This is a genomic window from Caulobacter sp. GW456-12-1-14-TSB4, from assembly GCF_059424195.1.
This window is the reverse complement of the sequence record NZ_JBWKZF010000001.1, coordinates 282,353-335,429: the sequence shown is the minus strand read 5'-3', so window position 1 is coordinate 335,429 and position 53,077 is coordinate 282,353. Positions and strand designations below refer to the sequence as shown.

The window sequence follows — 53,077 nt, the reverse complement described above, 5'->3', positions numbered from 1 at the left end:
CCCGCCGTATCGCCGCCAAACACCGCCAGCACCGGCCGGTCGCTGGCCTCCAGCGTCACCTTGGCCCGCAGGCGGTACATCGTCAGTCGTTGCAGGATCGCGTCGCGGTGCGTGGCGGCGACGTCGAGCAGGGCGCCATCTTCCATCCCCGCCACGAACAGGTCGTAGAGAAGCTTGCCTTGCGGGGTCAGCAGACCGGCGAAGCGTAGCTCGCCCGGCGCGATCGTCTCGACATCCTGGGTCAGCAGGCCTTGCAGAAAACCGCGCCAGTCCGGGCCGGACACGGCGATGACGGCGCGGGAAGTCAGGCGGGCGACGGCCAAGAGAGGAGGGGGCAGCGTGCTCATGCCAGCGATATAGTCCCGACACGGCGTCGCCGCCACGCTTGGCTGCGCCGCGACGTTCGGTCGCGGGAAGCAGAAAGCTCAACCGTTAACGTGGGATGCGCCGACTCGCCGACTGATCTATGGATAGACCGATGACACAGCGGGCCTTCCCGATTCTCTTCATCACGGCCACCCGCATCGGTGATGCGGTGCTTTCGTCCGGCCTGATCAAAATGCTGGCCGACCAGATCCCCAACGCGCGCTTCACCATCGTCGCCGGCCCGCTGGCCGCGCCGCTGTTCGCGCACGTGCCGGGCCTGGATCGCGTGATCGTCATGGAGAAGGGCAAGGGCAAGGGCCACTGGTTCAAGCTCTGGAACCAGGTGCGCCACAAGAAGTGGAGTCTGATCGTCGACCTGCGCGGCAGCGCCACGGCTCTCTTCCTGCGCCGCGACAAGCGGGCGATCTGGAAGAAGCTGCCCGGCGAGGTCGTGCACAAGGTTGTCGACGCCGCCCGCACCCTGAAGCTGGAAGGCGATCCGCCCGCGCCGCACCTCTACATCACCCCGGACGTCCAGGCCCTGGCCGACGAGCTGCTGGGCCTGAATGGCGAGATGGGGGATGGTCCGATCCTGGCCGTGGGGCCGGCCTCGAACTGGGTCGGCAAGGTCTGGCCGATCGAGCGTTTCACCCAGACGGCGGCCCAGCTGCTGGACAAGGACGGCCCGATGGCCGGCGGTCGCCTGCTGATCCTGGGCGGCCCGGAAGACACCCGCATGGTCGAGGAGCTGCGCATGGCCTCGGCCCGCGGCCGCACCATCGACCTGACGGGCAAGGTCGATCTGCTGACCGCCTATGCCTGCCTGAAGCGGGCGCGGCTGTTCATCGGCAACGATTCCGGCCTGATGCACATCGCCGCCGCGGCCGGCACGCCGACGATCGGCCTGTTCGGGCCTTCGGACGAGCGTCGCTATGGTCCCTGGGGCGACAAGGCCGAGGCCGTGCGCGGCCCGCGCAGCTTCGACCAGTTCCTGGCCGTCGATCCCGACCTGTCGCAGGCCATCCGCCACATGAGCGACCTGCCGGTGGCCACCGTAGTCAAGGCGGCCAAGGCGCTGCTGGCGCGCACCGAGCCGGACGCCGGGGTCTCGCCGCAGGACGCGGTGGTCGAGGCGGCGATCGTCGAGGAAGAGGCGGGGGCCGAGATCGCGCCGACGGCGCCGGAGGCCATCGAGCCGACTGAAACCGCGCCGATCGACGACACCGTCGAGGAAAGCGTGGCCAGCGATAGCGATCGTTAAGGTTGCGCGCCTAGTCTCGCGACATGGCGAGGCTGAACTGGAAACGGATCAAGATCTGGGGCGCCGGGACGTTCCTGGCGTTCGCGACGGCCCATAGCCTGTGGGCTGTCATCGAAGCGCGCAGGACCGGCGTCTATGAAGCCCGCGGCGGTACGGTCCGGCTGGCGGAGCAGCCCGAGCTCTATTGGTACCATGTGCATCAGATGACGGGGTGCTTGATCGTCATATTCGGCTTCGCTGCGCTGATGCTGATCGCCGCGATGCTCGGTCAAACCCGGCTGGAACGTCTGCGGGTATATTTCGAAAAACGCGCCCATGAGCGTCATCAAGGGCGCGGCGCCGATATCGCACGGGATCGCTGACGCAATTCGCGACGAAACGGTTGCCTGTCGGGTGAGGCGGTCCTAGACCCGCTGAAATCCATTCGCAGGAGCCGTCCCATGACCCAGACCTTCGACCTGATCGTGCGTGGGGGCGAGGTGGTGAACCACGCGGGTCGCGGCTTCACCGACATCGGCGTGCGGAACGGCAAGATCGTCGCGATCGGCGACCTGTCCCAGGCCAGCGCCGGCGAGATCTTCGACGCCACCGGCCTGACCGTCCTGCCCGGCGTGATCGACAGCCAGGTCCACTTCCGCGAGCCGGGCCTGGAGTGGAAGGAAGACCTTGAGAGCGGCTCGCGCGGCGCGGCCCTGGGCGGCGTGGTCGCCGTCTTCGAGATGCCCAACACCGAGCCGACGACGACCGACCCGGACGCCCTGGCCGACAAGCTCAACCGCGCCAAGAACCGCATGCACACCGACCATGCCTTCTATGTCGGCGGCACTCACGAGAACGCGACGTTCCTGGGCGAGCTGGAACGCCTGCCGGGTTGCTGCGGCATCAAGGTGTTCATGGGCGCCTCGACCGGCTCGCTGCTGGTGCAGGACGACGAGGGCGTCGAGAATGTGCTGCGCCATGTGAACCGCCGCGCCGCTTTCCACTCCGAGGACGAATACCGCCTGGCCGAGCGCCGCTCCCTGGCCCGTCCCGGCGACTGGACCAGCCACCCCGAGGTGCGCGACGCCCAGGCCGCCCTGCAATCGACCCACCGCCTGGTCCGCATCGCCAAGAACCTGGGCAAGCGCATCCACGTGCTGCACGTGACGACCAAGGAAGAGATCGACTTCCTGGCCCAGAACAAGGACGTCGCCTCGGTCGAGGTCACGCCCCAGCACCTGACCCTGGTCGCGCCCGAGGCCTATGAGCGCCTGAAGGGCTTCGCCCAGATGAACCCGCCGATCCGCTCGGCCGACCACGTGGCCGGCGTCTGGCGCGGCATCGAGGCCGGCATCGCCGACGTGCTGGGTTCCGACCACGCCCCGCACACGCGCGAGGAGAAGGCCCGGCCCTATCCGGCCTCGCCCTCGGGCATGCCGGGCGTCCAGACCCTGGTGCCGGTCATGCTGACCCACGTGGTCGATGGCAAGCTCAGCCTGGAGCGCTTCGTCGACCTGACCAGCCATGGCGTCAACCGCGTGTTCGGCCTGGCCGACAAGGGCCGCCTGGCCGAGGGCTTCGACGCCGACTTCACCATCGTCGACATGAAGGCCCGCAAGGTCATCACCCACGAGCAGATGGCCAACCGCGCCGGCTGGACCCCGTTCGACGGCTTCGAGGCCAAGGCTTGGCCGGTGGCGACGATCGTGCGCGGGATCGTGGTCATGCGGGATGATGAGATCGTCGCGGAAGGCAAGGGCGAGCCGGTGCGGTTCCTGGAGACGCTGGCGCGATAGAGCCCCACCAACATCCGTCTCCCCGGCGAAAGCCGGGGCCCAGATCCCATGGCGCTGGGGATGATTGGATTGGCGCTGAGCTAAAGGAACCCACGCTCACGCTATTCCATCTGGGCCCCGGCTTTCCCCGGGGAAGCGGTGTTGGAGAATTTCCATCCGTCTACGGATCAACCATAGCCGCTCCGCCTCACCGGGCGCCATGTCCAGCGCCCGGTCGTAGGCTTCCATCGCCTCTTCGCGCCGTCCTAGCCGCGCGAGCAAGTCCGCCCGCACCGCATGAAACGGCTGGAAATCATCCAGCCGAGCGGCGTCCAGCGCCTCGATCTCGGCGAGCGCCGCCGTCGGCCCGGCGACTTCCGCCAGGACCACGGCGCGGTTGATCCGCACGAACGGGTCTTCGCGCCAGGCCAGCAGCAGGTCGTACAGCGCCAGGGCCGCCGACCACGGCGGCGGCTCGGCCAGCGAGCGGCGCACGCACCAGACGCCGTGCAGCGCCGCCCGCAACTGGCGCGGACCCGAGCGGTTCAGCCGCGCGGCCGACCGCAGCAGCGCTTCCCCCTCGCGGATCAGCGCACGGTTCCACAGCGCGGGGTCCTGCTCCGACAGCGGGATCATCGCGCCCTCGGCGTCCAGTCGCGCCGGCCGCCGCGCCTCGGCGAAGCGGACAAGGGCGGCGAAGGCCAGGCACTCGGGCTCGTCCGGCGCCAGCTCGACCAGCACCGCCGTCAGGTCCAGCATCTCGCGGGCATAGCCGGCATGCTGCCCGGTCCCGGCGGCGTCCTCGTGGGCGCGGGCATAGGCCACTTCCAGGGTCGAGAGCACCGCCGCCAGCCGTTCGGGCCAGGCCTCGGGGCCGGGGACCTCGAACGACACGCCGGCCTGGGCGATCTTCTTCTTGGCGCGGGTCAGGCGCTGGAACATGGCCGGCTCGGCGACCAGGAAGGCGCGGGCGATCTCCTGCACGGTCAGGCCGCAGACCAGCCGCAAGGTCAGGGCCGCGCGGGCCTCGGGCGCGACGGCCGGATGGCAGCAGACGAAGATCAGCCGCAGCCGCTCGTCCGGGATCAGGCGCGTGTCGGAGGCCATGATCTCCTCCGCCGAGGCCTCTGGTTCGGGCGCGTCGAGCGTCGTGTTTCGTCTAATGCTCTGTCTACGGATAATATCCAGCGCGCATCGCCGCGCCGTGGCGTAGAGCCAGGCCGCGCCGTCCAGCGGCGGGGCGTCCGGCCATACGGCGGCGGCCCGCGCGCAGGCCTCGGCATAGGCCTCCTCGGCCAGGTCCAGGTCGCGGAAGGTCGCGGCCAGGGCGGCGACGATCCGCCCCCCGGCCACCCGCGCGGTCTGGTCGAGGGTCTTCAACGGTCCCCTAGCAGTCGGTCGTGGGGCGCACCTCCACCGAGCCGTCGCCGGCCAGCGGGATGCGCTTGGCCACGGCCATGGCCGCGTCCAGGTCCGGAACCTCGATGATGTAGAAGCCGCCCAGCTGCTCGCGGGCCTCGGCCAGCGGGCCATCGTGCAGGCTGTACTGGCCGCCAGTCTTGCGCAGGGTGGTGGCCGTGTCGGTGCTGTTCAGGCCTGAACCGCCGCGCAGGATGCCTTCTTCCTCCATAGCCTTGGCCAGGGCGACGTGGGCGGTGATGATCTCCTCCAGCGCCCGGCCGTTGTCGCGGCGATAGAGCTCTTCGTTCTCGTAGATTAGCAGGGCGTATTGCATCATTCGTCTCCCATGAGCGCGCGGCCATCGCGACGCTTCGACCTGAGAGACGCGCCGGCTCGCGCGGATTCGACAGGTCTTGGAAAAAATGTCGAGGGGGGCGCATAACGTTGGTCATGGACGGATCAGCCCCCAACACCGCCCCCTTCCGCGACGCCCGCTACGCGCCCCGCGCGCTGGAGGTCGAGCGTCATGGGGAGACGCTGATCCTGCGCAATCCGATGCCCTATTCGGACGCGGTGCGGACCACCACGGAGCCCCTGGCCCGCTGGGCCGCCGAGGCGCCTGATCGCGTGTGGCTGGCGGAACGCGATGGCGAAGGCTGGCGGACGGTCACCTATTCGCTAGCCGCCAAGCAGGTCGGCGCCCTGGCTACCGGTCTGTATGAGCAGGGACTCATGCTTGGCCAACCGCTGCTGATCTTGGCGCGCAATGGCATCGACCATGCGCTGATCTCCTATGCAGCCATGAGTATTGGCGCGCCGATTACGCCTGTCTCGCCGCAGTATGGCTTGAAGGGGGCGAACCTCTCGCGGCTTGAGGCTATTGCTCGGCATCTCAGGCCATCGCTAATCTACGTCGACGACGCCGAAGATTTCGCCGAAGCTTTGGCCGCGCCGTTTTTCGAGGGGATTTCCGTCGTCGCGAGCCGCAATCCCCGACCGGGCGATATTTCGTTTGGTCAGCTGCTGTTCTTGAAACCCTCTCCGGCGGTCGCTGAGCCCGATGACGTCGCCAAACAGTTGCTGACGTCCGGCTCGACCGGGCGGCCAAAGCTCGTCATGTGCACCCACGCCAACATCGCGCTGAACGCGGCCCAGATCCAAGCTTGCTACGCCGATCCCGAGCCGCCGGTGCTGGTCAATTCCGCGCCCTGGAGCCACAGCCTGGGGGCCAACGCCATCCTGCACATGGTGCTGCACCGGGGCGGGACGCTCTACATCGACGCCGGCCAGCCCGTGCCGGGGAAGTTCAGCGAGACCGTGCGCAATCTGCGCGAGGTGGCGACGACCTATCACAACATGGTCCCGGCGGGCTGGGGGATGTTCGTCGGCGAGCTGGAGCGCGACGAGGCGTTGGCCGCCAAGTTCTTCGAGACGGTGCGGGTGATCCAGTACGGCGGCGCCTCGATGGCCCAGTCGATCCTCGACCGCGTCCAGGCCGTGGCCGTGCGGACGGTCGGCGAGCGGATCACCTTCGCGGCCGGCTACGGCGCGACCGAGACCGGGCCGACGGCCTGCAACATCCACTGGCTGAACGCGCGCTCGGGCATGGTCGGCCTGCCGACCCCGGGCACGGCGGTGAAGCTGGTCCCGGCCGGCGATGGCGGCAAGTTCGAGATCCGGGTGAAGGGGCCGCAGGTTTCGCCGGGCTATCTGGACCAGCCGGAAGCCACCGCCCAGGCCTTCGACGAGGACGGCTTCTACCGTCTGGGCGACGCCGCGCGGCTGGCCGATCCGGACGATCCGGCGGCGGGGCTCGTGTTCGACGGGCGGCTGGTCGAGAACTTCAAGCTGGCCAGCGGGACCTTCGTCGCGGCCGGCGCTCTGCGGGTGGCGGCGGTGTCGGCGATCGGCGGCGTGGTCTCCGACGCGGTGGTCTGCGGCGAGGGCCAGGACGGCGTCGGCCTGATGCTGTTCCTGGACGCCAAGGCCTGCGAACGGCTGGGGGATGAGGCGGCGGTGCGAACCGCCATCACCGAGGGCCTGTCGCGGATGAACGCGGCGGCCAAGGGCGGCGGCGGCAAGGTGCTGCGCGCCCTGATCCTGGACGGCGCCCCCGACGCGGCCAGCGGCGAGCTGACCGACAAGGGCTATATCAACCAGGCGATGGCGCGCGATCGCCGTCCGAAGGAGCTGGAGCGGCTGTTCGCGGCTACGCCGGACGCGGGGATTCTAGTTCTCTAGCCACGCCGACGCAGATCAGAAGCTGGCCAAAATAGTAGAGACCCCAGACCGCCAGGCCGGTGACCAGGGTGTCCGGCAGAGGGCCGGTGCGGGCGAAGATCAGCAAGTCCGAGACCACGAACATCAGCGCGCCGAGGCCCACCGTCTTGCGCGGAAAGCGGCTCATCAGCGCCGTGGCGGCCATGCCGGCCAGGAACACGCTGTAGGCCACGACGCCGTTGTTGCCGCTCGACAGCAGTCGGGAAGCCCAGGCGACGATGGGGACCAGGACCAGCGGCGCCACCGAGGTCGGCGTGCGATGGCGCAGATAGAGGACCGTGGCGACGACATGGCCCAGCAGGAACGACACCGCGCCAACCGTCAGGCCGTGGGTCTCCAGCAGCACGTCGCCGCCGGCGCCGAAGACCATCACCGCCGTCAGCAGCCAGCCGTCCAGCGACTTGGCCCGCAGCGCCGCGTGGACCGCCAGCAGCGCCACGCCGGCGCCCTTCCAGACGGTCTCGATCCCCGGCGACAGGTCCAGGACCCAGGTCGCCACATAGCTGACGCCTGCGACTGCCGACGCGATCAGCGTCCAGCGCGCGGCCGCGCTCATCCCTTGCATGGAATGTTTTCCCCCTCTTTTGCCGGTCAGACTGCAATGGCCGTCGCCTGATGCGCAACCGGGTTGGCGTCCTTGCCGAAATGTCGGAGACAGGAGGCATAAAAGCGGAGGACAGCATGAACGGCGCGGACGCCCTGATCACCACCCTGGCCGACAACGGGGTCGTCGCCTGCTTCGCCAATCCGGGCACCAGCGAGATGCAGTTCGTCTCGGCCCTGGACCGCGAGCCGCGCATGCGCTCGGTGCTGTGCCTGTTCGAGGGCGTGGCGACCGGGGCCGCCGACGGCTATGGCCGCATGGCCGGCAAGCCCGCCTGCACCCTGCTGCACCTGGGGCCCGGCTACGCCAACGGCGCGGCCAACCTGCACAACGCCCGGAGGGCGTACACCCCCATCGTCAACGTCATCGGCGACCACGCCACCTATCACCGCGGCTTCGACGCCCCGCTGAACAGCGACATCGCCGCCCTGGCCGCGCCCAATTCGCTGTGGGTCAAGTCGGCCGAGAGCGCCGACAGCGTCGGACCTCTGACGGCGGAAGCCATCGTCGCCAGCTACGGGACGCCGGGCGGCAACGCCTGCCTCGTCCTGCCCGCCGACGCCGCCTGGAACGAGGCCACCGTGAAGGGGCCGGTCGTCACCCCGCCGGCCTTCGCCAAGCCCGACAAGACCGCCGTCGAGACGGTCGCCAAGGCGCTGAGCTTCGCCAAGAAGCCGGTGCTGCTGCTGGGCTCAGGTGCGTGCGGTGAGGCGGCGCTGGCCGCCGCCGGCCGGCTGGCGGCCCACGGCGTGCGCGTGCTCACCGACACCTTCACCGCCCGCCAGGCGCGGGGCGAGGGCCGCTTCCGTCCCGACAAGCTGCCCTATTTCGCCGAGCAGGCCCTGAAGGACCTGGACGGCGTCGACCTGATGATCCTGGTCTCGACCGCCCGGCCGGTGGCCTTCTTCGCCTATCCCGACCGGCCCAGCGTGCTGGTCCCCGAAGGCTGCTCGGTCGAGACCCTGAGCGGTCGCGAAGTCGATGCGGCCGCCGCGTTGAACGCCCTGGCCGACGTCGTCGGGGCTTCGGCGGCCGGCGCGGTCGAGACCTATGCCGCGCCGGAGGCTCCGGCCGGCCGTTTCGACGCCTGGGCTATCGGCGCCTCGATCGCCAAGCACATGCCGGCGCAGACCGTGATCTCCGACGACGCGGTGACCGCCGGCCTGCCGATCTTCACCCAGACCAAGGCGGCCCGCGCCCACGAGTGGCTGTCGCTGACCGGCGGCGCGATCGGCCAGGGCATCCCGCTGGCCATCGGCGCGGCCGTGGCCTGCCCGGACCGCAAGGTGCTGGCCCTGACCGGCGACGGGGCGGGCATGTATACGGTGCAGGGCCTCTGGACGATCGTCCGCGAGCAGCTGGACGTCACCGTCGTGGTCTTCGCCAACCACGCCTATCGCATCCTCGGCATCGAGCTGGGGCGCACCGGGGCCGGCAACCCCGGGCCGGCGGCCTCGAAGCTGCTGGACCTGGGCGACCCCCGCATCGACTGGGTGAAGATGGCCCAGGGCATGGGCATGGCCGCCGAACGCGCCGAGACGGCTGAAGCCTTCGACGACGCCTTCGCCCGGGCGATGGCCACGCCGGGTCCGCGCCTGATCGAGGCCGCGCTATAGCGGGGAAGGGTCGCGTCCAGAGCGTCCGCGATGGCGGTCATGGCCGCCAGGTTGGGGTGATAGGGCGCGGCGCCGGGGGCGGGATAACCGTTCATCCACGGCTCGGCCGCGCAGGCGTCGTGGCCTCGGCTGAGCTCGGAGGTAGTGATCACCGTCGCGCCGCCGGCGGTCGCGGCTTCCCGCGTGACGGCCAACAGCCGCGCGGCCTTGATCCGGGCGGCGTCGGCGTCCGCCTCGGTCAGCGGCGCGGCGACGCAGGCACCTTGCGATGGCAGGATCGTCGGATATTCGACCAGCACGATCCGGGCCTTGGGCGCCCGCTCGCGGATCGCCGCGACCATGCCGGTCATCGCCGTCTTCAGCGCCGCGTAGTCGGCTTCGGTCGGCGCGGATTGCGGCGCGCAATTGGCCTCGCCCCGCTGGCGGCACGAACCGCCATAGAGGCCGCCGACCAAGCCGATGTCGTTGCCGCCGATGGTGATGGTCACGAGCGCCGTGTCGGCCGTCACAGCGTCGATCTGGGCCGGCAACTCGCCCCAAGGCTGGAGGATCGCCGAGGTCTTCGCCCCGCTGCAGCCGACATCGACCAGGGTCAGGCCGCGCCTGGCCGCGAGCTGGCTGGCATAGTTCCGCGTCGATCGCGCACAGCGGGCCGGCGCATCTTCCTGATACGGCGAGACGCCCAGGCCGGCGGCATAGGAGCTGCCCATCGAGACATAGCGCGGGCCGGCGTGGGCGTTCATGGCGAAGAGGGGGGCCAGAAGGGCGAAGGCGAGGGTCAGGACGCGAAGCATGGGCCGAGCCTAGCGATCCCTTGGCCCAAAAAGAAAGCCCGCCCGGATCGCTCCGGGCGGGCCTCTTTTAGATCAGGTCAGAACTGGGATCAGCTCTTGACGTTGGTCGGCAGCTTGCAGCCGCCGCCGATGCCCTTGGCTTGGGCGCAGGACAGGAACTCCTTGGCCGCCGGCTTGGCGACGCCCGTCGGATAGCCCAGCACCCAGCCCGGCAGACCGTCCGAGCAGGCGACTTCGACGAAGCCTTCGTTTTCGGTCGAACCGATGATGCGGGCGTCCGAGACCTTGCACGAAGCCTTGTTGAAGCCGACCAGGTCCTGGCTCAGGCGGGCGAACTGCGTGTCCTTCTTGGAGAACGAGCAGCGATAGCCGTTGAACTCGGCCGTGAGGCAGTCGAACACCGTGCCGCCGGTGGCGGTGAACACGGCGATGGCGCCCACTTCACTGCCCTTGCAGCGCAGCTCGACGACTTCCTTCTTCGGGTCGGCGCTCGGCAGCATGCCGTACTTCTCGACGTCGCAGGGGAAGCCGGCCTTGGCCGACAGCTTGCTGTAGAAGCCGGCCTGCTCGGTCTGGGCGGCGACGGCGTCGGTCATGGTGCAACCGCCACCGACGAAGCCGGCCTGGGCGCAGGGGATCGACTTGACGAAGGCGCTGGTGGCCGTCGTCTGCTGGTACATGTAGCCCTTGCCGTCCTGGCAGGAGACTTCGTAGTAGCTGTCGGTCTTGGTGCTGAGGACGTAGCGCTTGTCCTTGACCGCGCAGCCGTTGTTGGCTGCGGTGTTCAGCGCGTCGACCAGTTGCAGCTGGGTCTGACGGTTGGTCAGCTTGCAGCTGACATTGCCGCCTTCTTCGTACAGCAGGCAGCTGTTGGCGACGACTTCGCCGTTCAGGTTCATCGGGTTCGTCGTCTGGACGATGTAGCCCGCGCCGCCCTTACAGGCGACTTCGAAGAACGAGTTCTTGGCGCCCGAGCCGATGGCGCGCGCGTTTTCCTGCTCGCAGGTCACGCCGGCCTTCTGGACATACGGCGCCAGCTTCGAACCGGGGTTGGCGTTGTCGGGCAGCAGGCAGGCCAGGCCGCCGACCTTGCCGTCCGCGGCGGGTTGGCTCGATTCCAGGCAGGTATAGACCTGCGGAGCGCCTTCCTTCTTGGCGATGACCGCGAAGCCCATGCCTTCCGAGCAGGCGACTTCGTAGTACTTGTCGCCAGCCTTCTTGTCCTCGCCCATGAAGCGGGCGTCGGTGACGGTGCAGCTGGCGCCGCTGGCGGCCATGATGGCCGGGGCTTCCTTCTTACCGACCTCACGCGACTTGGCGTCGATGGCGGCGGGCTTGCCCTTCTCTTCCTTCGGCGCCGAAATGACAGCGGCGGGAATGAGAATAGCGACCGCGAGGGCGGCCGTCAGACCGATCGCGAAAGGCCTCATGGGTAACATCTCCTGGGTGGATTCCTCGCGCGGACATAAGCGCGTGCTTGTATCAGGGGTCAAGATACCCTCCGACCTAGGCGTGATGATGACTGGGTTTCGGGGCAAAAAATGGGTTGGATCAACGACAAGCGCCGGCTGAACCGGCCCTGAAGGGAACGAAATGCGCGACGGGTTTGAAGACGAAGAGACGACCGAGGTCCCCGAAGTCCGCAAGGCCGGACGGCTGGTCTATCCGTTCGAGACGGCGCCGGAGGCCGGTTCGGGCGGCGCGGTCGAGGTCGCGCCGGGCGTCCTGTGGCTGCGGATGCCGCTGGGCGGCTCGCTGCAGTTCATCAATGTCTGGGCCATCGCCGACGGCGAGGGCTGGGCGATCGTCGACACCGGCGTCCAGACCCGCGAGACCAGCCAGGCCTGGCGCGACGCCTTCGTCGGCGCTTTGGGCGGCAAGCCGGTCACCCGAGTGATCGTCACCCACCTGCATCCCGACCACATCGGCCTGGCCGGCTGGATGACCCGCAAGTTCGACTGCCGTCTCTGGATGACCCGGCTGGAATACTTCCAGTGCCGGATGCTGGTGGCCGACACCGGCCGCGAGGCGCCCGAGGACGGGGTCAAGTTCTTCCACGCCGCCGGCTGGGACGAGGACGCCATCGAGAACTACAAGGCCCGCTTCGGCGGCTTCGGCAAGGCGATCTACGCCCTGCCCGACAGCTATCGCCGGCTGTCGGATGGCGAGGACTTCGACATCGGCGGCAAGACCTGGCGGGTGGTGACGGGGCAGGGGCACTCGCCCGACCATGCCTGCCTGTGGTGTCCGGAGCTGAACGTGCTGATCTCCGGGGACCAGGTGCTGCCGCGCATCTCGTCCAACGTCTCGGTGTTCCCGACCGAGCCGGACGCCGATCCGCTGAGCGACTGGCTGCGCTCGCTGGCCAAGGTCAAGGCGACCGTGCCGGACGAGGTCGTCGTGCTGCCGGCCCATAACGATCCGTTCGAGGGGCTGCACACTCGCATCGACGGGCTGATCTCGGGCCACGAGCGGGGCCTGGCGCGGCTGGAGAAGAAGCTGGCCGAGCCCAAGCGGGTGGTCGACACCTTCGGGGCGTTGTTCGCGCGGCAGATCGGACCGGACCTGCTGGGCATGGCCACGGGCGAGGCGTTGGCTCACCTCAACTGCCTGGTCGGTCGCGGCAAGATCCAGCGCACGGTCGATGACGAGGGCGTGGCCTGGTACGCGGCTTTTTCTAGTCCAGACTAGAAACACCTGTTTGACATTTCGCGTGCGAAACATAGTCTGGCGGACATGCCCGTGCCCGCCGACCGCCGCCTCATCTTCCTGCTCAACGCCGGCCATCGGCGCGTGCAGCGCTGGATCGAGGGCAAGATGGCGGCCAAGGGCGGGCTGACCGCCGCCCAGTCGGGTGTGCTGTTCTATCTGGGCGAGAAGGACGGGGCGCTGATCGGCGAGGCCGCCGACGCCCTGGACCTGGCCCCCTCGGCCATGACCGGCCTGATCGACCGCATGACCCGCGCCGAGTTGGTCGAGCGCCGCGCCGATCCCAAGGACGGCCGCGCCATGCGCCTGCACCTGACCGAGAATGGGCGAGAGGCCCGCGAGCGCGCCAAGGCGGGCCTCGACGGCATCAACGCCCACCTGACCGAAGGCTTCACGGACGAGGAGATCGGCGTCGTCGCGCGCTGGCTCGCCAGTCTGCAGACCAAGTTCCCCAAGGGAGAATGACCATGACCGAGCATGTCAAAGTCGAGATCGACGCCGGCGTGATGACCATCACCCTGGCGCGTCCGGAAAAGAAGAACGCCCTCTCCAACGCCATGTACGGCGTGCTGGCCGACAGCCTGGAGCTGGCCGAGAAAGACACCGCCGTCCGCGTCGTGGTCATCCAGGCCGACGGCGACGCCTTCACGGCCGGCAACGACCTGCAGGATTTCGCCGCCCAGGCCACCGGCGCGTTCACGGGCGAGCGCCATGTGATCCGCTTCCTGAAGGCGCTCGCCAACGCCACCCGGCCGCTGGTCGCCGCGGTCCAGGGCCAGGCCGTGGGCGTGGGCACGACCATGCTGCTGCACTGCGACCTGGTGTTCGTCACGCCCGACGCGCGCCTGACCACGCCGTTCGTCAACCTGGCCCTGGTGCCGGAAGCCGCCTCCAGCTGGCTGCTGCCGGCCCGCATCGGCCATGCCCGCGCCTACGCCATGTTCGCCCTGGGCGAGGCGATCGACGGCGGCACCGCCGTGGCCTGGGGCATCGCCAACGGCTCGGCCGAACTCGGTGATCTGCGGGCCCGCGCCCGCGCCGCCGCCGACCAACTGGCCAAGCGTCCGCTGGGCGCCTTGACCGTCACCAAGCGCCTGATGCGCGACGCCGAAAAGATCGCCGCCCTGATGGACACCGAAGGCGCCGAGTTCGCCGCCCGCCTGCAGACGGCCGAGGCCCGCGAGGCCTTCATGGCCTTCGCCGAGCGCCGCGCGCCCGACTTCAGCAAGGTCGGCTAGTGGCCCTGCTGCTGGCCGCTGTGCTCCTGGCGCTGGCGGCCTTGCACCTCTATTGGGGCCTTGGCGGTCGCTGGCCCGGACATGACGAGGCCTCGATGGTCGAGCATGTCGTGGGCCGCACGCGCGGCATGAAGGCGCCTGGCCTCAGGGCCAGCGCCACGGTCGCCCTGGCCCTGGCGGCTGGCGGCGGCCTGATCCTGGCGAGCCTCTTCCCATCCCCGTTCGCGCCTTGGCTGAAGGCTGGACGCTGGGTGCTGTTCGCGGTCTTCGTCCTGCGCGGCCTGGCGACCTACGTCCCGCCGATCTTCCGCTATGCCGAGGGCACGCCGTTCTGGCGGCTGAACCGTCGCGCCTATGGCCCGCTGTGCCTGGCGATCGCCCTGGGGATTTTCGCCATCCAGATGTAGCGTCACCTCAAACAACGAAAACACGTGGGAGGATACAGCATGAGTGATCGCATCACCTCGGCCTTCGGGGCGAAATCGACGGCGCGCGAGGTCGTCGCGGGCCATGATCTGTCGGGGCGCGTGGCCATCGTCACCGGCGCGGCCACCGGCATCGGCGTCGAGACGGCGCGGGCCCTGGCCCTGGCCGGCGCGGAAGTCATCATCGCCGCCCGCAAGCCGGACCTCGGCGAAGAGGTCGCCAACGCGATCAACGCAGAGGTGGGCTCCAAGCGCGCCAGCTTCGGCATGGTGGATCTCGCCAGCCTGGAGTCGATCCGCCACTTCGCCCATGTCTGGGGCGATCGGCCCATCGACCTGTTGATCAACAACGCCGGGGTCATGGCCAGTCCGCTGATGCGCACGGCCGACGGCTTCGAGATGCAGTTCGGCACCAACCATCTGGGCCATTTCCTGCTGTCGGTGCTGCTGGCCCCGAACCTGGTCGCTGGGGCCAAGGCTTCGGGCAAGCGCTCGCGGCTGGTGTCGCTGTCGTCGATCGGCCACCGCCGCGCCGGGGTGAACTTCGAGGACCCCAATTACGAGCATCGCGACTACGACAAGTGGGAGGCCTACGGTCAGGCCAAGACCGCCAACAGCCTGTTCGCGGTCGGCTTCGACAAGCGGTTCAAGGACCAGGGCGTCAACGCCAACGCCGTCATGCCGGGCGGCATCATGACCCCGCTGCAGCGGCACATGTCGATCGAGGAGCAGCGGGCCATGGGCTGGCTGGACGAGAACGACAAGCCGCGCGAGGGCTTCAAGACCACAGAGCAGGGCGCGGCGACCAGCGTCTGGGCGGCGGTCGGCGACGAACTGGACGGCGTCGGCGGGCTCTATCTGGAGGACTGCAACCAGGCCGTCCCGTGGAGCCAGGAGCGTCCCTGGAACGGCGTCATGCCTCACGCCCTGGACCCCGAGGCGGCCGATCGCCTGTGGGACCTGTCGGTGAAGACCGTCGGGGCCGGCGCCTGATGCAGGACCGCACCGTCCTGCGGCTGGCCGGGGTCGCCACGATCGTCGGCGCGGCGATCGACGTCGTCGCGCCGTTCCTGATCTATCCGCGCCTGGTCGAGCCGCAGCCGCACCTCGTCTACGTGACCATCGACCTGCTGCTGATGATCGGCATGCTGGGCGTCTGGTCGGCGAGCAAGCGTACGGCCAGCGTCCTGGGCCTGGTCGGCTTCGTGCTGGGCCTGCTGGGCGTGATGCTGGTGCGGACCTCGTCGGCCAAGATCTTCGGCGAGGCGTCGTACATGATCGCCTCCAGTATCTGGTCGATCGGCATGGTGGTCTGGGCCATCGACCTGCTGCGGGCCAAGGTCTTCCGCATTTCCGCTGGCCTGTGGATCGCGGCCCTCGTCATCGGCCTTGTCGGCGTCGCCTTGAAGGATCACGGTCCCGTCGCGCACGTGGCCAAGATGAGCTTCATCGCCGGCTTCGTCTGCGCCGGCTTCGGCCTGATCAAACCGCGTGGAGACCTCGCATGAGCCTCAAGGGCAAGACCCTCTTCGTCACCGGCGCCTCGCGCGGCATCGGCTTGGCCATCGCCCTGCGCGCGGCGCGGGACGGGGCCAATATCGTCATCGCCGCCAAGACGGCCGAGGCGCATCCGAAGCTGCCGGGCACCATCTACACGGCCGCCAAGGAGATCGAGGCGGCGGGCGGCCAGGCCCTGCCGCTGGTCGTCGACGTGCGCGAGGAAGCCAATGTCCAGGAGGCGGTCGAGAAGGCCGTCGCCCAGTTCGGCGGCATCGACATCTGTGTGAACAACGCCTCGGCCATCTCGCTGACCGGGACGCTGTCGACCGACATGAAGCGCTACGACCTGATGCATCAGATCAACACGCGCGGCACGTTCCTGACCTCGAAGACCTGCATCCCGTATCTGAAGAAGTCGGCCAATCCGCACGTGCTGATGCTGTCACCGCCGCTGGACATGTCGCCGCGCTGGTTTGGCCCGCACGTGGCCTACACCATGGCCAAATTCGGCATGTCGATGTGCGTGCTGGGCATGGCCGAGGAGTTCAAGAGCGACGGCATCGCCTTCAACGCCCTGTGGCCGCGCACCGGCATCGCCACCGCTGCCATCCAGTTCGCCCTGGCCGGCGAGGAAGGCCTCAAGCACTGTCGCACGCCCGAGATCATGGCCGACGCGGCCTATGCGATCTTCAACAAGCCCTCGCGCGAGCTGACCGGCCAGTTCCTGATCGACGACACCTTCCTGTACGGCGAGGGTGTCCGTGACTTCGACCAGTACAAGGTCGATCGGGAGGCGACCCTGATGCCGGACTTCTTCGTGCCGGAAGCCAGCGAGCCGCCGCCGGGGGTGAAGATCGGCTAGCGCTTTTTCTTGGAGGTCGCAGCCTTTTTGGCGCTTGATTGGGCGGCGACCTCCAGCGACTTGCGCGACCATTCCAGCAGGACGTCCTGGTCATCCAGCGCCTCGGCCGGGGCGGTCCAGTAGGCCATCGGCTTGTCGTGGCCGAACGGCGCGAAGGCATGGGAGCCGGCGGCCTCGAACTCGAGCTTCAGGGCGTCATCGCCCTTGAGGTAGAGGGTGTCGTCGTCGATCAGGGCGAAGAACAGGCCGTTCGCATAGACGCCGACTCCGCCGAACATGGCGCGCGAGGTGATGTGGCCCAGCGGGGCCAGTTGCTCCAGAACGAAGTCCCGATAGTCCGCAGAGACCGCCATGTCCGTATCCGCCAAAGTCTCGATTAGGCCCGCCACGCCGTCCGACGCCGCCCTGATCCACCAGTTCATCCTCGATCTGGCGGACTATGAAAAGCTGCTCGACACGGTGCAGGCGACGGAGGCCGATACGGCTGCGGCCTTGTTCGGTCCAAGCGCCCGCGCCTTCGCCGACATCGCCGAGAGCGACGGCCAGCCGGTCGGCTTCGCCCTGTGGTTCTACAACTATTCGACCTTCGTCGGTCGGCACGGGATCTATCTGGAGGACCTGTTCGTGCGGCCGTCGGCGCGCGGCTCGGGCGCGGGCAAGGCGCTGCTGGCCAGCCTCGCCAAGCGCTGCGTCGACGAGGGGCTGGGCCGCCTGGAGTGGACGGTGCTCGACTGGAACGCCCCGTCGATCGCCTTCTACGACAGCCTCGGCGCGGCCGCGATGGACGAGTGGATCATCCGCCGCCTGACCGGCGACGGCATCAAGAAGCTAGCGGGGCTACTCTAGCCGGTCGGCCTTGCGCAGGTCGGGAAACAGGAAGGCCCACAGGGCCGTGACCGCCATGGCCCCGACGCCGCCGAACACCGCGGCCCCGATGGGCCCCAGCAGCCAGGCCATGGCTCCGCTCTCGACCTCGCCCAGTTCGTTGGACGCGCTGATGAACACGCCCGAGACGGCGGCGACGCGGCCGCGCATGGCGTCCGGAGTCACGATCTGCACCAGGGTCTGGCGGACATAGACGCTGAGCATGTCGGCGCCGCCCAGCACGGCCAGGGCCGCGACCGACAGCCATTCCAGTTTCGACAGGCCGAACACCACCGTGGCCAGGCCGAAGACCGCGACGCCGGCGAACATGATCCGGCCCGCGTGGCGGCGGATCGGGCTGCTGGCCAGATAGACGCCGACCAGGGTCGCGCCGATGGCCGGGGCCGCGCGCAGCAGGCCAAAACCGCCCGGGCCGATGTGCAGCACGTCCTTGGCGAACACCGGCAGCAGGGCCGTGGCCCCGCCCAGGATCACCGCGAACAGGTCCAGCGAGATCGAGCCGAAGACGATCTTGTTGTTCCAGACGTACGAGAGACCCTCCTTGATCAGCTCGACGCGCGAGCCGGGCTGGGTCTCGGGCTTGGTGTTCTTGCGGATCAGCAGGGCCAGCACGGCGGCCAGCAGGTAGAGGGCCAGCGACGTGCCGAAGGCCAGGGCCGGCGAGTGGATCAGCAGCAGGCCGCCCAGGGCCGGGCCCATGATCGAGCCGCCCTGCCAGGACAGCGAATTCCAGGCGATGGCGCGCGGCAGCAGCGGGCGCGGCACCAGCATCGGCCCCATGGCGCTGCTGGCGGGCGACAGGAAGGCGCGGCTGGCTCCGAACATCACCGAAACGGCGAAGATCGGCCACAGCGCGTGCGAGCCCATCAGGGCCAGGGTCAGCAGCACGCTGGCGCTGATGGCGTCCAGGCACAGCGTGACGGCGACGATCAGCTTGCGGGTTCGTCGGTCGGCGGTCTCGCCAGCCAGCAGGGTCAGCAGGAACAACGGCAGGAATTGGGCCAGGCCGATCATGCTGACCATGAACGCCGACTCCCCGACCGAGTGGGTCAGGCGGGCGATGGCGTAGACCTGCCAGCCCAGGGCCACCGACTGGATCTGCACCCCCAGGGTGGAGACGAACCGCGCCACCCAGAAGAGGAGGAAGTCATGCTCCCGCAACAGGGCGCGGGTAGACGTGTCGGGTGCGGGTTCGGCGAGCTCTGACATCGGGCCGCAACATAGGGCCAAGTCGCCGCACCGCAACGTTATTGACCTGAGAAAGCCTTGGCCCTACAGCGCGCGCATCTACTGGGAGCCACGGAACGTGACTTGGTCACGCTCCGAAGCCCTTCTAAGGAATTTGGGTATGCCCCGCCTGCGACGAATGACGCGCGAACGCGCCACGATCTGACGCCCTCCCGGTCGCGCCTTCGCGTCGGGAGCCTCCGACGCCCTTTCGCATTTCCCGAAGGCCGATGACCCCAATTCCGAGCGTACAAGTTCAAAAGACCATTCCTTCCGTTTCCTATCCGCCGCTGGTCCATGAGACGCCGGCGATGGAAGCGGCCGTCACCCACCTGATCGACCGGGTGTTCGGCCCCGGCCGTTTCGCCAAGTCGTCCGAGCGCCTGCGCGAGGGCAACACGCTGCTGGCCGACTGCTCGTTCGTGGCCCTGCGCGAGGGCAAGCCGGTCGGCTGTTGCCGCATGTGGCCGGTGACGATCGGCGGCGAGCCGGTCGCGTTCCTGGGTCCGCTGGCCGTCGATCCCGACGAGCGCAGCGCGGGCCTGGGCCAGGCCCTGGTCGAGAGCGCCGTCGAGGCCGCCCGCGCCGCCGGCTGGCGCGCCGTGCTGCTGGTCGGCGACGGCCCCTATTTCGGCCGGGTCGGCTTCACCAACGCCCACACGGCTGGCGTCGTCCTGCCGGGACCGGTGGACCAGCGCCGCGTGCTGCTGTTGCCGCTACGTCAAGGCGGCGATGAGGGTCTCGCAGGGTTGGTCGCGATCGATCCGCGCGCTTGAGCAGGCGGCCTGATAGGCCTAACTGATCAGTGATGACCGATGCCCCCAAAGCTGGACTGGACGGCGTCGCCGCGGCTGCGAAGGCCGACGGCGTGCGCGGCCTGCCGCCGGTCCACCTGTGGAACCCACCCCATTGCGGCGAGATCGACATCCGCATCCGCAAGGACGGTGTCTGGTTCCACGAGGGGACGCCGATCGGCCGCGAGGCCCTGGTGCGCCTGTTCTCGACCGTGCTGCGCCTCGATCCGGACGGCTATCACCTGGTCACGCCCGTCGAGAAGATGAAGATCACGGTCGAGGACGCGCCGTTCATCGCCACGCGTGTTGATCGTGAAGGCGAGGCGCTGATCTTCCAGACCAATGTCGGCGACACGGTCGAGGCTGGGCCGGAGAACCCCATCCGCGTCGAGATCGACGCCGAGACCGGCGAGCCGCGTCCTTACGTCCACGTCCGCCGGGGCCTGGAGGCGCTGATCGCCCGGCAGGTGTTCTATGAGCTGGCCGAGATGGCGCGGGACCAGGACGGCGTCTGGGGCGTGACCTCGAACGGCGCCTTCTTCCCGATCGCGCTGGCGGGAGCGATCCTCGCATGACGCCGCAAGAGCGCCGCGCCTGGATCACCAGCCGCCTGCATCCGATCTCCGAGTACGACCCGAGCCTGGCCGATCCGAAGAAGTCCGACTACGACCTCAATCCGGGCCTGAAGGTCGACAATCCGCACGCCTTGCGCCCGGCCGCCGTGCTGGTGGGGCTGATCGAGCACGAGGACGGGCTGACCGTCCTGCTGACCCGACGCTCCGACACCCTGCGCAGCCACACCGGCCAGATCGCCTTTCCCGGCGGCCGCTGCGATCCGGGCGAGACACCCTGGCAGACGGCCCTGCGCGAAGCCCAGGAAGAGGTCGCGCTCGACCCGGCCTTGGTGAGCGTGGTGGGTCTGCTGCACGGCTACCAGACGGTGACCGGCTTCCACGTGACGCCGGTGGTCGGCTTCATCGATCCCAAGGCGACCTTCGTGGCCAGCCCCGAGGAAGTGGCCGATGTCTTCGAGACCCCGTTCGCCTTCCTGATGGATCCGGCCAACCATCAGCGCCAGTCGCGGGAGGCTCCCGACGGCGCGCGGCGTCATTTCTATGCGATGCCCTGGAACGACCGGTTCATCTGGGGCGCGACGGCCGGCATGCTCCGGTCGCTGTACGAGGCGCTTTACGACGAAAGCGGACAGAACCCCTCCGAGTAGGGTGTTTCCTGTCTGGTGGAGCCAGGGTCTCCTGGCCTAACAATGACGCCCCGTTCGACGGGGCCAAGACGCGTACTTGTGGGAGTTCGGCGTTGAGCAGTGAATCGATCGGCATCCAGCCCTGGATGGCGCTACCGGAGACCAAGGCCGTGTTCGCGGCGCTGGAGGCGCGGAGCCATGCCGGCTGCGCCCGCTTCGTCGGCGGCTGCGTGCGCAACGCCGTGATGGGCAAGCCCATCGACGACATCGACATCGCCACCATCCTGACGCCGGACCTGATCATCGACGCCCTGGAGCAGGCGGGCCTGCGCGCCATCCCGACGGGCGTCGATCACGGCACCATCACCGCGCTGTCGGGCGGCAAGCCCTACGAGATCACCACCCTGCGCAAGGACGTCTCGACCGACGGCCGCCGGGCGGTGGTGGCCTTCACCCAGGACTGGGGTCAGGATGCCGAGCGTCGCGACTTCCGCTTCAACGCCCTCTATGCCGACCTCGAAGGCCGCGTCTACGATCCGACCGGCGAGGGGATCAACGACGCTCGCGAGGGCAGGGTGGTGTTCGTCGGCGACCCGATGACCCGCATCCGCGAGGATTACCTGCGCATCCTGCGCTTCTTCCGGTTCCAGGCCTGGTACGGCAAGGGCGACGCCGACCAGAAGGCCCTGGCCGCCTGCAAGGCGCTGAAGGGCATGGTCTCGGGCCGCGCCGCCGAGCGCACCCAGAAGGAGCTGATGAAGATGCTGGCCGCGGAGGATCCGCGTCCGGCCCTGCGCCTGATGGGCGCCACCAGCGTGCTGTCCTCGATCCTGCCGCAGGTGAAATCCCTGGCCCGCTTCGAGGCCCTGGTCGCCATCGAGACCGAGCAATTGTTCGAGAACGATCCCGACCTGCGCCTGGCCGCGCTGATCCCGGACGACGCCAAGCTGGCCGCCGACCTGGCCGAGCGCCTGCGCCTGCCCAACAATGTCCGCGACCGCATCGTCGACGCGGTCGGCAAGACCCCGCGCGTCGTCTCGTGGATGAGCCCGCGCGAGGCCCGCCGCGCCGTCTACGGCCTGGGCGTGCGGACGTTCAGCGACCGGATCAAGCTGGCCTGGGCCGGCTCGGGCCGCGACTCGACCGCGCCGCAGTGGCGGGCCCTGCTCGCCCTGGCCGAGACCTGGAACCCGCCGGCCTTCCCGCTGTCGGGCGACGAGGTCATGCAGGCTGGCGTGCCCAAGGGGCCACTGGTCGGCGAGGTGATGCGCGAGGTCGAGATCTGGTGGATCGACCAGGACTTCATCGAGGACAAGTTCAGCGCGATCGAGCGGCTCAAGGCCGTGGCTCAAGGGATGGTCTACTGACATGAAGATCGGCCTGCTCCAGACCGGCCATCCGCCGGGCGACCTGGCGGATACCTACGGCAGCTATTCGGCGATGTTCGAGGCGCTGCTGGGCGATGGGCACAGCTACCAAGTCTACAATGTGGAAGAAGGCGAGCTGCCCGCCGATCCGGCCGAGAACGACGCCTATGTCATCACCGGCTCGGCGGCGGGGGTCTATGACCCGCTGCCCTGGATCGAGCCGCTGAAGGCGTTCCTGCGGCAGGCCAAGGGCGAGCAGCCGATGGTCGGGGTGTGCTTTGGCCACCAGATCATGGCCGAGGCGTTCGGCGGCAAGGCCGAAAAGTCCGACAAGGGCTGGGGCGTGGGTCTGCAGGCCTATGCGGTCGAGGCACAGGAGCCGTGGATGGATGCTGCTCACCATGTGGCCGTGCCCGGCTCGCACCAGGACCAGGTGACCGTCCTGCCGCCCGGCGCGCGGGTGCTGGCCGGCAGCGCCTTCACGCCCTACGGCATCCTGGCGTACGACGACGCCAAGGCGATCTCTATGCAGTTCCACCCGGAGTTCTCGCCGGCCTACGCCACGGCGCTGATCGAGGCCCGGCGCGGCACGCGGTTCACCGACGAGCAGGCCGACGCCGCGATCGCCAGCCTGGGCGCCGACAACGACGCCGCGCGGATGGCCGCGTGGATCCGCGGATTCCTCAAGCAGGAAACCCAAGGCTAAGCGGAAGCGTTGCTCTCCCGTTGAAATCCGGGAGGTCCGCCATGCGTGTCGCTACCGTCGTGATCCTGGCCGGAACCCTGGCCGCCGCCGGCGCGGTCGTCGCCAGCGTCCAGGCCGCTCCGGAGGCTAAACCGGCTCCAGCTCCCATGGCGCTGAAGACCGCCGCCAGCTTCCAGTCGATCACGGACCCGGCCGCGCGGTCGGTCGCCTTGTTCCAGGAGGCCGGCAAGGTGATCCAGAGCCCCCGCTGCCTGAACTGCCATCCCGTCCAGCGCGCCCCGACCCAGGGCGACAACCTGCATCCGCACAATCCGCCGATGGTCGCCGGCGACAGCGGCCATGGCCCGGCTGGCATGCCGTGCTTCTCGTGCCATACGGCCGCCAACGTCCCGACCTGGGGCGCGGACATCAAGAGCATCCCTGGCGATCCGAAGTGGGGCCTGGCCCCGGCCGAGATGGCCTGGCAGGGCAAGTCGCTGGGTCAGATCTGCGCCCAGATCAAGAACCCCTCGACCAACGGCGGCAAGTCGATGGCCGAGCTGCATCACCACATGGCCGAGGACCACCTGGTCGGTTGGGCCTGGCGCCCCGGCGCGGGCCGTGTCCCGGCCCCGGGCACGCAGGCTCAGTTCGGCGAGCTGATCAAGGCGTGGATCGATACGGGGGCGAAGTGCCCTAAGGCCGCCTAGAGGCTCTTCAGATAGGCCGTAAACATGTCGGCCATGGCGTCGGCGTGGGCGGTGATCTCGGAGTCCGTGCGCGGCGTCTCGGAGAAGACGCTGGCCACTTCCTTGAGCGTCATCTTGATCAGGTCGGCGGCCTGGACGCGCGCGGCCTCCGGCGTATCTGGCAGGGCCTCGCGCATGAAGTTGAGGATGATGCCGACCCCTGACGAACGGGCCTCCGTGGCTTCCGGCGCATCGCGATAGAGCGGGGCGGCGTCGCTGAGGGCGGTGCGCATCTGCGCCTCCTCGCATTCCGAGCGCACGAAGGCGTGGACCAGGGCGCGCAGTCGCTCCAGGGGCGGGCGGCTCGCATCCTCCAGGATCGAGCGCAGCAGGTCGGTGGTCGTCCGCCACTCGTCGGTCTGCAGGCGGAACAGGATCGCGGCCTTGTTGGGGAAGTACTGATAGACCGAGCCGACGCTGACGCCGGCCTTCTCGGCGACCCGGGCGGTGGTGAAACGCGCCGCGCCCTCCTTGGCCAGAACCTGAACAGCCGCCTCCAGGATCGCCGCCACCAGCTCGGCCGAGCGGGCCTGCTGGGGCTGCTTTCGTGAGGAAATCCAGGGGCTTGCGGGCATGGCGGTCAGGGTGTCCGGCAACGCGAATAGGAAACCTGACGAATTAGTCGCATTTCTGGGGTCGGCGCAACACCGCGCTTTTGGAGACCTCCATGAACACCCTGATCAAGCTGGGTCCACTGCTGGACCGCCTGTTTGGCCTGAGCGAAGCGGCGCGTCCCGTCTTCTCCGGCGTGCCCGTCGCCGAGCGCGAGCGGCTGATGCGCAGCAAGACCGAGTATCTCGAACTCTACGGCGCGATGAAGGAATTCCCGCTGGCCGTGTCGCGCGAGACCGGGGTGCTGCTCTACATGCTGGCGCGCTCGATCGGCGCCAAGACCATCGTCGAGTTCGGGACCTCGTTCGGCATCTCGACCCTGCACCTGGCCGCGGCCATCCGCGACAATGGCGGCGGCCGCGTGATCACCACCGAGTTCGAGGTCTCCAAGGCCGAGCGCGCCCAGGAGCACTTCGTGGCCGGCGGCGTCAGCGACCTGATCGAGATCCGCCTGGGCGACGCCTTGCAGACCCTGGCTGTCGACCTGCCCGAGACCATCGACCTCGTGCTGCTGGACGGCGCCAAGGCGCTCTATCCGGAAATCCTGAGCCTGCTGGAAAGCCGCCTGCGGCCGGGCGCGTTGATCGTCGCCGACAACGCCGACTACGCGCCGGAATATCTGGCCCGCGTGCGCTCGACCGAGGCCGGCTACCTGTCGCTGCCGTTCGACGAGGACGTCGAGCTGTCGATGAAGCTTTAGGCCTCTAGGGCCACTTCACGGCCGGCGGCATCGAGCTGAGGATCGACTCGACATTGCCGCCGGTCTTGAGCCCGAACATCGTGCCGCGGTCGTAGAGCAGGTTGAACTCGACATAGCGGCCGCGCTGAACGAGCTGCTGCTCGCGCTCGTCAGCCGTCCAGGCCTCGCCCATCCGGCGGCGGACCAGTTCCGGATAGATCTCCAGGAACGCCCGGCCGACGTCTTGCGTGAAGGCGAAGTCACGATCCCAGCTGCCGCTGTCGTGGTGGTCGTAGAAGATGCCGCCGATGCCGCGCGGCTCGTTGCGGTGGGGCAGGAAAAAGTACTCGTCGCACCAGGCCTTGTACTTGGCGTACCAGTCCGGATCGTGCTTGTCGCAGGCGCGCTGGTAGGCGGCGTGGAAGTCGATGGCGTCCGGGAAATCTTGGCTGCGTTGGTAGCCGAGCAGGGGGGTCAGGTCGCCGCCGCCGCCGAACCAGCTCTTCGTGGTGGCGATGAAGCGGGTGTTCATGTGCACGGCCGGCACGCGCGGATTGGTCATGTGCGCGATCAGGCTGATCCCGGTGGCGAAGAACCGGGGATCATCGGCCGCGCCGGGCATGTTTTTCGCCATCTCGGGCGTGAAGGTCCCGTGCACCGTCGAGACGTGGACCCCGACCTTCTCGAACAGGCGACCGTGCATCATGCCCATGACACCGCCGCCGCCGGCCGGGCGATCCCAGGGCTTCTTCTCGAAGCGACCCGGCGCGCCGGGATAGAGGTCGGCGGGGGCCTCGTCCTCCAGGCGCTCGAATTCCGCGCAGATCTGGTCGCGCAGGCTTTCGAACCAGGCGCGGGCCTTGGCCTTCTTGTCGTCGAGGGAGAGGTCGGTGCTCATGCCGTCCGATTAATCCGCCGCGCGGCCCGGTGCAAATAGGTCGGTCAAAAACCGGGGGCGGTATTCGACAAGAACAAGACGGCGACCCCATATAGGTCAAGGTTTCGTACCTCCCCGGAGTTCGCCATGCCCGCCGCCAAGAAAACCGTCGCTTCGGACATCTGGATCGCCTCGGGCGTCCGCACGCCGTTCGCTAAGGTCGACGGGCCGTTGGCCTCTTACGACGCGATCGAGCTGTCCGTGCCCGTGGTGAAGGCCATGCTGGCCAAGGGCGCGCGGCCGGACTTCGCGGTCTGGGGCACGGTCATTCCGAACCTGACCTGGAGCAATATCGCCCGCGAGGTGCTGCTGGACGCCGGCGGCGATCCGACCATCCCGGCCTTCTCGACGATCATGGCCTGCTCGACCAGCATGATCGGCGCGATCGAGGCGGCCGGCATGATCGACGGACGTGGCCGCGACCTGGCCCTGGTCGGCGGCGTCGAGAGCATGAGCCGCGTGCAGATCGGCCTGTCGGTGGCCCTCTCGGACTGGATCCGCAAGTTCCAGGGCGCCAAGACCGGCCAGCAGCGCCTGGCGGCCCTGGGCGCGCTGAGCCTCAAGGACGTCAAGCTCTTCATCCCCAAGGTCGCCAACCGCACGACCGGCCTGTCGATGGGCGAGCACACCGAGATCACCGCCAAGGAATGGAACCTGTCGCGGGCCGACCAGGACGCCCATGCCCTGGCCAGCCACCAGGGCGCGGTGAAGGGCTGGGAGCAGGGCTTCTTCGACGACCTGGTCATCGAGATCGGCGGCGCCAAGCGCGACACCATACCGCGCAAGGACTCGTCGCTGGAGAAGCTGGCCAAGCTCGGTCCCGCCTTTGACAAGACCAGCGGCAAGGGCACGCTGACGGCCGGCAATTCCTCGCCCCTGACCGATGGCGCGGCGGCGATCTGGGTCGGCTCGGAGGCCGGCATGGCCCGCCTGCCGGGCGAGACGCCGAAGGTGAAGATCGTCGACTACGAGGTCACCTCGATCGATCTGCGTCACGAGGGCCTGCTGATGGCCCCGGCCTATGGCGTGCCGCGCATGCTGGCCCGCAACGGCATGACCTATGCCGATGTCGGCCTGTGGGAGATCCACGAGGCCTTCGCCGCCCAGGTGCTGTCGCACATCGCGGCCTGGGAAAGCGCCAAGTTCCTGTCGGAGAAAGCGGGTGTCACCACGCCGATGGGGGAATTCCCGCGCGAGCGCATGAACCCGTTCGGCGGTTCGCTGGCCTTGGGTCACCCGTTCGGGGCCACCGGGGCGCGGATCCTCAGCCAGGCGGTGAAGGAGCTGGCCGCCCGTCCGAAGGGCGAACGCGCCATCGTCAGCATCTGCGCCGACGGCGGCCAGGGCACGATGATGCTGCTGGAAAGCGCCTAAGCGCTCTCAGGCGGTTCTAGGTCAGGGCCGTGAAGATCAGGGCCACGACGGCGACGTCGAAGATGCGGATGGCGACGGACAGCATGCGAAAACCCGAGGGCGATGAATTCACCAACGATTAAGCAAGACTGGCGCCAACCCTTCGGTTCCTGCTGATGGCCCTCTTCTTCGACGCCGCCTGGTACGACGACCGCCTGGCCGAGCGCGGTCTGACGCGTAGCGTTCTGGCTGCCGCTGCGGGCCTGAGCGAGGCGGAACTGGCCCTGGCCTTCAAGGATCAGCGCGAACTGTCGATGCGGGAAGTCTCTGTCTTCGCGGAGCTTTTGGGCGTCACGCCGGCCGAGGCGGCGTCCCGCGCGGGCGTGCGACCGCCGCCCGCGAGCGATGTTCAGCGCATCGCCGCGCTGGAGGCGCGGGTCGCCGCGCTCGAGGCCGAACTGGCCCGCCTGAAAGGCTAGATCTTGGTCTTCTTCAGCAGGCCCGTCTGGGGACGGCGATCGGCCGGACCGGAATATTCCGTCCCGAGATAGGTCGATCTGGCCGCATCGAGCACTTCCTGCCCACCGCGCAGGCCGCGTTTTTGTCCAGGTTGGCCCATGACGTGAGCGGCGAAGGCGGCGAAGCCTTCGCGGCGCGGCGGGGGTTCCTGACGCGGTGGGGGGGCGTCTTCCTCCACAACAAAGACGACCTCTTCTTCGGTCTCGTGACGCTGGCCGTCACGCGGCGCCGGCAGAGCACGGCGCGCGGGACCAGGGCGTCGAAGAGGATCGATCGGGCCGTTCATACCCGAATTCGTAGAGCCGAGACGGTTAAGATCGCCTGGATGGTCGTGGTTAAGGCGCGGGTCAGGACTTGTTGGCCAGCTTGGCCAACTGTTCCTGCATCGCTTCCATCTGGCGCTTCAGCTCGGTCAGGGAGTCGTCGCTGGCCGGGGCGGCGGGCGCGGGGGCCGGCTGCGGTTCGGCCGGCGCGGCGCCGCCGTCCTCCGGACGCACATAGGCGAACGGCGAGAACATCTTCATGGCCCGGTCGAACAGCGCCATGTTCTGGCGGATCTGCTCTTCATAGACGCCCATGCCGGGGATCTTGCCCGGCGCGAGCCCCGCGAACTGGCCGCGCATGCGCTCCTGCTGCTTGGAGAAGCTCTCCAGCGACATCTCCAGGTACGACGGCAGGAAGGCCTGCATCGAGTTGCCGTAGAAGCCGATCAGCTGGCGCAGGAACTGGATGGGCAGCAGGTTCTGGCCGCCGCCGCGGTTCTCTTCCTCGAAGATGATCTGGGTCAGGACCGAGCGAGTGATGTCGTCATTGGACTTGGCGTCATAGACCACGAAGTCGACGCCTTCCTTCACCATGTCCGACAGGTGTTCGAGGGTCACGTAGGACGACGAGGCCGTGTTGTAGAGGCGACGGTTGGCGTATTTCTTGATGATCACGCGCTGACCGGCCGCCTTCTCGGCGCCGGCGGTCTTTTCGCCTTGTTCAGGGTTCTCGGACATTTCGTTCCCTAGTCCAGAGGTTACATCCTCTTTCGCATCGCACTATCGCTAATGCAAAGGCGAGGCGCCAGTGGTCAGATGACTTGGAGCTGTCGCGAAGGCATGAAAATGTGCCCGTGACGAACGCCGTCGCGATGTGCATGTTGGATGTTGCATCGCAAAAGCACGGGCGCCGCAACCGCGAAGGCGTCACGTCAGAACGTCACGGGAGCTTACCATGAGCGACATCGTCATCGTATCCGCCGCGCGCACGCCGGTCGGCTCGTTCAACGGGGCGCTGTCCAGCCTGCCCGCTTCGGACCTCGGCAAGATCGCCATCCAGGCCGCCGTCGAGCGCGCCGGCATCGCCCCCGCCGACGTCGATGAAGTGATCCTGGGCCAGGTGCTGCAGGCCGCCGCCGGCCAGGGCCCCGCCCGCCAGGCCTCGGTCAACGCCGGCATCCCGGTCGAGAGCCCGGCCTGGAGCCTGAACCAGCTGTGCGGCTCGGGCCTGCGCGCCGTGGCCCTGGCGGCCCAGCAGATCGCGGCCGGCGACGCCAAGATCGTCGTCGCCGGCGGTCAGGAGAGCATGAGCCAGGCCCCGCACGCGCAAAACCTGCGCGGCGGCCAGAAGATGGGCGACCTCAGCTTCGTCGACACCATGATCAAGGACGGCCTGTGGGACGCCTTCCACGGCTATCACATGGGCCAGACGGCCGAGAACATCGCCAACCGCTGGCAGATCACCCGCCAGGACCAGGACGTCTTCGCCGTCGCCAGCCAGAACAAGGCCGAGGCCGCTCAGAAGGCCGGCAAGTTCGATGACGAGATCGTCCCGGTCACCATCAAGGGCCGCAAGGGCGACACGATCGTCGACAAGGACGAATTCATCCGCCACGGCGCGACGATCGAGAGCGTCCAAGGCCTGAAGCCCGTGTTCCAGAAGGAAGGCTCGGTCACCGCCGCCAACGCCTCGGGCCTCAATGACGGCGCCGCCGCGCTGGTCCTGATGACCGCCGACGAAGCCGCCAAGCGCGGTCTCAAGCCCCTCGCCCGCATCGCTTCGTGGGCCAATGCCGGCGTCGAGCCCGAGATCATGGGCACTGGCCCGATCCCAGCCTCGAAGAAGGCGCTGGAAAAGGCCGGCTGGACCGTCGCCGACCTCGACCTGGTGGAAAGCAACGAAGCCTTCGCCGCCCAGTCGCTGTGCGTGGTCCGCGAGCTGGGCCTCGACCCGGCCAAGGTCAATGTCAACGGCGGCGCCATCGCCATCGGCCACCCGATCGGCGCCTCGGGCGCGCGCATCCTGACCACCCTGCTGCACGAGATGAAGCGCTCGGGCGCCAAGAAGGGCCTCGCCACCCTCTGCATCGGCGGCGGCATGGGCGTGGCCATGTGCGTTGAGGCCGTCTAGCCCGGTCGCGGCTAGCATGGCCCTTCGTCGGAAGGCGCTGATCGCCGTCCTCTGCGCCGTGGCGACGGGTTCCGTCGCTTCGGCCGCGGAGATCGCGACCTATCAGATCAAGCCTTCCGACGCCGACCCGGCCGTGACGCAGTTCGACGAGCCCAACCTCGTCCTGCGTCCGGCCCAGGTGGCGGCGGGGACGCCGCTGGTGGTGTTCCTGCCCGGCACCGGTGGTCGCCCGATGGGCGGACGTCTCGTGCTGCAGGCCGCCGCCGAGCAGGGCTATCCGGCGATCGGCCTGCAGTACAACAACACGCCGGCGGTGGTGCAGGTCTGCCCGCGCGACCCCGACCCAGCCTGCTCGTCGGACTTCCGCCGCATGCGGCTGTTCGGCGACGGTCCGTCCAAGGCCGCCAACAATAGCCGCGCGGAGTCCATCCAGGCGCGCCTGGCGGCCCTGCTGGTCAGGCTGGACAAGGACCATCCCGGCGAAGGCTGGGGCGGCTATCTCAAGAACGGCGCCCCGGACTGGAGCCGGATCGTGGTCAGCGGCCTGTCACAGGGCGCGGGCATGGCCGCCTGGATCGCCCGTCAGACGCCGGTGGCGCGGGTCGTCCTGTTCTCCAGCCCCTGGGACTTCACCCAGCCCGGCCAGACGCTGGCGCCGTGGATCGACGGGCCCGGCGCGACGCCGGCCGCGCGCTGGTACGCCGCCTACAATAGCCGCGAAAACACCGCCGATCTCCTGGCCCAGAGCTACCGCCGCCTGGGCGTGCCGGCCGACCATGTGCGGGTCTTCAAGCTGGACCTGCCGCCGGGCGCGCCGGAAAATGCTCCGAACCCGTACCATGGGGCCGGCATCCGCGATGTTCGCTATGTCGAAGACTGGCGTTTTCTCTACGGCAAGCCGGGCTAAGGTGGCTGAGTCGGGACTATTTCAACGCCCGCGCTGACGGGCGGCGGATCGAGAGAGGAAGACATTCCATGACGAGAGTTGCGTTCGTGACGGGCGGCACCCGCGGCATCGGTCGAGCGATCTGCGAACGGTTGATCGCCGACGGCCACAAGGTGGCGGCCGGCTATTCCGGCAACGAGGAAGCGGCCGCCGCCTGCGCCAAGGAACTGGGCGTGATGGTCGTGAAGGGCAATGTCGGCCACTTCGAGGACTGCCAGGCGGCCGTCAAGAAGGTCGAGGCCGAGCTGGGCCCGGTCGATATCCTGGTCAACAACGCCGGCATCACCCGCGACGGCATGCTGCACAAGATGACCTACGAGCAGTGGTCGGAAGTGATCCGGGTCAACATGGACTCGGCCTTCAACATGACCCGCCCGGTGATCGAGGGCATGCGCGATCGCGGCTGGGGCCGCATCGTCAACATCAGCTCGATCAACGGCCAGAAGGGCCAGATGGGCCAGACCAACTATTCGGCCGCCAAGGCCGGCCTGATCGGCTTCACCAAGGCCCTGGCGCTCGAGAACGCCAAGAAGGGCGTCACCGTCAACGTGATCTGCCCGGGCTATATCGACACCGAGATGGTGGCGGCGGTGCCGGAGAACGTGCTGGCCCAGATCATCGCCGGCATCCCCGTCGGCCGTCTGGGCAAGGGCGAGGAGATCGCCGACATGGTCTCGTTCCTGTCGGGCGAGCGCGCGGGTTTCGTGACCGGCGCCACGCTCAGCCTGAACGGCGGCCAATACATGGCCTGATCCCGGGTCTCTACGGACTTCCCCGAAGCCAAGGCTTGACGCCGACTGTTGCGGTTGGGCCTCATGCCGCCGGCTTCGGGGTTTGGACGTTAACACGTCCAAGATTCGCCCCAGTCGGCGGGCAGTACGGGTGGCATGAAATTCTGTAAGGCGGAGTTGGCCGGTTTCGGGGCGCGTGCGTCCTTGACGATCGCGGCTCTGATGCTCATGGCGGCGTCCGCGAACGCCCAGCAGATGCCGCACTCGCTGCGGGACGCCTTGCTCGGCCACAAGGGTCAGGCCGAGGCGCGCCGGGTCATGGCCCCGCCGGTGGCCCGCTACACTTCCGAAGCTGTCGGTGGCTTCATCTTCGATCGGGCCTCGTCCCAGGCGCTGGTGAAGTTCGACAACAGCACCGAGGTCTGGGCGCTGTCGGCCCAGCCCGCCTCGCGCGGCGACGTGATCTATCGCAATGACCTAGGCGAGCCCGTGCTGCGGGTGACCAAGCTGGGCGGGATGATCCTGTTCACCGACGATGCTCCGATGGGCGCGGCGGCCGCCATGTCTGGCCGAGCGACCTCGATCCAGCCGCCGGCGATCATGTCGTTTAGCGTCTTCGTCCAGCGGGTGCGGATCGCCACGGCCCGCGCCAGCCGCGCGGCCCAGCACGACATCGAGTTCTCGACCGTCGAGGACGTGCGGCCCGAGACCTCGGTCCTGGCCGCCGACTCCGCCACCGTCGTGGCCGAGGCCTTCGAGCGCATGGCCCGCAAGGGCGACCGCTCGATCATCTCGCGGGTGTTCCGCGTCCTGCTGGCCGAAGGCGGGAAGCCGGCGGCGGCCCTGAAGGACGGGGCCTTGACCATCACCTATTCTCCGGAACAGGGGCTGGCCGGTCGGCCGTCCTCCAAGCGGATCATCAAGGTGATGAACCGCTGATTGTTCGCCCGAATCGTGAACTATGGCGAACGTCGTTCTCCAATTGTAACCATAAGCGCTCAGGGGCCGTTTACTCGTATGGTCTAGCTTGGCCATACACGGCTTCGATGGCGTCGCTGCGCGGACTCAACCCCGCGTAATGCGACGCCAGCGAGGCTTTTCGTGCATCCGCAAGGTTCTATTGTCTGGTCATGGATAGCCCCGAGCTCGCCGAGGCGCCCGAACGCGGGCGGCTGAAGATGGCCGACATCGCCCGCATGGCGGGGGTGTCGATCTCGACGGTGTCGCGCGCCCTGGCCGGCAACCCGCTGATCCCCAAGACCCTGCGCGACCAGATCGTCGAGATCGCCCAGACCCACGGCTATGTCGTCAACCAGTCGGCGCGGTCCCTGCGCCTGCGCAAGACCGACACCATCGGCGTCATCATCCCCCTGGCCCACGAGGCCGGGCAGCTGATCTCGGACCCGTTCTTCCTGGAAATGCTGGGCCGCCTGGCCGACGAGATCACCCGTCGCAACTACTCTGTGCTGCTGAACAAGGTGATCGTCACCGAGGCCGGCTGGCTGGATCGCATCATCCAGTCGCACCGCGCCGACGGATTGGTGCTGATCGGCCAGAGCACGCAGCACGAGGCGCTGAACGTCGTCTCCGACACCTACAAGCCGATGGTGGTCTGGGGCGCCCAGCTGCCGGGCCAGCGCTATTGCGCGGTGGGCAGCGACAATGTCCAGGGCGGCAAGCTGGCCATCGCCCACCTCGCCGCCCAGGGCCGCAAGCGCATCGCCTTCCTCGGCGCGGTCGACGCGCCCGAGGCCGCCCAGCGCTTCGAAGGCTACAAGCAGGGCCTGGCCGAGGCGGGACTGCCGTTCGACCCGGCCCTGGTCGTGCCCGCGCCCTACACCATGGAAGAAGCGCCCGCCGCGATTACCGACTTCCTGGCGACGGGCGTGGCGTTCGACGCCGCCTTCGCCTTCTCGGACGTCATCGCCCTGGCCGCGGTCGGTGCTTTGGTCGAGGCCGGCAAGAGCGTGCCGGGCGATGTGGCGGTGGTCGGCTTCGACGACATCGTGCTGGCCCGTCACAGCAATCCGCCGCTGACCACCATCCGCCAGGATCTGGAATTCGGCGCACGGGCGATGGTCGACCTGCTGTTCCGCCGCATGGCCGGCGAGGACGCGCGCTCGACGTTGTCGCCGGTCGAACTGATCGTGCGCGGCAGCAGCCTCTAGGTCAGCCGGGCTCGGCTCGGATCCTTCACAAGATTGAACACCAGCGCGACCGCCAGCAGCAGCGCCATGCCTGTCGCCAAGCCAAAGCCGGCATGCGGCCCGCCGAAGGCGTCGCTGGCCGCGCCGATCGCCAGCGGCGAGACCACGGCCGACAGGCAGGTGACGAACAGGATGAACCCCGCCGCCGCCCCATGCCGGGCAGGCGGGAAGCCGCTGATCGCCTTGGAATTCAAGGTCGGATACAGCACCGACATGAAGAGGCCCGACAGCGGCAGCAGCACCGCGGCGCTCTTCAGGCCGCCGGCCAGTGCGCCGACAAAGCACAGCAGGATGGCGATCGCGCAGACGGCCAGGGCCCGGGTCCAGCCCAGCCGTTCCAGCGTCCAGGCCCCGATGAAGCGGCCGGCGGCGCGCAGCACGAAGAAGATCGACAGGGCCCAGGCGCCGGGCAGCAGGGGCTTGGCCCCCTCGGCCGCCAGCAGGCTGGGCATCCAGACATAGACGGCGGTCTCGACCCCGACATAGAGGAAGATGCAGGCCCCGAAGCCCAGGGCGTGGCGATCGCGGGCGACGCCTAAGGCCGCCAGCAGGTCGATCTGGGTCGGATCGCTCGCGGCCTTGGCGGCGGGGAAACGGACGAAGAGGGCGATGATCAGCAGCGCCAGGGTCAGGACCCCGGCCAGGCCATAGAGCGCCGTCCAGGGCAGGCCCTGCGTCAGCAGTCGGGCCACGATCGGCGGGCCGGCGATGGCGCCGACGGCGAAGAAGCCCTCGACGATGTTCATCGACCGGGTGTGCTGCGCCGGCGAGGACGACAGGTCGCCGATCAGGGCGATGGCCCCGGTCTTGAAGATGCCGATCGCCAGGCCGCTGACGAACAGCAGGCCGAGCAGGGGCGCCAGGGCGCGGTTGAAGACGATCAGCAGGGAAGCGGCCGCGAAGAGGGCCAGGCCCAGCAGCACGGTCGGCCGGCGGCCGCGCCGATCCGCGAGGCCGCCCAGGAACAATCCGGCCAGGGCGATCCCGGCCATGGTGGCGTATTGCAGGCCGCCGGCCTCCGTCAGGCTCAGGCCATAGGCCCTGGCGACTTCCGGGATCAGCACGCCGACGACATTGGTCGTCATGGCGGTGACCAGGAACATCAGCCAGGTGAGCCCGCGCAGGGCGCGATCGGCGGCGGGCATGAGCGGGCCTTACGCCGCCTCGATGCCGATCGTCTTCAGTTCCTTGAGGAAGCGGGTCAGGCTCTGGTGCGAGCGGCGCAGGCCGTGGACGACCTCAGGCTTGGCCAGGGCCGAGGCCGGGACGATGAAGCCCTCGCGGCCGATGCGCTGGGCCATGCCCTTTTCCAGCATCTCGACGAAGCGGCGGCGCACGGTCTCGTAGGGCAGGGCCAGCGAGTCGGCGACCTGGCGCACGGTCAGCGGACGGCGCTCGTGGTCCGGCGGGATATCGTCGACCTCGGCATAGAGGCCGCCACGGATGTGCGAGCAGTTACCGGCCCAAAGGGTGGTGAAAACCAGGGCGTACAGAAGGTCCGAACCGTGGACTTCGTTGGCGATCTCGACCCAGCGCAGGATGTAATCCGTCGCGTAGCGAGTGGCCGCGCGAGCGTTGACGTACTCTTCGGACATAGGTGACTCGGTTTCCCCTGGGTCGACGATTTAACGCGACGTGAAAAGGATTGCATGGCTCACTGAACGACGCCATGCGACCAAGTTGCCCACTATGGGTACCCTATCTGAGCATCCGCGACCGGTTGACGCAGGGGTGGGGGCCTCAGGTTTTCGATGGGCTCCAGTCCGGCGCGGCCATCTCGAAACCTTCGAAACGGAAGCCCGGCGCGACGGTGCAGCCGACCAGGGTCCAGGCGCCAAGGCTGACGGCGGTCTGCCACCACGACGTCGGCACCACCACCTGCGGTCGGCAGCCGGCGCGCAGGTCCGGGCCGAGGACGTAGGCCGTGACCCCCGAGCCGTCGGGCGGCGACAGGCTGATCGAGATCGGCGCGCCGGCGTACCAGTGCCAGGTCTCGACCGCATCGACGCGGTGCCAGACCGAGACCTGCTCGGCCTCCAGCAGGAAGTAGATGCAGGTCGATCTGGCGCGGCCGTCGGGGCCGGGCTCGTCCTGGAAGGTCTGCCTGTACCAGCCGCCCTCTGGGTGCGGCTGGAGGTCCAGCATGCGGATGATTTCTTTGGCGCCCAGGTCGCCCGAGATCGCCCGTTCCTGTTTGTTGGAGTCCGTCACGCTACTCATCCCTTGAAGTTGTCCTTGGCCGCCCGGATCTCGGCGAAGGCCGCCGCCGGCGTGGCGGCGTCCGGCCGCAGCAGGGGCGCGCGCAGGAACGGGTTGGTCGCCTTCTCGGCGCCGATGGTGGTGGGCACGGTGGCCTCGCCGCGCTCGTGGGCGGCGAACACCGCCTCGGCCCGGGCCTTCAGCGCCGGGTCGTCATCGACCGACAGGGCGAAGCGGGCGTTCGAGGCGGTGTATTCGTGGGCGCAGTAGACGGTGGTGGCGTCGGGCAGGTCGGCCACGCGGGACAGCGAGTCCCACATCTGCTCGGCCGTGCCTTCGAACAGGCGCCCGCAGCCCAGGGCGAACAGGGTGTCGCCGACGAAGGCGATGGCGTCCGCGGCGTCGTGATAGGCGATGTGGCCCAGGGTGTGGCCGCTGGCGTCAATGACCTCGAACCGGGTCTCGCCCAGCATGACGACGTCGCCGCCGCGCACCACGCGGTCCAGCGGGGCGATGCGCGTGACCTCGGCCGGGCCGGTGATGGTCGCGCCGGTGGCCTTCTTGATCGCCTCGTTGCCGCCGGCATGGTCGGGATGCCAGTGGGTGTTGAGGATCAGGTCCAGGCTCCAGCCGAGCTTGTCCAGCTCGGCGAGGATCGCCTCGGCGTCGGGCGTGTCGATGGTCGCCACCTTGCCGCTGGCCTCGTCTTTGATGAGGAAGCCGTAGTTGTCGGACAGGCAGGGGAATTGATGAACGGTCAGGGCCATGGGCGCTTGCTCTATCGCGCCTCGGCCGGCGCGCCTACAAGGATGGCTCCTACGATCAGGAGACTCAATGCGCCGCGACGTGCTGGACCTGAGAGCCTTCTACGCCGCCCCGCTGGGGCGCGCGGCGCGGACGATGCTGACCCGCAAGGTGGAAGAGGCGTGGGGCGACACCCGCGACCTCGACGTGCTGGGCGTCGGCTACGCCACGCCGTTCCTGGACGCCGCCCGCGCCAAGGCCCGCCGCGTCGTGGCCGCCATGCCCGCCCAGCAGGGCGTCGAGGTCTGGCCGCACGGCGGCCGCAACCAGGCGTGCCTGGTCGAAGAGACCGCCCTGCCGCTGCCCAACGCCATGTTCGACCGCGTCCTGGCCGTCCACGCTCTGGAAGAGGCCGACGATCCGGCCGCCCTGCTGGCCGAGATCGGCCGGGTCATGGCCCCCACGGGCCGGCTGATCGTGGCGGTCTCGTCGCGCGACGGCGTCTGGACGGGGGCCGAGGCCACGCCGTTCGGCCACGGCCGCCCCTTCAGCCGCAGCCAGCTGGAAGCGCTGATTCGCGAGGCGGACCTGGAGCCGGCCGGCTGGACCCGCGCGCTCTATGTGCCGCCGATGGGGGCCATGGCCCCCTGGGCCGAGGGCTTCGAGCAGGTCGGCGCCCGCCTGTGGCCGCGCTTCGCCGGCGTGATCCTGATGGAAGCCATCAAGCAGACCTTCGCGGTCAAGCCACGGGGCCATCGCGCCCGCGCCAGGGTGTTCGCGCCCGGCGTTTTGCTGCCCAGTCCGGCGGGACCGACACCCGCGCGCCACACCGAAGGGCGACCGGCGCCTGTTCATCAGGCGCCGAACGGTCGGGAAGGCCGTTCTTACTTGGAGCGAAGCGTTCGGACGCCTAGCTTGGAATCGTAACAACCGTTCGCTCCCCGGGAACACCGCCATGAAGATGATCGTCGCCGTGATTAAGCCGAGCCGCCTCGACGCCGTGCTCGAGGCCGTCACCGAGGCCGGCGCGTCGGGCCTGACCGTCACCGAGGTGCGCGGCTACGGCCGCCAGAAGGGCAAGACCGAGGTCTATCGCGGCGCCGAGTACGAGGTGAAGCTGCTGCCGAAGGTCAAGCTGGAGATCGCCGTGCCGACCGACGTGCTGGAGCCCGTTATCGAGGCCCTGCAGCGCACCGCCAACACCGGCAAGATCGGCGACGGCAAGGTCTTCGTCATGGACCTGGAACAGGCCCTGCGCATCCGCACCGGCGAACGCGACGCGGCGGCGATCGCGGGCTAGAACAAGCGGAGCCATAAACGCACCCGTGCGTTGTCGTGGTTCACGGCGTTCGGGGTGACATGGATCCGGGATCTTCAGTCTTCCAACCGGGATACAATTGCTGGCGGGTCGAGCCCGCCGATCGCGTGGCCCTGTTCATCGACAACGACGAGGCGTTCGACTCGCTCAAGCCGTTGATCCTGTCGGCCAAGAAGTCGATCTGGATCCTGGCCTGGGTGTTCGACCCCCTGACGCGCCTGGATCCCGACCGGGTCAAGCGCAGCCGCGATCCCAGCCACGCCGATCGCATCGGCCTGATCCTGCGGCGACAGGCGGCCCTGAACCCCGCGCTCGACGTGCGGGTGTTGACCTGGGACATGCCGTTCCCGATCGCCGCCTCGCAGCTGTTCGGGCCGCATCGCGGCGCGGCCTTCTTCGCCGGCTCGCGGGTCAAGTACCGCCTGGACGCCACCCTGCCGGCCAGCGCCTGCCATCACCAGAAGGCGGTGATCATCGACGGCGTGACCGCCTTCGTCAGCGGTGGCGACATCGGCGTCGACCGCTGGGACGACACCCGGCACCTGGACAACAACCCCCTGCGCCGCCTGCCCACGGGGCGCCACTATCCGGCCCGCCACGAGGTCTCGATGCTGGTCGATGGCCGGGCGGGCGAGGCCATGGCCGATCTCTTCGTCGAGCGTTGGAAAGCCTCGGGCGGTGATCCCGTCGAGCGCCCGGACCGCCCCGACGAGACGCCGTGGCCGGATGACCTGCTGCCCGACCTGCGCCGGATGCCGATCGCCGTGGCCCGCACCTCGGCCGCCTGGCAGGGCCGGCCCGAGGTCACCGAGTGCATGCTGCTGCATCTCTCGGCCATCCGGCGGGCGCGGCGGCTGATCTACCTGGAGAACCAGTACCTGACCTCGCCGATCATCGTCGAAGCCTTGGCCGAGCGCCTGGCCGAGCCCGATGGTCCCGAGGTCGTCACGGTCGGGCCGGCCCGCAGCCCCAGCTATTTCGACCAGATGACCATGGACAGCGCCCGCACCTCGGCGATCAACCGCCTGCGGGAAGTCGACGTCCACAAGCGCTTCTCGGCCTTCTCGGCCCATACGCCCGGCGGCGGGCCGATCATCGTCCACTCCAAGGTGGCGATCATGGACGACTGGATGCTGCGGATCGGCAGCGCCAACCTCAACAACCGCTCGATCGGCCTGGACAGCGAGTGCGACCTGGCCTTCGAGGCCAAGAGCGATATTGAGCGCGAGACGGTCCGCGCCTTTCTGGGACGCCTGGTCGGCCATTTCATCGATCGCTCGACCGAGGACGTGTTGGAGGCCATCGAACGCGAAGGCGGCCTGGGCGCGGCCATCAACGCACTGGACGTCAAGGGCGGCCCGCCTCGGCGGCTACAGCCGGTGCCGATGCGTAAGCTGACCGGTGTTCAAAAGTTCATCGCGGACTGGAGCCTGGGCGACGCCATCGCGCCCGACGACGCCTGGCGGCCGTGGGGCCGTCGCGCGCGTCTGCGGCGCGATCTCGTGAAGCTTACGGAGCCGCCGCCGATCCCGCCGGATCACCTGTTGCCGTGATCTCCAGCTCGACCACCAGCGGCAGGTGGTCGGACGCCACCCGGGCGCGGGCGTCGAAGGGCGAGCGCACGCCGACCGTCTCCAGGCCCTTGGTCATGAAGACGTGGTCGATCCGCATGAACGGGAAATTGGACGGGAAGGTCGAGGTCGCCGGACGCGGCCAGGCCGGCGTCGGGGCCTGGGCGTCGCGCAGGGCCGTCCGCAGCATCCGGTAGGTCGCCGAATAGGGCGTGGCGTTGAAGTCGCCCAGGACCACGCCAGGGGCCAGCCACTCGTCGGCGCCCATCCAGTCCGGGCCCAGCAGGGCGGCGGCCTGGCGCTTCTGTTCCTGAGGCACGAGGCCGAGGTGCGTGTTGATGATCTGGACCTTGGTCCCGTCGACATCGACCTCGACCCACAGGGCGCCGCGCGGCTCCAGGCCGGGCACGCGCTTGTAGAGCGGCAGGCCCTTGGCCTTGATCCGGCGCTCGGGCAGGGCGGTCAGGATGGCGTCGCCGTAGAGTTCCTCTTCCACGGTCATGGCCGGATGGAAGTGGAAGCTCATCTTCAGCAGTTCGGCGAGGCGGTGGGCCTGGTCGATCCCCTTGGTGCGGGCCCTAAGAACGTCCAGCTCCTGCAGGGCCACGACGTCCGGGCGCTCAGCCGCGATGACCTCGGCCACACGCTCGACGTCGAGCTTGCGGTCCGTGCCCACGCAACGGTGGACGTTGTAGGTCATGAGACGAAGGGTCTTCATCCGTCGAAGAGATCGCCCGAGACGGGCGGAAGTTCCTTAAGAGTCGTCGCGCCGTTGCGGCTGAGCATGAACAGGCAGGTCTCGGCCCGCCAGTTCTCGACCGCGCTGGCCGGGTTCATCGCGCGCGCCGGGCCCGCGCCGGCGAAGGCCGCGCAGGCGTCCACCCGCAGGTTCAGGTCGGCGGTCAGGGCCAGGAAGTCGGCGAGCGTGCAGAGGTGGATGTTCGGCGTCGACCACCACGGCATCGGCAGGGCCTTGGTCTCCGGCATCCGGCCTCGGCTCAGCAGCGACCAGCGCACCCGCCAGTGGCCGAAGTTCGGAAACGAGACGATGGCCCGGTCGGCGATGCGCAGCAGCTCGTCCAGCACGTGGCGCGGATGGCGCGTCGCCTGCAGGGTCTGGGACAGCACCGCGTAGTCGAAACTGCGGTCGGGGAAGTGGTCGAGGTCCTGGTCGGCGTCGCCCTGCACCACCGACAGGCCGCGCGCCATGCAGGCCGCCACGCCGCTGGCGCTGATCTCCAGGCCCCGCCCGTCGACCTGCTTGTCGTGGGCCAGCAGGTCGAGCAGCGCGCCCTCGCCGCAGCCGACGTCCAGCACGCGCGAGCCGGGGCGCACCAGGCGCAGGATTTCGCGGAAGTCCTCGCGGATGGCGACGTCGGTCAAATCAGTCCCCGATCGCGTTCGGCCGAACTCAAGAAGCCGGCCAGCGCCGCATCCATCACCGGCTCGTCCAGCAGGAAGGCGTCGTGGCCCTTGTCGCTCTCGATCTCGGCGAAGGCGGCGCGGGCCCCGGCGGCGGTCAGGGCGCGGACCAGGTGGCGGCTCTCGGCGGTGGGGTAGAGCCAGTCGCTGGTGAAGCTGAGCACGCAGAACCGCACGTCGCGGGCCCGGGTGAAGGCCTTAGCCAGCACCCCGCCATGGCCGGCGGCGATGTCGAAATAGTCGGTGGCCCGGGTGATGTAGAGATAGCTGTTGGCGTCGAACCGGTCGACGAAGCTGGCCCCCTGGTGGCGCAGGTAGCTCTCGACCTGGAAGTCGGCGTCGAAGCCCCACGACAGGCCGTCGCGCTTCAGCTCGCGGCCGAACTTCCGTTGCAGGGCCGGTTCGGACAGATAGGTGATGTGGGCGGCCATCCGCGCCACGGCCAGGCCCTTGCCGGGCTGGACGCCGTGGTCGGCATAGGCGCCGCCGCGCCAGTCCGGATCGGCCATGATCGCCTGGCGACCCACCTCGTGGAAGGCAATGTTCTGAGCCGAGTGGCGCGAGGCCGAGGCCAGCACCACGGCGCTGAACAGCCGCTCGGGATAGTCCACCGCCCACTGCTGGGCCTGCATCCCGCCCATCGAGCCGCCGATCACCGCGAACAGGGTGTCGATGCCCAGCGCGCTGACCAGCATCGCCTGGGCGCGGACCATGTCGGGGATGGTGATGACCGGGAACGCCAGGCCGTAGGCCCTGCCGGTGCCCGGATTGATCGAGGCCGGGCCCGTCGAGCCCATGCAGCCGCCGATGACGTTCGTGCAGATGATGAAGTGCCGCTCCGGGTCCAGCGGCTTGCCGGGACCGATCATCCGCAGCCACCAGCCGGGCTTGCCCGTGGTCGGGTGCGGCGAGGCCACATACTGGTCGCCGGTCAGGGCGTGGCAGATCAGGACGGCGTTGGACTTGTCGGCGTTCAGCGCGCCATAGGTCTGGTAGCCGATCTCCAGGCCTTCGAGCGTGGCGCCCGAATCGAGCCGCAGGGGATCGCTTGAGGGAAACCGCCAGGTTCCCCCGCCGGACAGGACGGGTGTGAACAGATCGAGCGCAGCCATGCCGCCTTGGACCTCTTGGCGAACAAGGTGTCAACCACCGGCTTCCTGACAAGGCGACGGACGGCTATGGAGATCGCATGGAGCGACTGATCCTGATGCGCCACGGCAAGGCCGAGCGGCACGCCCAGAACGGCGGCGACTTCGAGCGCGCGCTGGCTGACAGCGGCCAGGCCGATGCGGCCGTGATGGGCAAGCTGCTGGCCGATGCCGGCCTGGCGCCCGAGCTGATGCTGGTCTCCTCGGCCCGCCGCACGCGCGAGACGGCCGAGCAGGTCGCGGCGAACTTCCCCGCCGCGCGGGTCGAACACCTGCGCGACCTCTATCACGCCGATCCCGAAGAGGTGCTCCAAGCGGTCGAGGAGCACGCCGACGGCGTGGCCACGGTGATGGTGGTCGGGCACAATCCGGGCCTGCACGAGCTGGCCCTGCGTTTGGCCTTTCAGGGCGGCGCCTCGCCGATCCAGACCAACAAGCTGCGCAGCCGCTTCCCGACCTCCACCGTGGTGGTGTTCGGCTGGACGGCGGGCGGCCCGGTGCTGGAGCATCTCTTCTACGCGAACGAAAACGGCGGAGCCGGCGGCGAATGACCCTGATCTACAAGATCCTCTCCCGCGCCGAGTGGGACGCCGCCAAGGCCGTCGGCCGGTTCGAGGGCTCGGCCGTCGATCATCAGGACGGCTTCATCCACCTGTCGGCCGCCGACCAGGCCCAGACGACCGCCGCGCTCTACTTCAAGGGCCTGCCGGATCTCGTCCTGCTGGGCGTCGAGGCCGAGGGCCTGGGCGAGGCCCTGAAGTGGGAGGTCTCGCGCGGCGGGGCGCTGTTCCCGCACCTCTTCCGGCCGCTGCTGGTGTCGGAAGTGGTGACGGAAGCCGCCATCGAGCTCGACGCCGACGGCGTGCCGCAGCTGGGCGAACATCTCGCATGAGCCTGCATGACGTCGCCGCCCGCGCCCTGCACGCCTTCGACCCCGAGGACGCCCACGGCTGGGCCATTCGCGGCCTGAAGATGGGGTTGGGTCCGCGCGAGAGCGGCCCGGACGACCCGATCCTGGCGGTGAAGATCGCCGGGCTGGAACTGCCCAACTGCGTGGGCCTGGCCGCGGGCTTCGACAAGAACGCCGAGGTCCCGGACGCCATGCTGGCCGCCGGCTTTGGCTTTGTCGAGGCGGGCACCGTCACGCCGCTGGCCCAGGCCGGCAATCCGCGCCCGCGCCTGTTCCGCCTCACTGAGGACCAGGCGGTGATCAACCGCATGGGCTTCAACAACGGCGGCCTCGATCCCTTCGTCGCGCGCCTGAAGGCCCGCCAAGGCAAGGATGGCGTTGTCGGGGCCAATATCGGCGCCAACAAGGACGCCAGCGACCGCATCGAGGACTATGTCACCGGCCTCTCGCGCCTGTGGGGCCTGTCGGACTATTTCACCGCCAACATCTCCTCGCCCAACACGCCGGGCCTGCGCGCCTTGCAGACCAAGGCGGCGCTGGAGGAACTGCTGGGCCGGATCTCCGAGACCCGCGAGGCGATGAAGGTCGCCTCGGGCGCCGACTATCCGATCTTCCTGAAGGTCGCGCCCGACCTGGAGGACGGCGAGGTCGAGGCCATCGTCGAGACCGTGATCGACGCCGGTCTGGACGCCATCATCGTCAGCAACACCACCATCGCCCGTCCCGATAGCCTGAAATCGGCCCAGGCCGGGGAAGGCGGCGGCCTATCCGGCGCTCCGCTGCTGGGCGCCTCGACCGAGGTGCTCAAGCGCTTCCACGCCGCCTCGGCTGGCCGCGTGGCCCTGATCGGCGCGGGCGGGATCGCCGACGGCGCTGGGGCCTATGCCAAGATCCGCGCTGGCGCGCGGGCCGTGCAGCTCTATTCGGCCCTGGTCTATGGCGGCCCGGGCCTTGTGACCCGCATCAAGCGCGACCTGGCCGCCCGCCTGCGGGCCGACGGCTTCGCGGCGGTCGAGGACGCGGTCGGCGCGCCATGACGCGTGACAGGGTCCTGACGCTGCTGCGCCGCTTCGGGCCGCTCGCGGTCATCGTGATCCTGTTCGTGGCCGCCTTCGCCAGCGGCCTCACCGACCATCTGTCGCTGGAGGCGCTGCGCAAGAGCGGGGCCCAGCTGCAGGCCTTCGTCCGCGACAAGCCGCTGCTGAGCGCGGCGATCTATCTGGCGGTCTATATCGGCTCGGTGGCGGTCTCGCTGCCCGGCGCCCTGATCCTGTCCCTGACCGGCGGCTTCCTGTTCGGCCCGCTCGGCGGCGGCTTCGCGGCCTTGACCGGGGCGACGGGGGGCTCGACCGTGATCTATCTGGTGTTCCGCACCGCCTTCGGCGACATGCTACGCCGCAAGCCCGACGCCTTCCTGGCGCGGGTGGCTGACGGCCTGCGCAAGGACGCCTTCAACTATCTGCTGACCCTGCGCCTGATCCCGGCCTTTCCGCTGTTGATCGTCAATGTCGCCGCCGGCGTGGCCAATGTTCCCGTTCGCGCCTTCGTCCTGGCCTCGCTGCTGGGCATGATCCCCAGCTCCTTCGTCTATGCCGGCATCGGCGCGGGACTTGGCCATCTCTTCGCGCAAGGCGGCCCCGTGACGATGGAGACCCTCTTCTCGCCACGGATTTATCTTCCCATTGTCGGCATGGGCGTTCTGGCCTTTCTGCCGCCGATGTGGCGCCATTGGCGCAAGCGGCGCGAAGCAGCGCCCCTGCCAAAGCCCTTGGACGAGAAGTAGCCCCGCCGGATGGTCGAAACGGTTTCGCCGTCGGAGACTGAGCCCGCCCCGCCCCGGAAACGATTTCCGTGGCCCGGCGGCCTGTCGGCGCGCCTGCTGCTGTTCACCGCCATTGTCGTCACCTTCGGCGGCCTGCTGATCCTGCCCCTGACCCTGGCGCAGTTCGAGGAGCAGTGGCTGCTGGACCGGGTGCGGGCCGGGGAACTGGCCTCGACCATCGCCGAATCGGATCCGGACCTGCGGGTCAGCGACGCGGTCGCCAACCAGATGTTCGATCAGGCCGGGGCCGTCACCGTCGCCGTCCAGGCCGAGGGCGCACGGCGCCTGGTCCTGCCGCCCAAGGAGCCGTTCAAGACGCCCTATCTCGTCGACCTGCGCCGCCAGAACCCGGGCTCGTGGCTGGCCGCGCCGTTCTTCACCCTGACCAGCCCCAAGGGCAGCACGGTCCGCGTCATGGCCGAGCCGCGTTTCCGCAAGGCCGAGTTCGTCGAGGTGGTGCTGCCCGACGCGCCGCTGAAGGCTCAGCTGATCGCCTATTTCTGGCGGCTGACCGGTGTGACCGTCTTCGTCGCAGCCCTGGCCGGCCTGCTGGTCTACGCCTTCCTCAACATCTTCCTCGTGCGGCCCATGCAGCGGATCACCCGGGCCATGGAAGCCTTCCGCGTCGATCCGGGCGATCCAGAGGCCCGCATCGCCGTCTCCAAGCGACGCGACGAGATCGGCCGGGCGGAGGCGGAGCTCGACCGCATGCAGGCCGACCTGCTGGCGGCGCTGGCCTCCAAGGCCCGCCTGGCGGCCCTGGGCGAGGCGGTGGCCAAGATCAATCACGACCTGCGCAACATGCTGACCAGCGCCCAGATGGCCTCCGATCGCCTGGCCGCCCTGGGTGACCCCAAGGTGGCCCAGGCCCTGCCGCGCCTGGAACGGGCCCTGGACCGCGCCATCACCCTGGCCTCGGACGTCATGGCCTATGGCAAGTCCAAGGAGCCCGAGCCGGTGACGCGGATCATCCCCCTGCGCCCGGCTCTGGACATGGCCGCCGAAGACGCCGGACTGACCCCGCAGGGCGTGGCGCTGGAAACCGTCATCGGCCCACGCGAACAGCTGCTGGCCGATCCGGACCAGCTGCACCGCATCCTGACCAACCTGTTCCGCAACGCCCGCGAGGCCATCGAGGGCGCCACCGACCGGGGCGGCAAGGGCAAGGTGTTCGTCGAGCTGCGCCGCGACGCCGGCCACAGCATCCTGCGGCTGTCGGACGACGGCCCCGGCGTGCCCGAGCGGGCTCGCGCCAACCTCTTCCTGCCCTTCGTCGGTTCTGTGCGTCGCGGCGGCACGGGCCTGGGCCTGGCCATCGCCCGCGAGCTGGCCCAGGGTCATGGCGGCGACCTGGCCTTGGTCGAGACGGGGCCGGGCGGCTCGGTGTTCGACCTGACCCTGGCCGGTGCGCCCGATCCGCTGCCGGAAGCGCCGTCCGAACCTGACGACAAGGCCGCCGACGCCTCGGCCACCTAGGAGGAAGTGCGATGACGACCACCTGGACCATCGCGGTGAAGCTCGGCGCCTCGGCCGACAGCGCGCCGATTCACGAGATCACCGTCGAAGCGCCCGACGTCCCGACCGCGCTTCGTCGTGTCGCCGCCATGGTCGCCGTGCAGGAGGCGTCCGACGCCGAACTGCTGCTGGACGGCCAGGAGGAGGTCTTCTCCCGCGCCGAGGTCGAGGCGGGCCTGGAAGAGCACCAGGCCCGAACCTGAGCTTCTAGAGCCCCTTGGCGACGCCCTCGCGACGCGGGTCCGCGCCGCCTTCCAGGATGCCGCCCGGCCGCACGATCACGCCCTGCAGGCCCGAGCCCTCGATCTGGCCGACCTTGATGTTGACGCCGCGGGCGTTCAGCGCCGCCAGCATGTCCGGACCGAACCACTCGGCGTCGCCGGAATAGGTGTCCCCGCGCGCCACCACGTTCGGCAGCGAGACGGCCTCCTGGACGTTCAGGTTCCAGTAGAACAGCCCGACCATGGCCTTGAGGTTATAGGACAGGATGGCGTTGCCGCCCGGCGAGCCGACGGCGGCCAGGAACTTGCCCTTCTTGTCCAGCACGATGATCGGGGCCATTGACGAGCGTGGACGCTTGCCCGGGGCCACGGCGTTGGCGGCCGGCGCGCCGTCCTTCTCTTTCGGCGAGAACGAGAAGTCGGTCAGCTGGTTGTTGAGGAAGAAGCCGTTCACCATTCGGCCGTTGCCGAAGATGCTCTCGACCGTGGTGGTCATCGACACGACGTTGCCGGCCGGATCGACCACGACCAGGTGGGTGGTGCCGCCCGGCTCCTGGGTCATGTCGATCCCGACCTTGGGCGCGCCCTTGGGCTTGCCGAACGGCGGGGCCGCCCCGGCCGTGTCGGTGATCAGCTTGGCGCGCTCGGCGACGTATTTCGGATCCAGCAGGCCGTCGACCGGCACGGTCACGAACGAGGGATCGCCGACATAGCGGTCGCGGTCGGCGTACATCACGCGCTCGGCCTGGGCCAGCTGGGTCCAGGCCACCGGATCGGTCGGGCCGCGCTTGCCGATGTCGGTGTGCTCCAGCATCCGCAGCGCCTGGATCACCGCCAGGCCCGAAGACTGCGGGCTGGGCACGCAGACGGTGTAGACCTTCCACGGCCGGCACAGGGCCGGGGCGGAGCGCGGCTTGTAGCGCTTGAGGTCGGCCAGGGTGATGCTGCTGGGCAGGTCGCCCTCGTGCAGGCGGTCGACGATCGCCTGGGCGATCGGACCGTCCAGCAAGGCCGCAGGGCCCTCGGCGGCGATCTTGCGCACCGTGGCGGCATAGGCCGGGTTCTTCAGCACGTCGCCGGCCTGGTAGCGGGTCCCGTCCGGCTTGGTGAAGTACTTCACCGCGTCCGGCTGGCTGGCCTGCGGCGCGCGGCTGACGATCATGCCGGCCAGGCGCGGGCTGACCACGAAGCCGTCGTCGGCCAGCTTTTCGGCGTCCTTGAACAGCGTGTTCCAGGCGGCCTTGCCGTGTTCCTTCTGGGCCATGGACAGCATGGCGATCGCGCCCGGCACGCCCGACGAGCGGCCCGACAACAGCGCCTTGACGAAGGGCAGGGGCTTATCGTCCGGACCCATGAACAGGTCGGGGGTGGCGCCCGCCGGGGCCGTCTCGCGACCGTCATAGGCCGTCACCTTGCCGGTCTTGGCGTCGTAGAAGACCATGAACGAGCCGCCGCCCAGGCCCGAACTCTGCGGCTCGACCAGGCCCAGCACCGCCTGGATGGCCACGGCCGCGTCGACCGCCGAGCCGCCGTCGCGCAGCACCCGCAGACCCGCCTCGACCGCCAGCGGATTGGCCGCGGCGACCATGCCCTTGGCGGGCGTCGAGGTGGAGACCGGCCGCACCGCCGGCATGTTCAGGGGGATCGACTCGGCGTGGGCGGCGGAGATCGGCGCCAGCGTCAGTTGCAGCGAGGCGGCCAGGGCGAGCAGGGAAACAAAGCGACGCATACGGATCCTCTATGACGGACACGAGGGAGGGCCTGCCCGCCGTCCCGAGGCATTCCATGGACACCAATCAAGCGACGCTGTCACGCCCAGATACTCTGGAAACGGCCTCAATCCCCTGGCCTGGAACGTTGCGCGGCAAGGCGCTCCGCCTCGGCGAACGCTGGCTCGCGAAACTTTTTGGCTTTTCCGAAAAACCAGGCTTGCGTTCCCGAAACGGACGGGCTACTTCCCCCGCCTCGCCGAAAGGCAGTGCGCGCCCGTAGCTCAGCTGGATAGAGCATCAGACTACGAATCTGAGGGTCGGACGTTCGAATCGTTCCGGGCGCGCCATTTTCTCCAATAAAATCAATGAGTTCTCCGGGCGGGCGCGTGCGCCCCGGAACAAAAAATCCCTTTGTACTGGGGTTTGTACTGGGGCTTTGCCCGATCACGTTTCCTTGAGTCCGCTGACGACCTCGAACTGCTGGCCTCGCGCGCCACGTTTTCGAGGCGAGTCGCACGGATCGGACCGACGCGGCGAGGCTGCGGGGAGCGTGCGTCAGTCTTCCTGCGCCATGGCCCGGACCAGATCGAGCACCTGTCGGCGTAGCCGGCCCCGGCCCAGGCGTGGAAACAGTTCAGCCAGTTCCAGCCCCTCGTCGGTTTGAAGGAAGGATTGAACCGTGAGCGCTGCGGTGTGGCTTGCGTCCTGCGGCTCTCCAAGCTCGGGATTGGCCAGGCCTTCGAAGAAAAACGAAACCGGGACCTGCAGCGTCATGGCCATGGCGTAGAGCTTGCTGGCGCTGATCCGATTGGCGCCGCGCTCATATTTCTGCACCTGTTGGAATGTCAGGCCCAGGCTATGGGCCAGCTGCTCCTGACTGACTCCACTCATCTTCCGGCGCAGGCGCACGCGTGCGCCGACGTGCAGGTCCACGGGATTGGCGGTGACAGTCGCGTCTCGGGCCATGATCTCATCTCATCAAAAGATAAACATAGAAATCGAGTGAACAGTTCGGTTCTCGACAAATGCATATCTGCGTCGGGGAGCCGACATTTTAATGCGGCGTTCGGGCGCGACCTTTGTTCATTTTCAAAATCTGTCGAACGCGGCGACAAAGTCTCTGCGGCGGAAGGTCACGTGGGCGTGGCGACAAGTTGTTAGCCATCTAGGCCGCAAGCTCCCACGCGTTCCGAGGAGCCAAGTCCCATGCCGTCATCCAATGTTATCACCTTCGACCGGCAGGGATCGCGCGGACGCCAGACCGGGGCCGAGCCTGGGCTGGCCGTGCGGGTCGACTTGCTCGCGGCGGCGCTCGACAACATGCCCCACGGGCTCTGCATGGTGGACGCCGATGCGCGGCTTATCCTTTGCAATCCGGCGTTCACGGCCATGTATCGGCTGCCTCCGGAGCTGGCCGAGCCGGGGACGACACGAGAAGCCATTCTCCAGCATGGCTTTTCCACCGGCCAAGGACCGATTTCGGGCGTCAGCGAATATCTGGCGCGCAGCGCCGAAGCGCAAGTCGGCCAGTCGATCATCGGTGAACTGGCCCTGGCCGACGGGCGCACCATCCGCATCTCCCACACCCCGATCGAGGATGGCGGCTATGTCGCCACCCATGAGGACATCACCGATCGCGTCGCCGCCTCGGCCAGGATCGAATTTCTGGCCTATCGCGACACCCTGACCGGCCTTCCCAATCGTACGGCGTTTCAACGCAGTTTCGACGCCGCGGTCGAGGCCGCCGAGCGCGCCGGGGAGATGTTCGGCGTGATCATGATCGACGTCGATCACTTCAAGGACATCAACGACACCCTGGGTCACGATGCCGGCGACGCCCTGCTGCTGAACTTGGCCAAGACGCTCGGCAAGGCCTTCCGGCGCGGCGACACGGTCTCGCGGCTGGGCGGCGACGAGTTCGCCGTGGTGCTGCGCGGCCTTACCGGTCCGGAAGACCTGCTGCGCCCGATCGAGGCGTTGCAGACCTTGCTGCGCAAGCCGGTCGAGCATGCCGGCCGCAGCTTCACGATCAGCGCCAGCCTGGGGGCGGCGATCCACGACGACCCGGACGCCGACCCGTTGCACCTGCTCAAGAACGCCGACGTGGCGCTCTACGAGGCCAAGTCCGGTGGCCGCAATCGCTGTGTGGTCTTCAAACCGTCGATGCGCACCCAGGTCGAGCAGCGCGTCGAGTTGCTGCGCGAGGTGCGCCTGGCCATCGCCCAGGGCGAGTTCGATCTCTACTACCAGCCGGTCGTCGACCTGGAGGCCAACAAGGTCGCCGGCTTCGAGGCCTTGATGCGCTGGAACCATCCCGAGCAAGGCGTGCTTCCGCCGGCCGCGTTCATGGCCGCCTTCGAGGACACCGATCTTTCGCTCCAGTTGGGCGAGGTCGCCTTCGAGCGGGCGCTCGGCCAGATGCGCGCCTGGATGGACGAGGGCGTCGAGTTCGGCCGCGTGGCGGTCAACATCTCCAGCGAGCAGTTTCGCACCGGCCGCCTGGCCAAGGACATCGCCGGCAAGCTGGCCGCCTGGAACGTGCCGGCCGAACGGCTGACCATCGAGGTCACCGAGAACGTCTATATGGGCTGGGGCGCCGACGTGGTGGCCGAGACGGTGTGCGAGTTGCACGCAGCCGGCGTACTGATCGCCCTGGACGACTTTGGCACTGGCTACGCCTCCCTGGCCAACCTGCGCCAGTTCCCCGTCGACCGGCTGAAGATCGACAAGTCCTTCGTCCAGAACGCGGAGGACGACGCCATCGTCCGCGCGGTGATCAACCTGGGCGCCAGCATGGGCATGAAGGTCGTGGCCGAGGGCGTTGAGCGGCCCGATCAGTTGGCCGCCCTCAGCGCCTATGGCTGCGACCAGGTCCAAGGCTACCATTTCGCCAGGCCGATGCCGGCGAGCGAGGTTGCCGCCTTCGTTCGCGATTTCGGCGCCGACTAGGCCCGCGGCGTCGTCTCCCCTTCGGGATCGGGGCGGGAGCGCCCGGCTTGTGGAAGGTGAACGCGTGGTTTGGCGTCGGCTAGACCGCAAGCGGAAGGCTTACCTTCCACTGATTCCCTAGTGGAAGGTGATTCGCTGTTTGGCCTTTCGCAGGGCGTTGTGATCGGATAGAGGGCGGGCCAGGAGCGCCCCTTTGCAAACCACACCTTGCGTCCCCGATCGCCTGCCGCTCGAAGACCTCGACTGGCGGAGGCTGCTGCCCCTGGCGGGCGAGGCCAACCGCGCGCTCGCCCGTTACGACGGCATGCTGCAGACCTTGCCCAATCCCGGCGTGCTGCTGTCTCCGATCACGGTCAACGAAGCGGTCCTGTCCTCGCGGATCGAAGGCACCCAGGCGACCCTCGAGGAAGTCCTTGAGCAGGACGCCGGCATCGAGGCGCCCGAGGCGCGCAAGGGCGACATCGAGGAAATCAGCAACTACCGCGCCGCCGTCAGCTACGCCGAAGCCACCCTGACCGAGCGGCCGATCTCGCTGTCCTTGACCAAGACGATCCACCAGCGCCTGATGCAGGGCGTGCGCGGTCGCGACAAGACGCCCGGCGCCTTTCGCGACGACCAGAACTGGATCGGCCGGCAGGGCGACACCATCGAAAGAGCCCGCTTCGTCCCGCCCAGTCCCCTGATCCTGCCCGAACGGCTCGAAGAGTGGGAACGCTACCTGCAGCTGGAGACCGAAGATCCTATCCTGCAGGCGGCCATCGCCCACGCGCAGTTCGAAATCCTCCACCCGTTCAAGGACGGCAATGGCCGGATCGGCCGGATGCTCGTTCCGCTGCTGCTCTACCAGCGCAAGGCGCTGTCGCGGCCGATGTTCTATCTGTCGGAATATCTCGAAGCGCGGCGGGACGTCTATTACGACCAGTTGCTGGCCATCACAGAGACCGGCGATTGGCAGGGCTGGCTGGAATTCTTTATCCACGCCGTCGTCAACCAGGCCGAAAACAACCTCTCCAAGGTCCGGGCCATCCGGGACCTCTACGAGGCCAGCCGCCAACAGTTCGCCGAAACCACGCGTTCGCAATTTGCCGGCGCGGCGGTGGACGCGTTCTTCCAGAGACCGATCATCCGGGCCAATGACTTTCTCGAGGTGGCGGGCTTCAAGACCCGCGTGACGGCCAACACCATGTTGCGCCAGCTCGAAGGCGCCGGCCTGATCCGCCGCGTGCGCGAGGGCGCCGGTCCCAAGCCGGCCATCTACGCCTTGCCCGAACTCATCAACATCGCCGAGGGCCGGACCGTCTTCTGACGGGAAGGGTTCAGCGACCCATGCGGTGAGCCGCCGGAGGGCACGCTCGGTCCCGCCGCGCGCCCTTCGGGCGCCGCCTTCGCTCGCGGCTCCTGCGGGCGCGCCCCTGCGGGCAGGCCCCAACGAAAGGGTTGGGGCCTGCCG

General features: G+C 68.7%; 60 protein-coding genes, 1 tRNA gene and 2 pseudogenes (1 of these 63 only partly in view). 41 read left to right on the top strand and 22 right to left on the bottom strand.

Annotated features, from left to right (window positions below):
* Positions 1-347: the beginning of a CAF17-like 4Fe-4S cluster assembly/insertion protein YgfZ gene (gene ygfZ, locus AC07YH_RS01640; protein WP_494745267.1), read on the bottom strand. 454 nt of this gene lie to the left of the window's left edge; only the first 347 of its 801 coding nucleotides appear in the window; the start codon lies at positions 345-347; the stop codon falls past the left edge of the window.
* A gap of 131 nt (positions 348-478) precedes the next feature.
* Between ygfZ and AC07YH_RS01635 the strand changes: the two genes are divergently transcribed.
* From AC07YH_RS01635 to AC07YH_RS01625, 3 genes are all read left to right on the top strand, one after another.
* Positions 479-1,627: a glycosyltransferase family 9 protein gene (locus AC07YH_RS01635; RefSeq protein ID WP_494745266.1), complete on the top strand. Its 1,149-nt coding sequence runs from the start codon at positions 479-481 to the stop codon at positions 1,625-1,627.
* A 23-nt stretch (positions 1,628-1,650) separates the two neighbouring features.
* Complete coding sequence (locus tag AC07YH_RS01630) at positions 1,651-1,989, top strand: hypothetical protein (RefSeq protein ID WP_494745265.1); 339 nt, start codon at positions 1,651-1,653, stop codon at positions 1,987-1,989.
* A gap of 78 nt (positions 1,990-2,067) precedes the next feature.
* Positions 2,068-3,402: a dihydroorotase gene (locus AC07YH_RS01625; RefSeq protein WP_494745264.1), complete on the top strand. Its 1,335-nt coding sequence runs from the start codon at positions 2,068-2,070 to the stop codon at positions 3,400-3,402.
* A gap of 96 nt (positions 3,403-3,498) precedes the next feature.
* Here the strand turns inward: AC07YH_RS01625 and AC07YH_RS01620 are convergent, their stop codons facing one another.
* The gene (locus tag AC07YH_RS01620; protein ID WP_494745263.1) at positions 3,499-4,761 is read right to left on the bottom strand and encodes an RNA polymerase sigma factor; all 1,263 of its coding nucleotides are present in this window, start codon (positions 4,759-4,761) and stop codon (positions 3,499-3,501) included.
* A 7-nt stretch (positions 4,762-4,768) separates the two neighbouring features.
* Positions 4,769-5,116, bottom strand: coding sequence for a YciI family protein (locus tag AC07YH_RS01615; RefSeq protein WP_494745262.1), 348 nt, complete (start codon positions 5,114-5,116; stop codon positions 4,769-4,771).
* Positions 5,117-5,232: 116 nt separating this feature from the next.
* Between AC07YH_RS01615 and AC07YH_RS01610 the strand changes: the two genes are divergently transcribed.
* Complete coding sequence (locus AC07YH_RS01610) at positions 5,233-7,023, top strand: feruloyl-CoA synthase (protein WP_494745261.1); 1,791 nt, start codon at positions 5,233-5,235, stop codon at positions 7,021-7,023.
* Here AC07YH_RS01610 and AC07YH_RS01605 read toward each other — a convergent pair.
* Positions 6,992-7,627 carry a lysoplasmalogenase gene (locus AC07YH_RS01605; protein ID WP_494745260.1) on the bottom strand — a complete coding sequence of 212 codons (636 nt, stop codon included), beginning with the start codon at positions 7,625-7,627 and terminating at the stop codon, positions 6,992-6,994. The genes AC07YH_RS01610 and AC07YH_RS01605 overlap by 32 nt on opposite strands.
* A 116-nt stretch (positions 7,628-7,743) precedes the next feature.
* Here AC07YH_RS01605 and AC07YH_RS01600 point away from each other — a divergent pair, with 116 nt between their 5' ends.
* Positions 7,744-9,282: an acetolactate synthase large subunit gene (locus AC07YH_RS01600; RefSeq protein ID WP_494745259.1), complete on the top strand. Its 1,539-nt coding sequence runs from the start codon at positions 7,744-7,746 to the stop codon at positions 9,280-9,282.
* A 53-nt stretch (positions 9,283-9,335) separates the two neighbouring features.
* Here the strand turns inward: AC07YH_RS01600 and AC07YH_RS01595 are convergent.
* Positions 9,336-9,992, bottom strand: a pseudogene (locus tag AC07YH_RS01595) (SGNH/GDSL hydrolase family protein); the annotation flags it as partial.
* A 173-nt stretch (positions 9,993-10,165) separates the two neighbouring features.
* Positions 10,166-11,515, bottom strand: coding sequence for a hypothetical protein (locus tag AC07YH_RS01590; RefSeq protein WP_494745258.1), 1,350 nt, complete (start codon positions 11,513-11,515; stop codon positions 10,166-10,168).
* Between the two features lie 154 nt (positions 11,516-11,669).
* Here AC07YH_RS01590 and AC07YH_RS01585 point away from each other — a divergent pair, with 154 nt between their 5' ends.
* From AC07YH_RS01585 to AC07YH_RS01555, 7 genes are read left to right on the top strand one after another with little or no spacing between them, the layout of a single operon-like run.
* Positions 11,670-12,767, top strand: a complete 1,098-nt coding sequence (locus AC07YH_RS01585) for an MBL fold metallo-hydrolase (RefSeq protein WP_494745257.1) — start codon at positions 11,670-11,672, stop codon at positions 12,765-12,767.
* A 45-nt stretch (positions 12,768-12,812) separates the two neighbouring features.
* Positions 12,813-13,250 carry a MarR family winged helix-turn-helix transcriptional regulator gene (locus AC07YH_RS01580; protein WP_494745256.1) on the top strand — a complete coding sequence of 146 codons (438 nt, stop codon included), beginning with the start codon at positions 12,813-12,815 and terminating at the stop codon, positions 13,248-13,250.
* Between the two features lie 2 nt (positions 13,251-13,252).
* Complete coding sequence (locus AC07YH_RS01575; RefSeq protein WP_494745255.1) at positions 13,253-14,023, top strand: enoyl-CoA hydratase-related protein; 771 nt, start codon at positions 13,253-13,255, stop codon at positions 14,021-14,023.
* A complete protein-coding gene (locus tag AC07YH_RS01570; RefSeq protein WP_494745254.1) occupies positions 14,023-14,430 on the top strand; it encodes a DUF3995 domain-containing protein in 408 nt (135 codons plus the stop codon). The genes AC07YH_RS01575 and AC07YH_RS01570 overlap by 1 nt, the downstream gene beginning before the upstream one ends.
* 39 nt (positions 14,431-14,469) lie before the next feature.
* On the top strand, positions 14,470-15,441 hold the full coding sequence (locus tag AC07YH_RS01565) for an SDR family NAD(P)-dependent oxidoreductase (protein WP_494745253.1): 972 nt from the start codon (positions 14,470-14,472) through the stop codon (positions 15,439-15,441).
* Positions 15,441-15,956 carry a hypothetical protein gene (locus AC07YH_RS01560; RefSeq protein ID WP_494745252.1) on the top strand — a complete coding sequence of 172 codons (516 nt, stop codon included), beginning with the start codon at positions 15,441-15,443 and terminating at the stop codon, positions 15,954-15,956. The genes AC07YH_RS01565 and AC07YH_RS01560 overlap by 1 nt, the downstream gene beginning before the upstream one ends.
* Positions 15,953-16,810: an SDR family oxidoreductase gene (locus AC07YH_RS01555; protein ID WP_494745251.1), complete on the top strand. Its 858-nt coding sequence runs from the start codon at positions 15,953-15,955 to the stop codon at positions 16,808-16,810. Before AC07YH_RS01560 ends, AC07YH_RS01555 begins: the two co-directional genes overlap by 4 nt.
* Here AC07YH_RS01555 and AC07YH_RS01550 read toward each other — a convergent pair.
* Positions 16,807-17,163, bottom strand: a complete 357-nt coding sequence (locus tag AC07YH_RS01550) for a TfoX/Sxy family protein (protein WP_494745250.1) — start codon at positions 17,161-17,163, stop codon at positions 16,807-16,809. The genes AC07YH_RS01555 and AC07YH_RS01550 overlap by 4 nt on opposite strands.
* Between AC07YH_RS01550 and AC07YH_RS01545 the strand changes: the two genes are divergently transcribed.
* Complete coding sequence (locus tag AC07YH_RS01545; protein WP_494745249.1) at positions 17,162-17,656, top strand: GNAT family N-acetyltransferase; 495 nt, start codon at positions 17,162-17,164, stop codon at positions 17,654-17,656. The two genes, AC07YH_RS01550 and AC07YH_RS01545, sit on opposite strands and share 2 nt — an antisense overlap.
* On the opposite strand, the gene AC07YH_RS01540 is transcribed toward AC07YH_RS01545, so the two are convergent.
* The gene (locus AC07YH_RS01540; RefSeq protein WP_494745248.1) at positions 17,648-18,904 is read right to left on the bottom strand and encodes an MFS transporter; all 1,257 of its coding nucleotides are present in this window, start codon (positions 18,902-18,904) and stop codon (positions 17,648-17,650) included. The genes AC07YH_RS01545 and AC07YH_RS01540 overlap by 9 nt on opposite strands.
* 139 nt (positions 18,905-19,043) lie before the next feature.
* Here AC07YH_RS01540 and AC07YH_RS01535 point away from each other — a divergent pair, with 139 nt between their 5' ends.
* The 7 genes from AC07YH_RS01535 (at position 19,044) to AC07YH_RS01505 (ending at position 23,679) form a co-directional block, all read left to right on the top strand.
* Entirely contained in the window at positions 19,044-19,088 is a 45-nt protein-coding gene (locus tag AC07YH_RS01535; protein ID WP_199170699.1) for a hypothetical protein, read from the top strand.
* Between the two features lie 64 nt (positions 19,089-19,152).
* Positions 19,153-19,698, top strand: a complete 546-nt coding sequence (locus AC07YH_RS01530; RefSeq protein WP_494745247.1) for a GNAT family N-acetyltransferase — start codon at positions 19,153-19,155, stop codon at positions 19,696-19,698.
* A 32-nt stretch (positions 19,699-19,730) separates the two neighbouring features.
* The gene (locus AC07YH_RS01525; RefSeq protein ID WP_494745246.1) at positions 19,731-20,291 is read left to right on the top strand and encodes a DUF1285 domain-containing protein; all 561 of its coding nucleotides are present in this window, start codon (positions 19,731-19,733) and stop codon (positions 20,289-20,291) included.
* On the top strand, positions 20,288-20,938 hold the full coding sequence (locus tag AC07YH_RS01520) for a CoA pyrophosphatase (protein ID WP_494745245.1): 651 nt from the start codon (positions 20,288-20,290) through the stop codon (positions 20,936-20,938). The genes AC07YH_RS01525 and AC07YH_RS01520 overlap by 4 nt, the downstream gene beginning before the upstream one ends.
* 92 nt (positions 20,939-21,030) lie before the next feature.
* The gene (locus tag AC07YH_RS01515; RefSeq protein WP_494745244.1) at positions 21,031-22,284 is read left to right on the top strand and encodes a CCA tRNA nucleotidyltransferase; all 1,254 of its coding nucleotides are present in this window, start codon (positions 21,031-21,033) and stop codon (positions 22,282-22,284) included.
* Between the two features lies 1 nt (position 22,285).
* Positions 22,286-22,990: a glutamine amidotransferase-related protein gene (locus AC07YH_RS01510; protein ID WP_494745243.1), complete on the top strand. Its 705-nt coding sequence runs from the start codon at positions 22,286-22,288 to the stop codon at positions 22,988-22,990.
* A gap of 41 nt (positions 22,991-23,031) precedes the next feature.
* On the top strand, positions 23,032-23,679 hold the full coding sequence (locus tag AC07YH_RS01505) for an Isoquinoline 1-oxidoreductase subunit (protein WP_494745242.1): 648 nt from the start codon (positions 23,032-23,034) through the stop codon (positions 23,677-23,679).
* Here the strand turns inward: AC07YH_RS01505 and AC07YH_RS01500 are convergent.
* Positions 23,676-24,293, bottom strand: a complete 618-nt coding sequence (locus tag AC07YH_RS01500; RefSeq protein ID WP_494745241.1) for a TetR/AcrR family transcriptional regulator — start codon at positions 24,291-24,293, stop codon at positions 23,676-23,678. The two genes, AC07YH_RS01505 and AC07YH_RS01500, sit on opposite strands and share 4 nt — an antisense overlap.
* A 92-nt stretch (positions 24,294-24,385) precedes the next feature.
* On the opposite strand from AC07YH_RS01500, the gene AC07YH_RS01495 reads away from it, so the two are divergent.
* Positions 24,386-25,030, top strand: a complete 645-nt coding sequence (locus tag AC07YH_RS01495; RefSeq protein WP_494745240.1) for an O-methyltransferase — start codon at positions 24,386-24,388, stop codon at positions 25,028-25,030.
* Between the two features lie 4 nt (positions 25,031-25,034).
* On the opposite strand, the pseudogene hemF reads toward AC07YH_RS01495, so the two are convergent.
* Positions 25,035-25,862, bottom strand: a pseudogene (gene hemF, locus AC07YH_RS01490) (oxygen-dependent coproporphyrinogen oxidase); the annotation flags it as partial.
* Between hemF and AC07YH_RS01485 the strand changes: the two are divergent.
* Positions 25,834-25,920: a hypothetical protein gene (locus tag AC07YH_RS01485; protein WP_494745338.1), complete on the top strand. Its 87-nt coding sequence runs from the start codon at positions 25,834-25,836 to the stop codon at positions 25,918-25,920. The pseudogene hemF and the gene AC07YH_RS01485 overlap by 29 nt on opposite strands.
* Before the next feature lie 113 nt (positions 25,921-26,033).
* On the top strand, positions 26,034-27,320 hold the full coding sequence (locus tag AC07YH_RS01480) for an acetyl-CoA C-acyltransferase (protein WP_494745239.1): 1,287 nt from the start codon (positions 26,034-26,036) through the stop codon (positions 27,318-27,320).
* A gap of 16 nt (positions 27,321-27,336) precedes the next feature.
* Here AC07YH_RS01480 and AC07YH_RS01475 read toward each other — a convergent pair whose 3' ends face one another.
* Positions 27,337-27,402, bottom strand: a complete 66-nt coding sequence (locus AC07YH_RS01475) for a hypothetical protein (RefSeq protein ID WP_125155815.1) — start codon at positions 27,400-27,402, stop codon at positions 27,337-27,339.
* A gap of 67 nt (positions 27,403-27,469) precedes the next feature.
* On the opposite strand from AC07YH_RS01475, the gene AC07YH_RS01470 reads away from it, so the two are divergent.
* On the top strand, positions 27,470-27,778 hold the full coding sequence (locus AC07YH_RS01470; protein ID WP_494745337.1) for a helix-turn-helix domain-containing protein: 309 nt from the start codon (positions 27,470-27,472) through the stop codon (positions 27,776-27,778).
* Here AC07YH_RS01470 and AC07YH_RS01465 read toward each other — a convergent pair.
* Positions 27,775-28,104 (bottom strand): hypothetical protein, encoded by a 330-nt coding sequence (locus tag AC07YH_RS01465; protein ID WP_494745238.1) that lies wholly within the window; start codon positions 28,102-28,104, stop codon positions 27,775-27,777. The two genes, AC07YH_RS01470 and AC07YH_RS01465, sit on opposite strands and share 4 nt — an antisense overlap.
* 61 nt (positions 28,105-28,165) lie before the next feature.
* On the bottom strand, positions 28,166-28,819 hold the full coding sequence (phaR, locus tag AC07YH_RS01460) for a polyhydroxyalkanoate synthesis repressor PhaR (protein WP_494745237.1): 654 nt from the start codon (positions 28,817-28,819) through the stop codon (positions 28,166-28,168).
* Positions 28,820-29,036: 217 nt separating this feature from the next.
* Here phaR and AC07YH_RS01455 point away from each other — a divergent pair, with 217 nt between their 5' ends.
* The 5 genes from AC07YH_RS01455 (at position 29,037) to AC07YH_RS01435 (ending at position 34,057) form a co-directional block, all read left to right on the top strand.
* Positions 29,037-30,212 (top strand): acetyl-CoA C-acetyltransferase, encoded by a 1,176-nt coding sequence (locus AC07YH_RS01455; RefSeq protein WP_494745236.1) that lies wholly within the window; start codon positions 29,037-29,039, stop codon positions 30,210-30,212.
* A gap of 16 nt (positions 30,213-30,228) precedes the next feature.
* Positions 30,229-31,119: a BPSS1187 family protein gene (locus tag AC07YH_RS01450; RefSeq protein WP_494745235.1), complete on the top strand. Its 891-nt coding sequence runs from the start codon at positions 30,229-30,231 to the stop codon at positions 31,117-31,119.
* Positions 31,120-31,187: 68 nt separating this feature from the next.
* A complete protein-coding gene (locus AC07YH_RS01445; RefSeq protein WP_494745234.1) occupies positions 31,188-31,910 on the top strand; it encodes a beta-ketoacyl-ACP reductase in 723 nt (240 codons plus the stop codon).
* Between the two features lie 135 nt (positions 31,911-32,045).
* Positions 32,046-32,828, top strand: coding sequence for a DUF4908 domain-containing protein (locus AC07YH_RS01440; protein WP_494745233.1), 783 nt, complete (start codon positions 32,046-32,048; stop codon positions 32,826-32,828).
* A gap of 239 nt (positions 32,829-33,067) precedes the next feature.
* On the top strand, positions 33,068-34,057 hold the full coding sequence (locus AC07YH_RS01435) for a LacI family DNA-binding transcriptional regulator (protein ID WP_494745336.1): 990 nt from the start codon (positions 33,068-33,070) through the stop codon (positions 34,055-34,057).
* Here the strand turns inward: AC07YH_RS01435 and AC07YH_RS01430 are convergent.
* The 4 genes from AC07YH_RS01430 to gloB form a co-directional block, all read right to left on the bottom strand.
* Complete coding sequence (locus AC07YH_RS01430) at positions 34,054-35,241, bottom strand: MFS transporter (protein WP_494745232.1); 1,188 nt, start codon at positions 35,239-35,241, stop codon at positions 34,054-34,056. The two genes, AC07YH_RS01435 and AC07YH_RS01430, sit on opposite strands and share 4 nt — an antisense overlap.
* Positions 35,242-35,250: 9 nt before the next feature.
* Positions 35,251-35,691: a hypothetical protein gene (locus AC07YH_RS01425; protein WP_494745231.1), complete on the bottom strand. Its 441-nt coding sequence runs from the start codon at positions 35,689-35,691 to the stop codon at positions 35,251-35,253.
* 145 nt (positions 35,692-35,836) lie between these two features.
* Positions 35,837-36,316: a cupin domain-containing protein gene (locus AC07YH_RS01420; protein ID WP_494745230.1), complete on the bottom strand. Its 480-nt coding sequence runs from the start codon at positions 36,314-36,316 to the stop codon at positions 35,837-35,839.
* A complete protein-coding gene (gene gloB / locus AC07YH_RS01415) occupies positions 36,313-37,062 on the bottom strand; it encodes a hydroxyacylglutathione hydrolase (protein WP_494745229.1) in 750 nt (249 codons plus the stop codon). Before gloB ends, AC07YH_RS01420 begins: the two co-directional genes overlap by 4 nt.
* 67 nt (positions 37,063-37,129) lie before the next feature.
* Here gloB and AC07YH_RS01410 point away from each other — a divergent pair, with 67 nt between their 5' ends.
* Genes AC07YH_RS01410 through AC07YH_RS01400 form a run of 3 tightly spaced genes read left to right on the top strand, consistent with a single transcriptional unit; the run spans position 37,130 to position 39,910 of the window.
* Positions 37,130-37,966 carry a class I SAM-dependent methyltransferase gene (locus AC07YH_RS01410; protein ID WP_494745228.1) on the top strand — a complete coding sequence of 279 codons (837 nt, stop codon included), beginning with the start codon at positions 37,130-37,132 and terminating at the stop codon, positions 37,964-37,966.
* 28 nt (positions 37,967-37,994) lie between these two features.
* The gene (locus AC07YH_RS01405) at positions 37,995-38,339 is read left to right on the top strand and encodes a P-II family nitrogen regulator (RefSeq protein WP_010918409.1); all 345 of its coding nucleotides are present in this window, start codon (positions 37,995-37,997) and stop codon (positions 38,337-38,339) included.
* Positions 38,340-38,398: 59 nt separating this feature from the next.
* Positions 38,399-39,910: a phospholipase D-like domain-containing protein gene (locus AC07YH_RS01400; protein ID WP_494745227.1), complete on the top strand. Its 1,512-nt coding sequence runs from the start codon at positions 38,399-38,401 to the stop codon at positions 39,908-39,910.
* Here AC07YH_RS01400 and AC07YH_RS01395 read toward each other — a convergent pair.
* From AC07YH_RS01395 to metX, 3 genes are read right to left on the bottom strand one after another with little or no spacing between them, the layout of a single operon-like run.
* Positions 39,867-40,646, bottom strand: coding sequence for an endonuclease/exonuclease/phosphatase family protein (locus AC07YH_RS01395; protein ID WP_494745226.1), 780 nt, complete (start codon positions 40,644-40,646; stop codon positions 39,867-39,869). The two genes, AC07YH_RS01400 and AC07YH_RS01395, sit on opposite strands and share 44 nt — an antisense overlap.
* Positions 40,643-41,311: a methionine biosynthesis protein MetW gene (metW, locus tag AC07YH_RS01390; RefSeq protein ID WP_494745225.1), complete on the bottom strand. Its 669-nt coding sequence runs from the start codon at positions 41,309-41,311 to the stop codon at positions 40,643-40,645. Before metW ends, AC07YH_RS01395 begins: the two co-directional genes overlap by 4 nt.
* Positions 41,308-42,462 (bottom strand): homoserine O-acetyltransferase MetX, encoded by a 1,155-nt coding sequence (metX, locus tag AC07YH_RS01385; RefSeq protein ID WP_494745224.1) that lies wholly within the window; start codon positions 42,460-42,462, stop codon positions 41,308-41,310. Before metX ends, metW begins: the two co-directional genes overlap by 4 nt.
* Before the next feature lie 77 nt (positions 42,463-42,539).
* On the opposite strand from metX, the gene AC07YH_RS01380 reads away from it, so the two are divergent.
* The 6 genes from AC07YH_RS01380 to AC07YH_RS01355 are packed head-to-tail and all read left to right on the top strand — an operon-like array spanning position 42,540 to position 46,948.
* Entirely contained in the window at positions 42,540-43,049 is a 510-nt protein-coding gene (locus AC07YH_RS01380; protein ID WP_494745223.1) for a SixA phosphatase family protein, read from the top strand.
* Positions 43,046-43,390, top strand: a complete 345-nt coding sequence (locus tag AC07YH_RS01375; protein WP_494745222.1) for a DUF952 domain-containing protein — start codon at positions 43,046-43,048, stop codon at positions 43,388-43,390. Before AC07YH_RS01380 ends, AC07YH_RS01375 begins: the two co-directional genes overlap by 4 nt.
* On the top strand, positions 43,387-44,445 hold the full coding sequence (locus AC07YH_RS01370; RefSeq protein WP_494745221.1) for a quinone-dependent dihydroorotate dehydrogenase: 1,059 nt from the start codon (positions 43,387-43,389) through the stop codon (positions 44,443-44,445). Before AC07YH_RS01375 ends, AC07YH_RS01370 begins: the two co-directional genes overlap by 4 nt.
* Positions 44,442-45,191: a TVP38/TMEM64 family protein gene (locus AC07YH_RS01365; RefSeq protein WP_494745220.1), complete on the top strand. Its 750-nt coding sequence runs from the start codon at positions 44,442-44,444 to the stop codon at positions 45,189-45,191. The genes AC07YH_RS01370 and AC07YH_RS01365 overlap by 4 nt, the downstream gene beginning before the upstream one ends.
* Positions 45,192-45,200: 9 nt before the next feature.
* Positions 45,201-46,706: a sensor histidine kinase gene (locus AC07YH_RS01360; RefSeq protein WP_494745219.1), complete on the top strand. Its 1,506-nt coding sequence runs from the start codon at positions 45,201-45,203 to the stop codon at positions 46,704-46,706.
* An 11-nt stretch (positions 46,707-46,717) separates the two neighbouring features.
* Entirely contained in the window at positions 46,718-46,948 is a 231-nt protein-coding gene (locus AC07YH_RS01355) for a hypothetical protein (RefSeq protein WP_494745218.1), read from the top strand.
* 4 nt (positions 46,949-46,952) lie between these two features.
* Here the strand turns inward: AC07YH_RS01355 and ggt are convergent, their stop codons facing one another.
* Complete coding sequence (gene ggt / locus AC07YH_RS01350) at positions 46,953-48,695, bottom strand: gamma-glutamyltransferase (RefSeq protein WP_494745217.1); 1,743 nt, start codon at positions 48,693-48,695, stop codon at positions 46,953-46,955.
* Positions 48,696-48,948: 253 nt separating this feature from the next.
* Here ggt and AC07YH_RS01345 point away from each other — a divergent pair.
* Positions 48,949-49,025, top strand: a tRNA-Arg gene (locus tag AC07YH_RS01345).
* 208 nt (positions 49,026-49,233) lie between these two features.
* On the opposite strand, the gene AC07YH_RS01340 is transcribed toward AC07YH_RS01345, so the two are convergent.
* Positions 49,234-49,644: a helix-turn-helix domain-containing protein gene (locus AC07YH_RS01340; RefSeq protein WP_494745216.1), complete on the bottom strand. Its 411-nt coding sequence runs from the start codon at positions 49,642-49,644 to the stop codon at positions 49,234-49,236.
* 240 nt (positions 49,645-49,884) lie between these two features.
* On the opposite strand from AC07YH_RS01340, the gene AC07YH_RS01335 reads away from it, so the two are divergent.
* Both AC07YH_RS01335 and AC07YH_RS01330 read left to right on the top strand, forming a co-directional pair.
* On the top strand, positions 49,885-51,627 hold the full coding sequence (locus AC07YH_RS01335; protein ID WP_494745215.1) for a putative bifunctional diguanylate cyclase/phosphodiesterase: 1,743 nt from the start codon (positions 49,885-49,887) through the stop codon (positions 51,625-51,627).
* Between the two features lie 193 nt (positions 51,628-51,820).
* Complete coding sequence (locus tag AC07YH_RS01330) at positions 51,821-52,933, top strand: Fic family protein (protein WP_494745214.1); 1,113 nt, start codon at positions 51,821-51,823, stop codon at positions 52,931-52,933.
* Positions 52,934-53,077: the final 144 nt, after the last annotated feature.

Bases quoted from the DNA above. Each gene is read 5' to 3' on its own strand.
- AC07YH_RS01635 (WP_494745266.1), top strand. From the start codon at position 479: ATGACACAGCGGGCCTTCCCGATTCTCTTCATCACGGCCACCCGCATC.
- AC07YH_RS01630 (WP_494745265.1), top strand. From the start codon at position 1,651: ATGGCGAGGCTGAACTGGAAACGGATCAAGATCTGGGGCGCCGGGACG.
- AC07YH_RS01625 (WP_494745264.1), top strand. From the start codon at position 2,068: ATGACCCAGACCTTCGACCTGATCGTGCGTGGGGGCGAGGTGGTGAAC.
- AC07YH_RS01615 (WP_494745262.1), bottom strand. From the start codon at position 5,116: ATGCAATACGCCCTGCTAATCTACGAGAACGAAGAGCTCTATCGCCGC.
- AC07YH_RS01610 (WP_494745261.1), top strand. From the start codon at position 5,233: ATGGACGGATCAGCCCCCAACACCGCCCCCTTCCGCGACGCCCGCTAC.
- AC07YH_RS01605 (WP_494745260.1), bottom strand. From the start codon at position 7,627: ATGCAAGGGATGAGCGCGGCCGCGCGCTGGACGCTGATCGCGTCGGCA.
- AC07YH_RS01600 (WP_494745259.1), top strand. From the start codon at position 7,744: ATGAACGGCGCGGACGCCCTGATCACCACCCTGGCCGACAACGGGGTC.
- AC07YH_RS01590 (WP_494745258.1), bottom strand. From the start codon at position 11,515: ATGTTACCCATGAGGCCTTTCGCGATCGGTCTGACGGCCGCCCTCGCG.
- AC07YH_RS01585 (WP_494745257.1), top strand. From the start codon at position 11,670: ATGCGCGACGGGTTTGAAGACGAAGAGACGACCGAGGTCCCCGAAGTC.
- AC07YH_RS01580 (WP_494745256.1), top strand. From the start codon at position 12,813: ATGCCCGTGCCCGCCGACCGCCGCCTCATCTTCCTGCTCAACGCCGGC.
- AC07YH_RS01575 (WP_494745255.1), top strand. From the start codon at position 13,253: ATGACCGAGCATGTCAAAGTCGAGATCGACGCCGGCGTGATGACCATC.
- AC07YH_RS01565 (WP_494745253.1), top strand. From the start codon at position 14,470: ATGAGTGATCGCATCACCTCGGCCTTCGGGGCGAAATCGACGGCGCGC.
- AC07YH_RS01560 (WP_494745252.1), top strand. From the start codon at position 15,441: ATGCAGGACCGCACCGTCCTGCGGCTGGCCGGGGTCGCCACGATCGTC.
- AC07YH_RS01555 (WP_494745251.1), top strand. From the start codon at position 15,953: ATGAGCCTCAAGGGCAAGACCCTCTTCGTCACCGGCGCCTCGCGCGGC.
- AC07YH_RS01545 (WP_494745249.1), top strand. From the start codon at position 17,162: ATGTCCGTATCCGCCAAAGTCTCGATTAGGCCCGCCACGCCGTCCGAC.
- AC07YH_RS01550 (WP_494745250.1), bottom strand. From the start codon at position 17,163: ATGGCGGTCTCTGCGGACTATCGGGACTTCGTTCTGGAGCAACTGGCC.
- AC07YH_RS01540 (WP_494745248.1), bottom strand. From the start codon at position 18,904: ATGTCAGAGCTCGCCGAACCCGCACCCGACACGTCTACCCGCGCCCTG.
- AC07YH_RS01530 (WP_494745247.1), top strand. From the start codon at position 19,153: ATGACCCCAATTCCGAGCGTACAAGTTCAAAAGACCATTCCTTCCGTT.
- AC07YH_RS01525 (WP_494745246.1), top strand. From the start codon at position 19,731: ATGACCGATGCCCCCAAAGCTGGACTGGACGGCGTCGCCGCGGCTGCG.
- AC07YH_RS01520 (WP_494745245.1), top strand. From the start codon at position 20,288: ATGACGCCGCAAGAGCGCCGCGCCTGGATCACCAGCCGCCTGCATCCG.
- AC07YH_RS01510 (WP_494745243.1), top strand. From the start codon at position 22,286: ATGAAGATCGGCCTGCTCCAGACCGGCCATCCGCCGGGCGACCTGGCG.
- AC07YH_RS01505 (WP_494745242.1), top strand. From the start codon at position 23,032: ATGCGTGTCGCTACCGTCGTGATCCTGGCCGGAACCCTGGCCGCCGCC.
- AC07YH_RS01500 (WP_494745241.1), bottom strand. From the start codon at position 24,293: ATGCCCGCAAGCCCCTGGATTTCCTCACGAAAGCAGCCCCAGCAGGCC.
- AC07YH_RS01495 (WP_494745240.1), top strand. From the start codon at position 24,386: ATGAACACCCTGATCAAGCTGGGTCCACTGCTGGACCGCCTGTTTGGC.
- AC07YH_RS01480 (WP_494745239.1), top strand. From the start codon at position 26,034: ATGCCCGCCGCCAAGAAAACCGTCGCTTCGGACATCTGGATCGCCTCG.
- AC07YH_RS01465 (WP_494745238.1), bottom strand. From the start codon at position 28,104: ATGAACGGCCCGATCGATCCTCTTCGACGCCCTGGTCCCGCGCGCCGT.
- phaR (WP_494745237.1), bottom strand. From the start codon at position 28,819: ATGTCCGAGAACCCTGAACAAGGCGAAAAGACCGCCGGCGCCGAGAAG.
- AC07YH_RS01455 (WP_494745236.1), top strand. From the start codon at position 29,037: ATGAGCGACATCGTCATCGTATCCGCCGCGCGCACGCCGGTCGGCTCG.
- AC07YH_RS01450 (WP_494745235.1), top strand. From the start codon at position 30,229: ATGGCCCTTCGTCGGAAGGCGCTGATCGCCGTCCTCTGCGCCGTGGCG.
- AC07YH_RS01445 (WP_494745234.1), top strand. From the start codon at position 31,188: ATGACGAGAGTTGCGTTCGTGACGGGCGGCACCCGCGGCATCGGTCGA.
- AC07YH_RS01440 (WP_494745233.1), top strand. From the start codon at position 32,046: ATGAAATTCTGTAAGGCGGAGTTGGCCGGTTTCGGGGCGCGTGCGTCC.
- AC07YH_RS01435 (WP_494745336.1), top strand. From the start codon at position 33,068: ATGGCCGACATCGCCCGCATGGCGGGGGTGTCGATCTCGACGGTGTCG.
- AC07YH_RS01430 (WP_494745232.1), bottom strand. From the start codon at position 35,241: ATGCCCGCCGCCGATCGCGCCCTGCGCGGGCTCACCTGGCTGATGTTC.
- AC07YH_RS01425 (WP_494745231.1), bottom strand. From the start codon at position 35,691: ATGTCCGAAGAGTACGTCAACGCTCGCGCGGCCACTCGCTACGCGACG.
- AC07YH_RS01420 (WP_494745230.1), bottom strand. From the start codon at position 36,316: ATGAGTAGCGTGACGGACTCCAACAAACAGGAACGGGCGATCTCGGGC.
- gloB (WP_494745229.1), bottom strand. From the start codon at position 37,062: ATGGCCCTGACCGTTCATCAATTCCCCTGCCTGTCCGACAACTACGGC.
- AC07YH_RS01410 (WP_494745228.1), top strand. From the start codon at position 37,130: ATGCGCCGCGACGTGCTGGACCTGAGAGCCTTCTACGCCGCCCCGCTG.
- AC07YH_RS01405 (WP_010918409.1), top strand. From the start codon at position 37,995: ATGAAGATGATCGTCGCCGTGATTAAGCCGAGCCGCCTCGACGCCGTG.
- AC07YH_RS01400 (WP_494745227.1), top strand. From the start codon at position 38,399: ATGGATCCGGGATCTTCAGTCTTCCAACCGGGATACAATTGCTGGCGG.
- AC07YH_RS01395 (WP_494745226.1), bottom strand. From the start codon at position 40,646: ATGAAGACCCTTCGTCTCATGACCTACAACGTCCACCGTTGCGTGGGC.
- metX (WP_494745224.1), bottom strand. From the start codon at position 42,462: ATGGCTGCGCTCGATCTGTTCACACCCGTCCTGTCCGGCGGGGGAACC.
- AC07YH_RS01380 (WP_494745223.1), top strand. From the start codon at position 42,540: ATGGAGCGACTGATCCTGATGCGCCACGGCAAGGCCGAGCGGCACGCC.
- AC07YH_RS01375 (WP_494745222.1), top strand. From the start codon at position 43,046: ATGACCCTGATCTACAAGATCCTCTCCCGCGCCGAGTGGGACGCCGCC.
- AC07YH_RS01370 (WP_494745221.1), top strand. From the start codon at position 43,387: ATGAGCCTGCATGACGTCGCCGCCCGCGCCCTGCACGCCTTCGACCCC.
- AC07YH_RS01365 (WP_494745220.1), top strand. From the start codon at position 44,442: ATGACGCGTGACAGGGTCCTGACGCTGCTGCGCCGCTTCGGGCCGCTC.
- AC07YH_RS01360 (WP_494745219.1), top strand. From the start codon at position 45,201: ATGGTCGAAACGGTTTCGCCGTCGGAGACTGAGCCCGCCCCGCCCCGG.
- AC07YH_RS01355 (WP_494745218.1), top strand. From the start codon at position 46,718: ATGACGACCACCTGGACCATCGCGGTGAAGCTCGGCGCCTCGGCCGAC.
- ggt (WP_494745217.1), bottom strand. From the start codon at position 48,695: ATGCGTCGCTTTGTTTCCCTGCTCGCCCTGGCCGCCTCGCTGCAACTG.
- AC07YH_RS01340 (WP_494745216.1), bottom strand. From the start codon at position 49,644: ATGGCCCGAGACGCGACTGTCACCGCCAATCCCGTGGACCTGCACGTC.
- AC07YH_RS01335 (WP_494745215.1), top strand. From the start codon at position 49,885: ATGCCGTCATCCAATGTTATCACCTTCGACCGGCAGGGATCGCGCGGA.